This is a genomic window from Nitratireductor luteus (genome assembly GCF_026162365.1).
Classification (GTDB): Bacteria; Pseudomonadota; Alphaproteobacteria; order Rhizobiales; family Rhizobiaceae; genus Chelativorans; species Chelativorans luteus.
The window spans coordinates 1-55,172 of sequence record NZ_JAOANW010000013.1 but is presented as its reverse complement, the minus strand read 5'-3'; the positions used below and the strand labels follow the sequence as shown (position 1 = coordinate 55,172).

The window sequence follows — 55,172 nt, the reverse complement described above, 5'->3', positions numbered from 1 at the left end:
GCGAGATCAGCCTGCGCTCGTCGGCGCTGAACGGCGTGGGCTCGATCATCGGCTGCTCGGCCCCCTGCTCGTCCGCTTCGCCGCCGGTCAGGAGCACTCCCACCACTTCGTCGACATCGATCTCGCGCCACCATTTGAGCGTCCGCGCCATGATCACCCGGCCTTGTGCGCCACCCGGCGCATGGTGGCCGCAGCAGCGGCCGAGGAATGGCCAGCCCGCTTGCGGAAACGCCTCCTTGAGTGCGGCAATGGCAACGAACCGCGCGCGGGAGCGCGCGCCCTTGGCGATTGCGACCGGGTCTTCGCGGCGAAGGCGCGCCGCCGTCACCAGCGCCAGCGCGATCTGGTCGGCCGTTGGCAACGCGGTGCCGATGTCCTCAATCGCCGCCATCAGAAAGCCCTCGGCGGAACGAAAAGACAGATGGTCCGGCTCGTCTCCAGGCCAGCCACGGTGCAGATGTGGAAGAGCCCGTCCGGCGAGTGGCGCACGCGGCGATCCTGGTAGGAGATCACCTCGCCGGTGGCCTGGATGACATAGCCCTCCGGCCTCTCGCGCACGGCTGCGCCGGCCACCTCGCGGCAGTCCTTGTCGGAGCAACAGGCATAGGGATAGGTCCAGCCGTCCTGAGCCATTGCCGAAGGGGGCGCATCATGCGGATGGGCGCGCGTCACGCCGAGCTTGGCAGCAGCGCCCACTGCCATCGCGACCACGAGCGCGCCGACCGCGACCGAGCCCGAAAGCGAATGCATCGGGCGGCGGCTCATGGCAAAAGCTCCGCCAGTGCGCCGCGTACGCCGGAAAAGCTAAGCCGGCGCAGGGCCGCTTGCGGCCCCGGTTCATGCCCTTCCACCGCAACCTGCGCCAGCCTGTCGGCATCGCCGGCCGGGCCGCGCGGCATGCGGGCGAAATTCGGGTTCGGCGCATCGGCGTCCCGCACCAGCGGGAAGCGCGTGCGGGGTGCGCTGTTCCGGTCGCGGTGCCGCATCAGGGCGCCCCTCCCGAGCCTGCCGAGCCTGCCGAGGGGGCAACCACGAAAAAGCCCCCTGCCCCGCGCACCTCCGCTGCCTGCTTGCGGCAGTCGGCGACCAGGTCGGAAAGTTCGGAGAGCCGCCGGTCATAGGCCATCGCCTCGGCCGGCGTGATCCGGCCATCGGTCAAGGCGGCGGCCATGGTCGCCATCATCTCGCTGGCCTTGCGGCACACCTCGGCGTGGCCGCGGATGATGTCGGCCGCGGCGTCCGTCTCCGATTCGGTGGCCGTCAGCCTGCGCCCGCCAAGCTCGGCCAGCGCCGAGGTCACAAGCGGGGCATTCGCCTCCAGCTCCAGGGTCCACACCGCGTCGAGCGGCATCAGGTCGGGATTATCGCCATTGTTCCAGCGACCGACCGTCGACTTGCCGTAGCCGACGATGCCCGCGACACGCTCGATGCCGCCGGCGGCGGCGACCAGGTCGCGCTGTGCGGCCTTGATGCGGTACAGGCGGGCATTGGCATTCGGAACCATGTCATCCTCCGAACAATAGTTTTCCCGCGCCGGGAAAACCCGACGCCGTTTCCCGTGGCGGGAAACACTTCCGTGATTCATTCTCCGGGCATCACTCGATCACGGGGGCCCGCATGAAAAACGCAGCACGATCATGGTTCCGGCCTCTCCGGCAGAAGCCCGGCAAGGCCGATCTCTTCGGCCCGGGCGACCGCCGCGCGGGCCACGAATTCATGGAAGGTGACCCGGTCGTGCGCAGCCACGACGGCCAGCAGCGCCGCCACGTCGCCGGGCAATTCCAGGGTCAGGAAAGAAAGGCCCGCGCCTTCCGCCAGGGTGCGGCTGGCGGAAGGCGCGGCAGGTGCCGTGCCCGGGAGGAGGTAGGCGCGGTCAGGGGCGGATTGCTTGGCCGAGGCGCTCATTCAGCGGCCTCGTGTAATGGCTCGGGGCGTGCAACGTCTTGGGGCCAAGGAGCGTGCAATGGCCAATGATCCGAAAGCCATTGCATGGCCTTCTCATACGTGCCGGTCGCCATGTCACGCCGCCCCTGCTCAAGATCGTCGAAGTGTCCGCCGCGTCCGAAGACCGTCTTCGCAACGGTGGCTTTGGACTGGCCACTGGCCACGCAGAAGCGATCGGCCGTGCGAATGAGGTTGGATATGAGCAAGCTCTTGGGTTCGGACACTTCGTCAATCCCGCATCGTGGAAGATTGACGGACGGTAGGGGACGTTTATCCTCTATGTCAACTGATTTTTGTCCCTCTTCCGGACAAGCTATAAGGGACGATAATCCCCTCATGGCCGTTCAACACCACAATCCGCCGCAAAAATCGTCCCCGCTGCCGGAGAATGTCGAGCGGATACACCGCAAGATTCGCGCGCGGGCGGGCAAGTTGGGCATGTCGCTAGAGGCCGTCAGCCGCAAGGCCGGCCTCGACAAGACCTATCTGCGGAAGACTTTCGATAGAGGCGGCGCGCCTCGGAGCAACACCCTGCACGCGCTAGCGCAAGCGCTGGAGGTTCCTGAGTCGTGGTTCTTCAGTGACGATGACGTGGAGCCGACAGCGTCTCCGCTACCAGGCAATGATGTGGCACCTGCCAACGTGGACATTCCAGCAAGGCAGTCCATGCCCGCCGATGTGGAAGTTCTGGGGACCGCCGCAGGATCTCATGCGGGCGGAGCATTCCAGCTGGAGCCGGGCGTTGTGGTCGATCGTGTACGCCGGCCGCCGGCGCTCGCCGCTTCTCCGAATGTCTATGCGCTCTACATCGAGGGCGACTCGATGGTGCCTGAACACAATCCCGGCGACCTGCGGTTTATCCATCCTGACCGGCCGCCGCGCATCGGTGATTCGGTTGTCGTGCAAATGCAGAACGGACCGCATGAATCCGTCGCCGCAACGATCGGCCACCTGCACCGTCGGACTGCGACGCAAATCGTGATTGGCAAGCTCAATCCCGAACGCGAGATCTACATCGAGCGCAACCTCGTCATATCTGTGCACAAAGTGCTGACGATGAACGAACTGTTTGGCGTCTAGGCAAATCATCCGACGAATCAATTTCTGCCCCCGGCGCGCAAGCCCGTGCCGGACGTTAGAGGATTTCTGTCCTCAATGTGCTTGACAGGGGATATTTGTCCCCCTTAATGTCCCCTCCGTACCGAGACGGAGGCGGCCTTGCACGATCCATTCGAAATCAACAGCGGAATCAGCCTCGACAACGATGCTTCGATGATGGCGGTTGCCGCGCGTGCATTCGCTGATGGACAGGCCGAAGGCGCCTTCCCGGCTGATCGTGACGGACCGACCGGAACCGAATGCTACTGCTCTGCGGTCTCCGTTGACGGCCAGATCCTCGGTTTCGCTACGTGGTATCCGCTGAACCATGGCCGTGCATGGCTCGATCTTCTCTATGTCGAAACCTTTGCCCGCCGTCGGGGCATTGCCCGAGCTCTTGTTGAGCACGTGTTCGACGATGCTCGGGCTGCCGGGTGCGACAACGTTCAGTGCGGTGTCCTCGACAGCGCAAGCCACTCCCTCTCCCTAATGAACGCCATGGGGGCGATGTCCATCGCCCAAATCTTCCAGTTCCGCCTCGAGCAGGCGGCATCAACCTCACTGTAGGAGAACGTGATGATCACCTTCCAGAAGCCCACCACCCCCAGCCCTTCCCACCTTGAAACCGACCCCGTCCGCCGCATGGCCGTTGCCATGCGCGAACTAGCCTTCTCCGGCCGCGTGGTCGACCGCGAGGCGCTGTCCTTGCGCGGCTTCACCAGCGCCGAGATAGACCAGCACGGCATCGAAGCCCGCGACATGGCCTACGCCATGGGCCGCGAGGCGGCGTGAGATGGCCCCGGTCTTCGAACTCTACGATCTGGCGCATGAAGAGCGCGGCGACGGCGACACGCTGACCGATGTCATCGCCGGCATCGCCGTCATGACGTTCATCATCGGCGCCGCCCTCTTTCTCGGAGGGCTCGTCTGATGCTGAATCAAAATTCCGGCGGGCCCTCCGAATCCGGCGTACCCGACAACCGCATAGCCTCCTGCCCCAACTTCCCCGAATGCGAATGCATGCATGATTGCTCCGGCGACATGACGCGCGACCGCCTCCGCCTGCCCGAATGGATACTGCTGGGCGCCCTCGGCGCCGGTACGCTGCTGGGCGCATGCCTCGTCCTGGCGCAGGGAGGCGGCAATGGTTGATCGTTTCGCGACTCGGTTCGACGGAGTCGAGGCATGGGCCTCCCTCACCGCCGAACAGCGGAATGAGATCGGCGCGATCGCGCTGGAGGTTGTCGTCAACTGGAACGGCATGGACGCCTACGAGAGCGCAGCGGAGACGCGGCCTTTCGGTGCGGCCGACTCCCTGCTCCTGGATGCCCTGCATGCGTCCGTCAATGAAGCGATCCCCGATGTGATTGCGGCCGAGCCGCTGCCAGTCCCGTCCATTTTGGGACAGGTGTGCCGGCGCTGCGGCTGCAGCGACGAAGACGCCTGCGACGATGGCTGCGGCTGGCACGTGCCGGATCTCTGCACGGCATGCGCCCAGGATGACGCCGACCATGGCTGACAAATCCCCCATCGAATGGACTGACGCCACATGGAACCCCGTCGTCGGCTGCGACATCGTCAGCCCCGGCTGCACGAACTGCTACGCCATGAAGATGGCCGCGCGCATCGAGGCGATGTCGGCCGGAACCGGCAAGCCCACCCACTACGCCGGCACCACTTGCAAGGTGAAGGGAAAGGCCGTGTGGACCGGCAAGCTGGCGCTCGCCCCCGATCACATCCTGACCCAGCCCCTGCGCTGGAATCGCCCGCGCATGGTGTTCGTCAACTCCATGGGCGATCTGTTCCACGAAAGTGTGCCCGACGAGTGGATAGACCGCGTCTTTGCCGTCATGGCGCTAGCACCGCAGCACACGTTCCAGGTGCTGACGAAGCGGGCGAAGAGGATGCTTGAGTACATCGCTCCGCGCGACACGCTCCTGCGGATCGACGAGGGGGTATCGCGGCACACCAAAGGCATACGACCGAACCCTGCGCCTACATGGCCGCTGCCCAACGTCTGGCTCGGCGTATCGGCCGAGCGCCAGCAGGAGGCTGACGAGCGCGTGCCCGAGTTGCTCAACACGCCGGCGGCGATCCGCTTCGTCTCTGCCGAACCGCTGCTGAGCTCGATTGACTTCACCAGCATTTGCACCGGTCACTATTTCATCGACGCCTTGCGTGGCATGAAATATCACGACGCACCGGAAGGCCAGCACAGCGCGACAGAGCCTTGCGCGCATCTCGACCAGATCATCGTCGGCGGCGAGAGCGGGCCCAGTGCTCGCCCGATGCATCCCGATGGCCCCCGCTCCATCCGCGACCAGTGCGAAGAGGCCGACGTCCCGTTCTTCTTCAAGCAGTGGGGCGAGTATTTTCCTGTCGGCCAAGTTCTGCCCGGCTACGGCAAGGTCCATGGCGCGACGGCGGTCAAGCCGGGTCGGATGAAACTGCACTATGGCGGCACACCAAATCAGGCGCCTCAGCACGCCTTTGCCGAGCGCGGCGTCGAGTTCGCTTCGACGGCTGATGGCCGCCTGACATTCCGCCTCGGCAAGAAGGTCGCCGGCCGCCTGCTCGACGGCCGCGAGCACAACGGCATGCCCCAACCGCGAGAGGTTCCCGCGCTATGAGCAAACGCATCTACGTCGCCTCGTCATGGCGCAACGCCTACCAGCCCGAGATCGTCGCCCTACTCCGCTCTGAGGGGCATGAGGTCTATGACTTCCGCAATCCGTTCTTCGGCCTGAAGAATGGCTTCGCCTGGTCGCAGATCGATGAAGGCTGGCAGGACTGGTCTCCGCAGGGCTACCGCGACTGCCTGCTGAACAGCCCGACTGCCGCACTCGGCTTCCAGAGCGACTTCCGCGCGATGCAATGGGCGGATACCTGCGTCCTGGTGATGCCGTGCGGCCGCTCCGCCCACCTTGAGCTCGGCTGGAGCACCGGCGCGGGCAAGCACACGATCGTGCACATCCCCGAGGCCTGCGAACCGGAACTCATGAACCTGCTGGCCAATGAGATCACGACGACAACGTCCGAACTGATCGCAGCGCTGAAAGGGAGGCCGCAGGGATGACCATCGCCCGCCATGACGGCAAGAGCCAGGTATGCTGCGACACCTGCCCCGCCAGCTACCCAAACACCTACGCCGACGAGGATTTCCGGGTGATGATCACCGATGCCAAGACGGCCGGCTGGAGCATCCGCAAGGCGCAGCCGCCGGTGAACGATGAAGGCACCGCCAGCCTGTTCGGCGACAAGCCGCGCCTGGCCCGCAAGGAAGGCGAAACGCCTCAGCCCTACGTGCACACATGCCCCGATTGCGCTGCGGATGAACGGCAAAGGCTGCTGTGATGGCCAAGCCCGTCCGCCTCCGGCTCTCCCGCCGAAAGGGCTTCGACCTCCAGACGCATTCCCGTTCGGTGAACGGTCTGCCGGCCATCAACGTCGCGCGCCCGTCGAAGTGGGGCAATCCCTATCAGGCCGGAAAGGACGGTCAGGGTGATCGCGCCTATCTCGTCGATCTGTTTCGCGCCTACCTCAACCGCCCGGAGCAGACCAGCCTCGTGGATGCGATCCGTCACGAGCTGCGCGGCAAGAACCTCGCGTGCTGGTGTCCCTGCGACGGGAAGCCCTGTCACGCCGACGTGCTGCTGGCACTGGCGAACGATCCCGAAAGGGAGGAGAACCGCCAGTGAACGCGCGCGCCGTCATTGAACGCCAGGTGCCGCGCATCGGCATGCGGATCACTGACGTCGCGCTGTCGCTTGGCGTGAGCCCGAACACAGTGCTCAAGCTCGTCGACGAAGGTCGCCTTCCCCGCCCGCGTGTATGGAACCGCACCAAGCTCTGGCGCGTGGCCGAGATTGACGCCGCGCTTGCCGAATGGCCTACTGACCTTCCGGACGAAGAGGATGGAACCGAGGACCTCGATGAATGGAGGGCCGAGGCGTGACCGTCTCGCAGATCCTGGACGAGGAATTGGCGAACATCGATCTTCCCTATATCGAGACGAACAGGTCGCGCCACGGGCGCATGCGGTATTATTTCCGCTTTGAGGGAAAACGCTACGGCCGGCTGCCCGATGATCCGGACACCGAGGAATTCTCTTCCGCCTACTGGAAGCTTCGCAACGCAGTAGAACAAGGCGAGAAGCCGGGCCACAGCGCGGCGGACGATCTTTCCGGCCGTCCGCAGCCTGGAACCTTCCGCTGGCTCTGTACGGCCTATCTGGCGTCGGACGCGTTCCGCCAGCTCGACAAGACGACACAGGCCAAACGCCGGTCCATCATCGATTCGATGCTTCTGGAGCCGCTGAAGCCCGGCGGCAAGCGGTTGTTTGCCAATATGCCGCTGCCCGCGCTCGACGTGAACAACGTCGAAGTGCTCCGAGATCGCAAGGCGGCAACACCCTTCGCAGCCGACGAGCGGCTGAAGGTGCTGCGCCAGATCTTCGAGACCACGCGCCCCGGCCGCGGCGGCAGGCCGGAAAAAATCGTCAAGGTGAATGTCGCCCGGATGGTGACGGCCTTCCGCCGCAAGACCGAAGGCCACCACACAATCACCAACGACGAGGTTGCGACCTACATTCGCCATCACGGCATCCGCTCGAAGGCAGTGCTGGCGCTAGTCATCATGATGTACACCGGCATGCGCGTTTCCGATCTTTGCGCGATTGGCCCGCAACACCGCCGCGGCAACGTTCTCAAGTTCCGTGTCTTCAAGGGCCGCAACCGCAACCCGATCACGCTGGAGATCGAGATCCATCCGATCCTCGACACGGTGCTGTCATGGCATCCGGTCAAAGGCATGAACTATCTTCAGACCGAATACGGCAAAGCATTCTCGATAAAGGGCCTGTCGCAGCGCGTATCCGGGTGGTTTACCCAGGCCGCCCTTCCGCACTGCACCGCTCACTCAGTCCGCAAAGGCCTCGCCACCACGCTCGCAGAGGGCGAAGCAACCGATTCGATGCTGGACGGAATGTTCGGCTGGCGGGACGGCAAGACATCCAAGATCTATACCGCCCGAAAGAACCAGGCGAAGCTCGCCAGGCAGGCCGTCAGCCGCATCGATTGGGGTGAAATCGGGAACATATTGCCACACCCTAACGAAGGGGTGGCGTTCCAAGCCGATCAGCCAACAAAAAAGGCGTTGTAGAACAACGCCTTATTGTGCCCCGGTGTGGCAATTGGAGGCCTCGCCCGGAATCGAACCGGGGTGCAAGGATTTGCAGTCCTCTGCGTAACCACTCCGCCACGAGGCCATGATGCCGGGAGCATCGACGCGTTTCAATAGGTTGGGACCAATGGTGCGTCAAGCCGGTAAGCGCCGTTCCAGATGTTTTCCTCGGTGGAATGGCCGCCCCTGCTCCTCAAGCCCATGGTGCCCAGACCTCACGCCTTCTTCTGCCGGCGGCGTGTCCACCAGAGTTCCAGCTTGCGCCGCATGCGGCGCACGGCCGGCACGTCGTAGGAAAGGATGAGCAGTCCGAAGGGCACCATCCAGAAGCCCAGAATGGGCAAAAAGCCGAATATGCCCAGAAAGGTCAATATGCCCCCGCTGGCAAGCCTTGCAGCGCGCGAGCGGGGAATCGGCAGCTTTCTCCCGGCGATGGAGACATAAGGCCGCGCCGCACGCGGCTTCGGTCCGGTACCGCCGTCACCTGCCTTGCTGTCCTGCTGCGTCGGTTCGCCCATTCCCATCCTCGCTTGCCTGACGGCGCCTGAACGTCGCCAACGGCGATCCATATGAGAAAGGAAAGTGTCGATTGCGAGCCCACGAAGCCGATTGCTGACAAAAAAAACCGAATGGCGCTTTGCAAACGCGATTTCTCTTTGCTATAGGCACGCTCACTCACATGAGCAAAGGCATTCCCCGGTAGCTCAGCGGTAGAGCAACCGGCTGTTAACCGGTTGGTCGCTGGTTCGAATCCGGCCCGGGGAGCCACTCCTTTCTTTCGCACCAGCCGGCATAACAATGATCAGGTACGGTCGAGACACGTGATCGGCCCTCCCCGCCATCCGAAACGTCGAAGCGCACTGAAAGCAAACGCCCCGCCAGCCGTGGGGCCGGCGGGGCGTTGGCGCGGCGAAAGCCGTGGCTTCGTTACATGGCTGGTACTTCAGCCGCAATTGGCCCATCGGGGCCCATGGCAGGTGTATCCACATCCGTCGCACCTGGACCGAAGTCATAGGTGTGATTGTCGTTCGTCTCGTAATGCAGCATCAAGACGATGCCGCTGGCGGGATCGAGCACTCCGGCAACATCAATGGACAGATCCTCCGTTTCGCCCGGCTCGACACGCAGATGCCCAAGCGAGGCGGGTGGAGCCCCTGCTGCATTGTCGTGAATGACGACATAACCGGGGCGATTCGTCGTAACGGAAACACCTGTAATCTTGTCGCCCTCGATTTTGGCGTTCTCCGTTTCAATAGCCGGCACCTCGGCCATATCCGTTTCGCCCGGATCGGCCTCGGTCTGAGCGAACGCGGAGCCGGTCAGTAGCATGGCTGCCGATGCTGTGAGGATGACATTTCTCATAACAACTCCTTTTGCTTTGTTGCGACCAAATCATCGCGACTCCCCCGGTAATTTCCAAAAAGGCACGATGTTCCAGGAAACGGGTCACATAATTTTTACTGTTGGCTGCTGCCGGCCTTCCTTTCGGCACCCGCGACGACGCATGCTCAAAAACGCAGAACTCAGGTTGAAGGGGCGTGGTCGGGAGGGAGGCTGCGACATGAACCGCATCGATACTACCTCTGACGCTCGGCACACCTCCTCAATTGGTATCTGACCATCCCTAGTTCGGGCAGTCGTGTAAAACGTTCTTGACGCCGCAAACGCTTCCACTCCCATATTGGGCGGTCAGACGATCTGCGGGCGATAACGAGCCGCAGCTGACGGGAGGAACCAATGAAAACGTTCACAGCGAGCGCAGCCGCCGCAATCGCAGCGGCGGCTCTGACGCTTATGATGGTACCGGCGCAGTCCGGATCCGACGCGGATCTGGGCGCGGCCATAGATGCGGTGAAAAGTGCAAGCGAGCGGTTTCGTGACGTCAAGGTAGCGCTTGCCGAGGGATATGTTGCCGATCCCGGCAACCATTGCGTGACTGCAGCGGCGGAAGGGCTCCCCGCCGAGCTCGGCGGCATGGGCATACACTATCTGCATCCCGAGCTGCTGCAGCTGACGGCGACGGAACCGCGCGTTGACGGCAATGGAACGCATACGGATTTCGAGAAGCCGGCAATCTTGATCTATGAACCGGCGGCCGACGGCTCGCTCGTTCTGGTCGGCGTGGAAAACCTGGTCTTCAAGAATGCCTGGGAAACTGCCGGTAACACGGAGCCGCCGGTCTTTGCCGGTCGCAAATGGGATCTAATGGAAGACAATCCCGATACGGCCAGCGATGAAGCGCATGGCTTCGCGCCGCATTACGACCAGCACGTCTACCTCATGGACGACGACTTGACGGCCGCGGTTCAGCCTTTTCACCGCTCCGTCACATGCGAGCACCACAAGGACCACTGAACAAGCCTTGGCTTGGCAGCGCCGTCATCGTTGCCTGTAGCCGGCTCTGGCAGCTCGCGTACCCGCGGCAAGCGCGCGCCGCAACGTGAGCGGTCAGCGGTGGGTGCTTCCCCGGCGCCAGGCAGAACTGAAAGCGAGCCACCCCAGCGGCGGCCCGCTTTCGTTGCCCGAGCGCGGCACGCACCCATTGGAGATGGCGCGGTTGCCGAGTGGTCATTCGGCGGGACGTGCGGTAGGTTTGAAGGTGGAGCTAGAGGGAAACCCTGATGCGGAAGCTTCAATCGCAGGGCGTTCATCATATCACGCTGGTCGGGGCCGACCGGCAGACCTCGATCGATTTCTGGGAAGGGGTGCTGGGAATGCCTTTCATCTTCGAGCAGCCCAATCTCGACCGCGCCTCCGAAAGCCACCTCTATTTCGATCCAGGCGACGGACGGCTGATCACGGTTTTCACCAATGACGACCGCAAGCCCGATCCGGCGCGGACTTCGACCGATGTCGGCTGCGTCCACCATATCGCATTCTCGGTTTCGCGCGTCTCCTTCCTGCAGGCCGTGGAACGGCTCGACGAGCGCAAGATCAAGCACAGCGGGATCAAGGACCGCGGCTTCATGGATTCCATTTACTTCCAGGATCCGCTCGGCCTTCTGGTCGAGCTCGCCTCCTACCGTTTCGAGCCGCCGCATGGTTTCACCCACGCCGACGTGCTGATGGAAGCACACAAGATCAGGGTGCAGCGGAACGAATACGCCATTGCCGAAATCCATCTCGCCGACGCGATAGAGGCGTTGACGGCAAGCTCCCGGCCGACCCTGTCGCCGGACCGCGGGGCGAAGAACCCGTATTGAACCGTCAAGGGAGGAGCTGAAATGTCCGATATCAAGCTCAACGTGATCAAGCCCAGCGTCAACAATCTGGCGGTCCGGGTTTTCCTTCGTGCCGCAGGGGTTCCGTTCATCGAGCACGATGTCTACGGCCAGACGCGGCAAGCGGAGTTCCTGGCGCGAAACCCGGCGCATCTGACGCCGATGATCGAGGAGACAGCTCTGCCCAAGGGCGCACTATGGGAGAGCTGCGCGATCATGCAATATCTCTGTAACAAGCACGATCTGGAGGACTTCTATCCATCGGATCCGGCCCGCCGCGCCATGATCGACAGCGCGATGTTCTATCTGATCGGCACTTTCTATCCCTATCTTGCCCGGTCCACTTATCCGCTCCTCGGGTTCCCGCAATATCCGGGTGAAGTCGGCCATAGCGACGCGGACGCGGCAACCAAGGAGGCCGCCCGCGCCGCCGCTGTCGAGGCGCTTGCCGAACCGCTTGGCGTCTTTCAAAGCTTCTACATTGGAGACGCGCCCTTCATTGGCGGCGAAAAGCCGTCCATCGCCGATATCCGGCTTGCCGCGACACTCGAGTTCCTGGCCGTCATCGACTATCCGCTGCCGGAATGGGCAAAGAAATATGTGGCTGCGATCGAAGAAGCGCTCGGTAGCGCCTATACCGAACCTGCCGCCGACGTGCGCGGATATATCTCCTATGTGAGATCGAAGGCGGCATAGCAGCGAGCCTGTAGAGACTGCGGAGGGGCGGTCGCGCGGTCGATGGTGACGGATTCGATCTCTGTTCCGCCCCGGTGTCGGCGGAACGGGTCACCTTGCCCCGCCGCGACCTCTCTTCACGTGAACAGATTTTCGAACCGTCACTGAAAACTCAGGCAATTGGGAGGTGCCATGATGGCGCCTTGAAACCGTCATCCGAGCCCGGCTGCTTGTACGATCAGCAACAATCCTGCCGCGACAGCGATTGCGCCGATGGCTCGCGCGGCGCGCTCACCGGCCGGCGCCAGACGTTCGATGGCGATGGCCGCCGTCACCACAGCCATCACGCGAAGGTCCATGACTCCGACGGCCAGGAGAATTGCCATCGGACCGGTACAGCAATAGGCGCAATGGAGGCCGAGGCGCACGCCATGTCGCCAGGCCGTGCCCGCCCCCGCCGGCAGCGCAGGGCCGTGATCCATTGTCCCCCGGCAGCAGGCAAGATAATATTGCTTCCACGCGGTGAACTGGAGCGCACCGGCGGCGAGCACGACCATACCGACGGCCATCGGTACGACGCGCACCAGCGCCGGATGCTGCATTCCGGCCGCCGCCAACACGGCGCCCAGCGGAAAGGCGGCCATTCCGAACACGGTCCACACGAAGAAGTAGCCGCCGCCCACGAGCGCGGTCAGCCGTCCGAGTCGCGTCTCGCCCGTCCCTGCGACGATCCGGCGGTAGCGCCGCAGCATCGGGACCAGGGACGGCAGCATCATCGCCATCATCATGACAATCCACATGCCGAGGAACGACGCCGCGGCGCTGGGCCAGCTCTGTCCCGGCATTCGCATCCATACCGCCGACACCGTCCAGCCACCAGGCATCGGTATTCCGCCCATCGCCGACATGGACATGCCCCCGATGATCGTCGCCGCCGCGCTGGCAGCGAAGAGCAGCGCCGAAACGGCCAGGAAGGTTCGCTCGGAAGCCGTCATCGTGTGTTCTCCCCTTCCCGGTCGCGCTTCGGCGCCACGCTGGCATTCAGCCTTCGTCATACTCGTCGTGGCGGCGCCACCAGATGCCCGCTTCGTTGCGTCCCTTGGGCGCGCGGTCGAGCCACTGGTACATGCCCCACAGGCCATCAAGCCCGCGCGCATAGGTGGAATAGGTGTGATAGACAGCGCCATCATCGAGCACGAACGCGCTCATGCCCGGCCTCTCGCGCGTGAAGGCGAGCGCGTCGGTTCCGCATGAGGCCGCGATCTGGGCCACGGGCTCGGGGACCTGTGTCGCGTCCAGGGCGTGGCGGCTGCGCTCATAATTGTATTCGACGCCCCCCTTTCGCTGCTCTTCCTTGGTGATCGAGACGTTGAAATCAAAGTTGAAGCCGCCGCCGAGCGATGACGCCCACGGGAAGGTCCACCCCATCCGCCGCTTGTAGGCCTGCAGTTTTTCAAGCGGCACTAGCGACACCGCCCAAAGCATGACATCGTGGTTCGCCAGATGGGCGGCGATGCCGTCGAACCCGTCCGCGATCGCCGAGCAGGACGGACAGCCGGCCTTGTAATCAGGACCGAACATGAAGTGGTAGACGAGAAGTTGCGAGCGCCCTTTGAAGAGGTCGGTCAGCGAGGCGCTGCCCTCGTCGGTCTCGAACCGGTACTCCTTGTCGACCCTGACCCACGGCAGTTCCTGCCGCCGCCGCGCCAGCTCGTCGCTGCGCCGCGTCAGTTCCTTCTCGGCCTGGAGCAGGTCCAGCCGCGCTGCGAGCCACTCTTCACGTGTGCCGGTCATATGTGTTGTCATCGTTCTTCTCCCCTTGGGTTTCCTTTGCTTCGTGCCTTTCCCGACGCGAGGCTGGTTGATGAACGTGAGTTAGGTTAGGACCGGGATGTCGAATGGTGGGAGTGACAAGTGTGGCGGGATTTGAATGGACTCGCTGATCACGGCCGCAGCACACGCGCTGGCGGTCGGTGATCCCCTCGGCGCACTGAAGCGGGTCGCCCTGCGCGAGGATGCGCCCGCGCTCGCGCTCAGGGGCATCGCAATGGCGCAACTCGGCGATCTCGTACGAGCGAAGGCTCTGTTGAAGCGCGCGGCGCGCGCCTTCGGTCCGAAAGAGGCGGTGGCCCGCGCGCGGTGCATCGTCGCCGAGGCCGAAATCGCGCTCGTCTCGCGCGACCTCGCCTGGCCTCCAAAGGCGCTCGCTACCGCACGAGAAACACTCGAAACACACGGCGATCCCATCAATGCCGCGCATGCGCGCAACATCGAGGGCCGCCGCCTGCTCTTGATCGGCCGCCTCGACGAGGCCGAGCAAACGCTCGCCGGGCGCAACCTCACGCAGCTTCCACCGACGTTGAGGGTCGCCCACGAAATGGTGATCGCGGGAATTGCACTGCGGCGCCTTGAGACGAAGGCAGCGCGCGCGGCGCTCACCCGGGCCGCACAGGCCGCACGCGAGGCGGACATTCCCGCGCTGACGGCGGAGGTCGACAGCGCATCCCTCGTGCTCGACACGCCCGCCGCACGCCTGGTCGCGCGCGGCGAAGAACGCCCCCTCCTGCTTGACGAGGTCGAAGCGCTGATTGCGTCGGGGGCGCTCGTCGTGGATGCCTGCCGAAACGTTGTGCGGGAGGCCGGCACGGTAGTCCCGCTCGCCACGCGCCCGGTATTGTTTGCATTGGCACGCGCGCTGGGCGAAGCATGGCCCGCGGACGTGTCGAGGAGCACGCTGCTGGCCCGCGCCTTCCGGGCCAAGCACGCCGATGAATCGCATCGTGCGCGGTTGCGGGTCGAGATCGGGCGGCTTCGCGCCGAGCTTCGGACGCTGGCGGACCTCAGAGCGACTGGGCGGGGCTTCGCTCTGGTGCCGCTCCGCGCAAGCGAGGTCGTCGTGCTGGCGCCGCCCGTCGATGAGAAGCATGCAACCGTTCGCGCCCTCCTCGCCGATGGCGAATCGTGGTCGAGCACGGCGCTGGCGGTTGCGCTCGGCGCCAGCCAACGCACCGTGCAGCGGGCGCTCGAGCAGCTTGCGACGGAAGGCAAGGTGCAGTCGTTCGGCCGCGGGCGGGCACGCCGCTGGATGGCCCCGCCCGTGCCGGGCTTCCCGACGACTTTGTTACTCCCCACTCCACCGCCGAGCGGCTAGGTTGAACGCATGAATTGCGGAACAATCGGGGTAGAACCATGAACAGATCAGCAGCCGAAATCATCCAGGAGTACGGCCCCTTTCCGGGTATAGAGGACGTGCATGGCGTCACCTTTGATGGACAGCACATCTGGTTCGCGTCCGGAGACAAGGTGAGCGCCCTCGATCCGGCGAGCGGGAAGACCGTCCGCTCGCTCGACGTCGCCGGGCACGCCGGCACCGCCTTCGATGGCCGGCACCTGTTTCAGCTCGCCGAGGAACGCATCCAGAAGATCGATCCCGAGACCGGCCGCGTGCTCGCCACGATCCCGGCGCCCGGTGGTGGCGGAGATTCAGGGCTCGCATGGGCGGAAGGCACGCTTTGGGTGGGGCAATACAGGGACCGGAAGATCCTTCAAATCGATCCCGAAACGGGGGCGATTTTGCGCACCATCAGCTCCGACCGCTTCGTCACCGGGGTCACCTGGGTCGACGGAGAACTGTGGCATGGCATCTGGGAAAATGACGAGAGCGAGTTGAGGCGGATCGATCCTCGTACCGGCGAGACGCTGGACGTAATCGAGATGCCATCTGGAGCGGGTGTGTCGGGGCTTGAGTCCGATGGCGGCGATCGGTTCTTCTGCGGAGGCGGAAACAGCGGCAAGCTGCGTGCCGTCCGCCGCCCCAGGCAAGGTTCCGCGGCCAAGTGACCGAAACCGCCTTCCGGCGCGATGTTCCAGAGGTCAGGACCTGGAGCGCCGTGCGTCCGTTCGGACCCATAAAGGACGCTCTAACACTTTGAATATACACATCGTGCTTCCCGTGAATCGATTCCGATTTTTCGGGCCGATGCTGCAGGGTGATAACTGCTCGTCATCAGAGTTGTAGTGCCCGGTCATCATCATCGGGGGATGGCCGGGGCGTCCCCTTGAAAAGGTCGGCTCTCTCTGATCCTTTCGTGCCGTCGAGCCGGCCAAATGATTCACCGTCGGCTCTCCAGGAAGGGGCCAGGCCTAGTGACGGACAGCAAGAAGTCGGAAATTTCGGAGATGCGGCCGAAGATCACCATCATCGGTGTCGGCGGCGGCGGCGGCAACGCCATCAACAACATGATCGCGCAAAACCTTCAGGGTGTCGATTTCGTCGTCGCCAACACGGATGCGCAGGCGCTGAGCATGTCGAAGGCCGAGCGGCTGATCCAGCTCGGCGCCAACTCGACCGAGGGCCTTGGCGCCGGGTCGGCGCCGGAGATCGGTCAGGCGGCCGCCGAAGAAACGATCGACGAGATCATGGATCACCTGTCGGGAACGCATATGTGCTTCGTCACGGCCGGCATGGGTGGCGGCACGGGCACGGGGGCCGCGCCCGTGATCGCGGCCGCTGTGCGCAAAGCCGGCATCCTCACGGTCGCTGTCGTCACAAAGCCATTCACCTTCGAGGGCAACCGCCGCATGGCAATCGCCGAGCGCGGCATCCAGCTTCTGCGTGAAAGCGCCGATACCGTTATCGTCATCCCGAACCAGAACCTGTTCCGCGTCGCCGACGCCAAGACCACCTTTGCCGACGCCTTCGCTCTGGCCGACCGGGTTCTTTACTCCGGTGTCGGCTGCATCACCGACCTGATCGTCAAGGAGGGCCTCATCAATCTGGACTTCGCAGATGTGCGCTCGGTCATGCGTGACATGGGCCGCGCCATGATGGGCACCGGAGAGGCCTCGGGCGACGGCCGGGCGATGAAGGCCGCCGAGGCGGCGATTGCCAATCCGCTGCTCGACGAAGCCAGCATGAAGGGCGCCAGAGGCGTGCTCGTGTCGATCTCGGGCGGGCGCGACATGACACTTTTCGAGGTGGACGAAGCCGCAACCCGCATCCGCGAGGAAGTTGGGAACGAGGCCGAGATCATCGTCGGCGCGATTTTCGACAACAGCCTTGAAGGAATTTTCCGCGTGTCGGTCGTGGCAGCCGGCCTTGCGAGCGAGAATGCCGAAGAGGGCCGCGACCCCAACGGCCTCGACGTCCAGACGGTTCACTGACCGGACTGCAGCTGACGTGCAGGGTCTGACGACACGGCTTTCTCAACCCGCGCAAGCCCGTGGGCACGGCGATTGGCGAGTCTGTCGGCGTACATGGTCTTGCCAGCGCTGAGGAGGCGCAGGACAAGGTCGCCGAGTTGGTCGCCTGACGCCCGAGCACGCCTTGCATTCCCCGCATGAGTTGTCAGCGCGCAAAGCCTGCCCGTCCGCATCACCCGCGGCATGGCGCCGGAGCGGTATATGATCTCCCTCGGGACTCCATCATTTTGTGATGGAGCATTAAGGCCCGTCGACCGTTGTGAATGTGGTGCTGACTTGGTCAAACGAGGCAGCGCCGCACCTATGACGGTCCACAGGTCTCGAACCGAGGGAGGACTCATCATGCGACTGCTTATCCTGCTTTCAACGCTGATCCTGGTCGGCTGCACGTCCACGCCACCGCCCGGCGGGCCCCCCGCTGCTCCCCCTGCCGCATATCCGTCGAGCGGAAACAGCAATGGCGCGTATTGAGATGGCCACCCCCGCCTGGCTAAGGCTTGCAAGGCGCGCCAGTCTCTGTCAGGCGGCTGAAGCTTGTGATATCATGGTTACATGAACGACGAGAACCAAACAGAACGTCGGAAACGAGGGCCGAAGCCGACCGGCAAGGGCACGCCGGTGCTGGTGCGGCTTCAGCCGGAGCTGCTGCGCTCGCTCGATATGTTCATCGCCCGCAGCCGGGTCAGGATGTCGCGCCCCGAAGCATTGCGCATGGCTTTCCGGGAATGGTCGGAGGCAATCGGCTATCTTCCCCACGAGTTGCATCCCGAGGAAGGGATGCGCCCCGAAGAGCTCAACGCCTCGAACGACGATTGAACATTGGAGCAATTCCAGGAAACGTGGGAACCGGTTCTCCGTCCGGCATTTGCGTAAAATCAGACCTTCTTCGATACGAAATCGGCGGCGACGCGCATCTCGCGCAGCGGGCGCACCAGCGTGATGCACTCGGCATAGATCGGGTGCGCCTTGTAGGCGGCAAGCGCTTCCTCGTCGCGGAACTCGCCATAGACGACCACGTCGACCTCGCCGCCAAGCTGGTCGACCTTGCGGTTAAGGCCGATCTCGAAAAACTCGCTGTGCGGTATGTTGCCCAGCATAGACAAGGCGTCCGCGATGCGCCCTACATCCTCGGGCTTGGTTGCGCTGAAGAACACGATATGGCGAATCATCACAGGCTCCTGCTTCGGCCCCCGAAGGAGCCAAATCGGGACGCTTGGTGTCAAGCGCCACGGCGGTTCGGAACCGAAAGCTAAAGCGTGATCCGGTAAAGCGCGAAGCCGTCCTGGCCGTCGCCGGCAGGATCGATGGCGACGCCCTTCACGTCATCGGCGAATTCCGCGCCCTTCGGTCCCGTCTCGAACAGAACGGAGGCACCATCGAGCGGCTTGAAGCGCCAATTGGCGTCGGCGGACGGGTTGATGGTGCCCTCTTCGACGATATAGCGCACGATCACGTCGCGATTGGTATCCGGGGCCTGGAAGATCACCTTGTCGGGACCGATCCCGGGAAAACTGCCGCCGCCGCCCGCGCGGTAGTTGTTCGTTGCGACGACGAATTTCTGTTCCGGATCAATGGGCTTTCCTTTGAACTTCAAATCCTGAATCCGGTTGGAACCGGCATTGATCAACTCGCCCTTCGGATCGTATTTCGGCGGCTGGCCGAGGTCGATCGCATAGGTAACGCCGTCGATCACGTCGAAATTGTAGGAGGGGAACGTGTCGTTGAGCAGCTTCTGGTCGGCTTTGCCTGGCTCGACCTCATTGAAGATGCCCGCCGACATCTCCAGCCACTCTTTCACATCCTTGCCCGTGACCAGGACGGCCTGGACCGTGTTCGGGTAAAGATAGAGGTCGGCCACGTGCTTGATGGCGATGTCGCCGGCAGGCACGTGGGTATAGTAGCCGGCGCCGCCGCGACCGCCCGCCTTGAAGGGGGCCGCCGCCGAGAGCACGGGAATGTCCTTGTATTCTGTCTCCTTCAGCATGTCCTTGATGTACCAGACCTGCGCCTGGGCGACGATCTGCACGGACGGGTCGTCGGCGACCAGCGAGAAATAAGAGTGAAGCGGCGCGGAGGTCTTGCCGACGGCGGTCCGCACATATTTCAACGTCGCCTCGTGGTCCTCGCGCGCGGCCTCCTCCACCTCCGCCTTGCTGTCCACGAGCGGCTTGGTCTCGCGCTCGACGCGCTCGAAGATGGGCCGCGCCTCGCTGGTGGAGCCCGCCACGCGCCAGGCATTGCCGTCGCGCTCCAGCATCAGGTCGATCAGGCCCAGATGCGAGCCCCAGAAGCCGCCCATGACGGCGGGCTTGCCGTTAAGCAGCCCCTTGGCGTTGTCGGCGCCTTCCACGCCCTCGAATTTCGGCCCCGGGAAATCCAGGTGGCTGTGGCCGGTCACGATAGCGTCGATGCCGTCGACGCCCGCCAGAAGGGCGGAAGCGTTTTCCAGGTTCTCTTCATATTGCAGGGGGCCGAAGCCGGAATGCGACAGGGCGACCACGATGTCGGCGCCCTCCTCCCGCATCTGCGGCACCCAGGCTTCGGCGGCGCGCACGATGTCGCGCGTCATCGCCTTGCCGGCCAGGTGTTTGGCGTCCCAGTTCATGATCTGCGGCGGCACGAAGCCGATGAGCCCCACCCTGACGGCGTGCTCCTTGCCCGCGCCGTCCTTCACCTTCTTGTCGAGGATAACATAGGGCTTCAGGAAAAGGTCGTCCTGGCGTCCGTTCGCGGCGAGCCCACCCCGGGTCAGATTGGCGCAGACAAAGGGGAAGTTAGCGCCCGAAAGCACCTTGAACATGAAATCCAGGCCGTAGTTGAACTCGTGATTGCCCAGGGTCGAGCATTCATAGCCGAGCGTGTTCATGGCCTTGATGATCGGATGGACATCGCCTTCGCGCATGCCGCGTTCATAGGCGATGTAGTCGCCCATCGGGTTGCCCTGCAGGAAATCGCCATTGTCGACCAGCATGGAATTGGTCGCCTCGGCGCGGATCGCGTCGATGATCGAGGCCGTGCGCGCCAGCCCCATCGTGTCGTTCGGTTTGTCGCCGTAATAATCATAGGGGAAGACATGCACGTGCAGGTCGGTCGTCTCCATGATGCGCAAATGCGCCTGGTTGGCCGCCGCCCGCACGGAGAAGGGGTGCAGCATCACAAGCGAGCCCGCGGCGGCCGTGCCGGCAAGGAAGGAACGGCGTGAAATGGTTCTGTCGAGCTTGCTCATGGTCTGTCTCCTTAGAGCAATTCCAGGAAAAGTGGGAACCGGTTTTCCGTTCGGAATTGCGTAAAATCAAATGGTTGGATCATTTCACCGTTTCCGTTAAACGGTGAAATGATCCAACCGGCAAGGTTATGCATGCGAATGGCGATGATTGCGCCACCGGGGCGAGACTTCCAGCAGAATCTGATGACGCACGGATGACAGGGGGCCTGGCACCCCAGTCGTGTTTCACCGCCGCGCCCGGGATTACCCCGGTGGGGTAGCGAAGGGGCGCGACGATCAAATCACGCCATGTCCGGCCGTATTCCCGTCGCCGTGCGGTCGATCACCTCGCGCAGCGCGAAGGCCGAATTGATCTTTATGACATGGGGCATGCCGGTGAGCCATTCCTTGTGGATCCGCTCATAGTCGGCCAGGTCGCGCGCGGCGATGCGCAGGATATAGTCGTATTCGCCGGACATGAGATGGCAGGAGAGCACGTTCGGGCAGCGCTTGACCGCCGCCTCGAACTCGCTCAGCGTCTTCTCGAACTGCCCGGTCAGCGATATGTGCACAATGGCCGTCATGCGGTGGCCCAGCGCCGCATTGGAAAGCTCGGCGTGATAGCCCTTGATGACGCCCGATTTTTCGAGATTGTCGAGCCTGCGCGAGCAGGCCGATTGCGACAGCCCGACCCGCTCCGCCAGCGCCGCGTTGGATATGCGTCCGTCCTGCTGAAGAGCATCGAGAATGGCGACATCAATCCTGTCGAGTACGGCTGTTCGCAAAATATTCTCCATTCCCGCCCTTTGGCGCAAGAAATAGCGAACCGGCCTCAGGATGGCAAACCTATTCGCAAGGACGTGCCGGGCGTTTTATGGTTGAATCAGGAAAGTTCACCGCAAATCCCCGGGAGGTTCTGGAATGCGCGTCGGCTGCCCCAAGGAAATCAAGAATCACGAATACCGCGTTGGCCTGACGTCCGGCTCCGTGCGCGAATATGTGGCCCATGGCCATGAGGTGCTGGTGGAAGCCGGCGCCGGCGCCGGCATCGGCGCCGATGACAACGCCTACCGCTCTGCCGGCGCGACAATCGCGAAGACGGCTGGCGACGTGTTCGCCAAGTCGGACATGATCGTGAAGGTCAAGGAGCCGCAGCCGGGCGAGTGGGTGCAGCTTCGCGAAGGCCAGCTTCTCTACACCTATCTCCATCTGGCGCCCGATCCGGACCAGACCAGGGGCCTGGTCGATTCCGGTGTCACGGCCATCGCCTATGAGACGGTGACGGACGAGCGCGGCGGTCTGCCGCTGCTTGCCCCCATGTCGGAAGTGGCCGGACGCCTTGCCATCCAGGCCGGCGCGACGGCGCTGCAAAGGGCCAACGGCGGGCGCGGCGTGCTGCTCGGCGGCGTGCCGGGCGTGCTGCCCGGCAGGGTTGCCATTATCGGCGGCGGTGTGGTCGGCCTGAACGCGGCCAAGATGGCGGTCGGACTCGGCGCGGACGTTACGATCCTCGACCGCTCGATCCCGCGGCTGCGCCAGCTCGACGACATCTTCAACGGCCGGGTCCATACCCGCTACTCCACCGTCGAAGCGCTCGAGGAAGAATGCTTCGCCGCCGATGTGGTGGTCGGCGCGGTGCTTATCCCCGGCGCTGCGGCACCCAAGCTCGTCACACGCGAAATGCTGTCGGGCATGAAAAAGGGATCGGTGCTCGTTGACGTCGCCATCGACCAGGGCGGCTGCTTCGAAACCTCGCACCCCACCACCCATTCCGACCCCACCTACGAAGTCGACGGGATCATCCATTACTGCGTGGCGAACATGCCGGGCGCGGTGCCCGTCACCTCTGCCCATGCACTCAACAACGCCACGCTGCACTATGGCCTGCAACTGGCCGACAAGGGCCTCAAGGCGCTTGCCGACGACCAGAACCTGCGCAACGGCCTCAATGTCCATCGCGGGCGCATCACCAACCGGGCAGTCGCCGAAGCGCTCGGCTACGAGTTGACGGAGCCCCGTGCGGCTGTAGCCGCATAGAGACGGCTTCCCCTCCTCAAAGCCCGCCCTCACCGGCGGGCTTTTTTTGAGTTGCTTCAATATGGAGGATGACGAAGATTGAGGCGCCGTTGTGAATCACCAAGGTTGGCGGTTAGCGCTATCCTACCATACGGTTCGTCATCCTCGGGCCCCGACCCGAGGATCCATGCCTGAACGGTCAACGATTACGCGGCCATCTTCTCTCCGTGCTGACGCTTAATCTTCCTATAAGGCCGTCAGTGACTGCACCCTGCTGCAAAAGGCTAGGCGCGATCTGGACGCTCAGGCCCGTTCTATGCGCACCTGATAGCAATTGTTGCGCGAGGACCGCATGTGCACATAGGCGATGTCGTCGCGCTGCAGAAGCTGGTGCGCATAGGTGCAGATGTCCTTCTTCGGCGTCACAGCCCCGGTGCCGTAGACGATGCGGTCGTCATGCCCGTAGCCGCGCAGGATATAGTCGGGCGTAGCGCGGAACAGCATCGGCATGACATCGCCCTCCTCGGCCCGCTCGCATGCATCGGCGCACAGGAACACCGGACCGGTTTCGGCATAAGGCTGCAAGGCCGGAAACGGCCGATACGACAGGGTGAGATAGTTGCGGCCGGCCTCCACGTTTCTCAGACAGTGCCGGCACGGTACACCGGTGCCGGGCGAGACCCTTGTCTCCGGCGTATTGCCATAGGCATCCGGCGCTCCGTTCTGGAAGGCGCGAGCTTCTTCAGTCGGCATGGCAACAAATTTGATCAGGCCCATTTCGGCTCTCCCGTTCTTCCAGGAGAAGGATCGCGCACCAGGCCGAGCCTATCCACCCGATTCCTGCTGGCCAGGAAACTGGATAGCTGCATCGATCGGGAAAGCCAGCGTCAAAGCCTGTTCCCGCTCGCGGGCAAGCCAGAGCCTCAGCAAAAGCCAGCTCTTGAGCCCGGTAGGGGTGACGACATGAAAGCCTTCCTCGTCGCGCGCCATCGTGGCAATCCAGCGCCGGGTTTCGGGACGCCAGCCGTGCCCGTCCATCACCAGCACGAATTCATGGTCCGGCCGGTTATGTCGCGCATTGAGCAGAACGAACGCCAGCTTCTCGTCCACCGACCCCGAGACCCGCATGCTCTTTTGCCTCGACCAGATAACGCGTGCCGCCCAGGACTAATAGGAAATCAATGCGGGCACCATGGCCGAAGACGGATCGATAGGGCGCGTTGCGCACGACGAAGGGATGCTGTGCGGCGGTACCGGAATCAGCTGCCTGGACAACGGAAATAGCTGGAATGCCGGCGGAGCGGAACGTCTCACCGACTACCGTTTCAAGGCGCTGTCCTGATCGTGCTGCATTGATGCCCGCCGAAACCGGTTTCGCGACCCCCTCCCCGCCTTGCCGGATGCGAAACTGTTCAACCGGAGACCACGGCAAACAGTTGCGTGGCGCCGGGAACAGATTTGCCTGCCCTGCCGGTCGGGAAAGTTATGTTACGGTCCAACAAAATCCTAAGTTGAATCGTGCAAACAACGGTTGCAACCTGGATAAGGGCGACGTTTCGTTCGATACGGTAACTGGAATACTAGCCCGCCCGCATGACCGATACTGGGACATCAGCGGGCGGATTCGTGCAACTTCGATTACTCTGGGATTTGCGTTCGGTTCCCGCTCCCGGCAATCGAACTATCGGATGAAATCATCGATCCGTCGCAGCGTCACGCGCCTGTTGCGCCAGTCTTCGTAGGGCGTCTGAACGAGCAGATATTCCTCGCCATAGCCCACCGTCTCCAGCGCATAGGCAGGGAGACCGAACCGGCGCACGAGGACACGCCGCAGCGAACGGGCCCGCCTTTCGGAAAGCTGCTGGTTGTAGCCATAGGATCCGACGGCGTCGGTATGGCCTTCCAGCAATATGCGCGTGCCCGGGCGCCGCCGCAGGATACCGTGCAGGGCGCGCGCGATCTGTTCCACCTCGCGGTACTCGGAGGGCGGTATCTCGGCCGAATCGAAGCCGAAATTGATCGCCTGAATATCGATGGAGGGTGCCGCACGACGCAAATCGGGGCGGCGCTTGAACTGCTCTACGGTGACGCGATTGTTCGGCTGGATGCGCATTCTCGGAGCAGCCTCCAGGCTGCGCTGGATCTGCGCCCCCGAGGGCATCTTCGCCTGGGCGGGCGCTTGCGCGGGAAATGCGGCCACGGCCAGCGCCGAAAGTAAAAGAATTCGTCTATTCAACATCTTGCCTCTCCGAAATGAGAAAATGATTCAAATCTGCGGAAGCCATAATGCATATTGGACCTGAAGCCACGATGAACGGTTCCCTGCGCCATTGAGAGCGCCCCCTCACCCCAAGCATCGGACCGTCGGTTCCATTCCGGCCCCCGTTTCCGCGCCTCAGCGATAAAGGGCGTTCTTCCGGTCGGCGGGCGAAAGCTTCCGGACGCTGTCTTCGCGCCGCAGGACCGGCTCGAAGCCCATTTTCTGGTAGAGGCCGAGTGCTGCGGGATGGTCCAGCGTGCATGTCTCGACGGAGAGTTTTTGCGGTCCCGTTTCCCAGCCGGCGCGTATCGCCTCTCCCAAAAACCAGCGCGACAGCCCCCGGCCGATAGCATGCTCCATCAGCCCGAAATGGACCAGCGCCGTCTCTTCCGGCCGCAAGCGGCAGATCTCGAAATAGCCGGCCGGCGCGCCGTCGAGATACAGCACCCGGATGTCGGTCTTCTCATCCTTCAGTTGCGCCTCGAGTTCTGCGTCCGAAAGATGAAACGCGCCGGTCCAGTGCCATTTGCGCCCGACCCGGTCGTAGAGGTAGCGATAATAGTGCAGCGGCATGGACCGGCAGCGCATCACCGCCAGCGGCTCCCCCATCGGCGCGGGGGGATAGGCCGAAGGCGGGTGCGTCATTTCGAGCCGCGTTACGGTAGCCTGCAGCGTTCCGGCCGTCTCCCCCTTCTGGCCGATCATGATTTTCCCGTCGCCACGGGCGTGTCATCGCGGCTGCCCCATTCGCTCCACGAGCCGTCGTAGAGGCGGTTGTCCTTGTGGCCGAGGCTCTCCAGCGCCAGCGTTATGACGGCCGCGGTCACGCCGGATCCGCATGAGGTCACGACCGGCTTGGTCAGGTCCAGCCCCGCCGCTTCGAGCTTTTCGCGCAGGGCCTCGGGCGGCAGCAAATGCCCGTCTTTCGACAGTGAGGATGCCGGCACGTTGACGGCGCCCGGCATGTGGCCGGAGCGCATCCCTTCCCGTGGTTCGGGCTCCTCGCCGGTGAACCGGCCGGGTGAGCGGGCGTCGGCGATCTGGATGCCGCCCTTCTCGACGAAACGCCGCATGTCGTCCAGCCCGGCCAGCCTTTTCTCATCGAACTTCGGATCGAACACGCTTGCCGCGATCTTGGTCGGTTCGTCCGTCAGCGGACGGCCCTCGGCGCGCCAGCCGTCCAGGCCGCCGTCGAGTACGTAGACCTTCGCCGCGCCCATGACCCGGAACAGCCACCAGGTGCGCGGGGCGGAGAAGAAGCCGGGACCGTCATAGACGACGATCGTATCGTCCTCCGAAATGCCCATCGAACTTGCATACTGCTCGAAGGTCAAAGGGTCCGGCATGGCGTGCGGCAGTTTCGAATCCGGATCCACCACGGCGTCGTGGTCAAAGAAAACCGCGCCCGGAATGTGGCCGGCCTCGTATTCGGCGCGCGCGTCGCGGCGCTGGGCAGGCAGGTACCAGGAGCCGTCTACGATGGAGAGGCCGGGCTGGTGCAGCCGCTCCTCCAGCCAGTCGGCCGATACTATGAATGGGCTTTGTTCACTCATGATTTGATCCCGAACCGGGTGAGAAATCTCACCTCAAAAGACAAAAATGCCGCCGAAACGAGCTGAAAACGAGGCGATTCAAGCTGAAAACGCGCCGAAACGAAGCCGGAATCGACGGTTTTCGCGCCCCTTTTTCTCGATTTTTCCGATGTGGATGGTGCCGATCTCGCCTGTCCTCAGCACATGGGTGCCCCCGCAGGGCTGGCTGTCGACGACAGCGTCCTTGCCGATGCAGACGAGCCTGATCCGCCCGACGCCCGAAGGCGGGCGCACATTCTTCGACTTCACCAGAGACGGGTTGGCGGCAAGGTCCTCCTGGCTGATCCAGCGCGTGAAGACGGGATGATCTGCCTCCACGAGTTCCGTCAGTTTCTCGGTCACTTCCACTTTGGTGAAGCCGGCGTCCGGAAGATCGAAATCGATGCGCGAATCCTCTTCGCTCACCGAGGCGCCTGTGATGGGATAGGGGCAGACCACGCTGAGAAGATGGCAGGCCGTGTGCATGCGCATCAGCTTGTAGCGCCGCTCCCAATCGAGGGCGAGCGTCAGATTCTCGCCGGTTTCCGGCCGCTCCGCGCCTTCGGCGGGCACATGGATGATGTCGTCCTTGGTCTCGCCGCACACCGTCGCCGCAATGGGGATCACACGCCCGTCGGCGCGGGTCAGCGTTCCCGTATCGCCCGGCTGCCCGCCCGAGGTACCGTAGAAGACAGTGCGGTCGAGGATGATGCCGCCGCGCTCGTTGATGCCGATCACACTGGCCTCGACGCTTCGCATATATGCGTCGTCGCGGAACAGGGTTTCGGTGGCCATCAGGCGACCTCCTCGAACGGCACGGCGATGTCAGGCGCGCGTTCCATCCATGCGGGTACCGGCAGATCCTTCTCGCGCAGGAAGGCGGGGTTGAACAGCTTGGACTGATAGCGGTTTCCGTAGTCGCACAGGATGGTGACGATGGTGTGCCCCGGCCCCATTTCGCGCGCCAGCCGCTTGGCGCCGGCGATGTTGATGCCGGTGGAGCCGCCGAGGCAGAGCCCCTCTTCCTGGATCAGGTCGAAGATGATGGGCAGCGCTTCGCTGTCGGGCACCTGGTATGAGAAATCCGGCTCGAACCCGTCCAGATTAGCGGTAATGCGCCCCTGGCCGATGCCCTCGGTGATCGAGCTTCCCTCCGATTTCAGCTCGCCGGTGGTGTAATAGCTGTAAAGGGCGGCGCCCAGCGGGTCGGCCAGCGCGACCTTGACCGACGCTTTGTGCCGCCTCAGCCCCTCGCCGACGCCGGCCAGCGTACCGCCTGTGCCGACAGCGGAGACAAAGCCGTCGACCTTGCCGCCGGTCTGCTCCCATATCTCCTCGGCAGTGGTTTCCATGTGCCCATCGCGGTTGGCCACATTATCAAACTGGTTTGCCCAGATCGCGCCGTTCGCGTCGTTCGCAGCCAACTGCTCGGCCAGCCTTCCGGATACTTTCACATAATTGTTGGGGTTCTTGTAGGGAACGGCCGGAACTTCGATGAGTTCGGCGCCGAGGATACGCAGCGCATCCTTCTTTTCCTGGCTCTGGGTCTCCGGGATCACGATGACCGTGCGGTAGCCGAGCGCCTTGGCGACCACGGTCAGGCCGATGCCCGTGTTGCCGGCGGTTCCCTCGACGATCACCCCGCCCGGCCGCAACAGTCCCTTCTTCTCCGCGTCGCGGATGATGAAAAGGCCGGCGCGATCCTTCACCGACTGGCCCGGATTCATGAATTCCGCCTTGCCGTAGATTTCGCAGCCCGTTTCCTCGGAGGCGCGGCGGAGGCGGATGAGCGGCGTGTTGCCGATGGTTTCGATCACCGAAGGCTGCATGATGTTCCTCGTCTGGGTCGCGCCGAGCGCAAATTGCAGAAGGTGCAACGTAAAAACCGGCGCATCGCCATGCAAGGCGTGTTTTTGCGCCAGCGGTGGTGAAGGCGACAAATGGTTCAGTTGACGCACGTTAAGCGGGAAAACGGTTCTTCCCGCATAAGCCCGGTTTGGGCTTACACCCGAATCCAACCTTCGGCGATTGCCATTTCGGGGGAACGAGCATGCTTTACAGAGCCGGACCAGATGACGGAATCGCCTGGATCACGGGAGCCGGCAGCGGCATCGGGCGTGAACTGGCGTTGGACCTTGCCGGGCGCGGATACCACGTTGCCGCCACCGCGCGCTCCAACGACGCGCTCGAAAGGCTGGCGGAGGAAGCACGCCCCCTGCCCGGCCGGATCACAGCCGTCGCCTGCGACGTGACCGACGTGACCGCCATGGAGCGCATGGTGGACCATATCGAAACGGCGCTGGGACCTATCGCGCTGGCGGTCTTCAACGCAGGCCAGTATCTGCCGACGCGGGGCGAATATCTGGACTCCGGTAAAATTCGCGAAGTACTCGAGACCAATCTGTTGGGCGTTGCCAACGGGATCGTGCCGGTTTCCCACCGGATGCGGTCGCGCGGATTCGGCCACATCGCGATCATGGGATCGCTGACGACCCATATCGGCCTGCCCTCAGCCGCGGCCTACGGCGCGTCGAAAGCCGCGCTCAACAATCTCTCCGAATGCCTGCGCTTCGATTTCGAGCGGCTGAACATCCGCATCCAGATCGTCAATCCGGGCTTCGTCGACACGCCGCTGACGGCCCGACACCCGTTTCCGCGGCCGGCGCTGATCGATGCCCACAGGGCCGCCGCCCGCTTTTCATCCGCGCTCAGGACGGGAGGTTTTGCTACCGCCTTCCCGCGGCGTCTGGCCTGGAGCGTGGCGGCACTCAATCTCCTGCCGCAGGAATGGCGTTTCGCGATCCTGATGCGGCTGACCGGCTGGCGGCAGCGCAAACGCCCCTCTCCACATATCCGGGCGAACCGTCTGGCTACTCCTGCCGGAGGGGTCGTACCGCTGGCTGAGATTCGGCCGGACGCGCATCGCGCGCAAACAGATAGATGAGCAGGCTGGCAGCCAGCATACCGGCATAGAAGATGAACAGGTTGCGATAGGCGGCCACGGGCTCCCCCTCCACGGTGCCGACGGTGACCACCGCGCCGGTTGCGAACTGCATCAGGCCGGCTCCCCCGATGGAGAAGAAATTCAACAGCGTCACGCCGCGCCCGGTAAGATGAGCCGGCACGAATGCCCGCCCATGCGCCATCAGCAAGCCATAGCTGCCCCCGCATATGCCGACGACAACGAACAGCACCGTTGTCTGGGAAATGCTCGTCATGGGAAAGAATGCCAGCCACGACAACGCCGACAGGCTGAGCGTATTGCCTGTTACGGCGACCCATTTGCGCGTGCCGAATATCTGGTCCATCGGACCGTAGACGAAGGAGCCGGCGACCATGGCCAGCGCCATGAACAGCGTGACCTGACCGATCAGCAACGCCTCGGCACCATAGACATCGGCAAGATAGGGACCTGCCCACAGGCCGCGAATGCCGGCGGCGGCGGCATAGTTGAGGGCGATCAGCGGCAGCAGGGGCCACAGTAATCTCAGCTTGAAAAGCTCCAGATAGCCGGCGAATCCGGTATTTGCGGCCGTTTCCTCGACGGAAGTCTCCGGATCGCGCACAAGGGTGTAGATGGCCAGCGCAACGGCGAGGGTGATGGCCGCAAGACCCATCATGACCTCGCGCCAGCCAAAGGCTTCGGCCGCCGCCGCGAGCGGAGCCGCGCCCACGACATTGCCCAGCGTTCCGAAGCCGACGAGCCAGGACGTCAGGATGGCCAGCCGCGCCGAGGAATAGGTTTTGGCAAAAATGAAGACGGAAGCCATCAGTACGGGCGCACAGCCAAGCCCGATCAAGGCCATGGCGGCGATGATCATCCACGGCACTGTCGAGAGGGCGAAAAGCACGGCGCCTCCGCCACCGCAGGCGCCGAGCAGGACGGCAGCCGTCCGGCGCGGGCCGTAACGGTCGAGCGATATGCCGACGGCGAATTGCGCAAGGGCGAAGACGGCGAACCAGATGCCGGAGGCCGCCGAAAGCTCGGCCTTCGTCGCCCCGAGCTCCACGGTGAGTGCCGGGGTCAGCACGGCCAGAAACGAACGATAGAACTGGGAAAGAATGTAGGCGGCCGCCAGCGCCGCTATGCCTGCCATCAATCGTCCTCCCATGCTCATGCCGGCAGATTGCCGACGGACGGCGCAAACCCTCTATCGCATGGCTACCCGGCGGGCAATTGAGCCACATGGCAGAGGCCGGACGGCCAGCCTGGTATTGGGGACAGAGGGGCGGCGGTAAAACGCGACTGTAGTGTTAACCCCTCCCCTTTTGCGGGGAGGGATTTGCAGGCGTCGGAAACCTCGCGGTCCTAAGCGGCCCGGCCGCGCTGGCCCTGGGAAGATCCGCGGCGGCGGTACTTGCCGTTCTGCGGCTTGCCGCCATCGCCCTGGGGCCGTCCCCTGTTCGGCGCCCTGCCGCGATTGGGCCTTGCGGCCTCATCATTTGCCGGCTGACGGTCGTCGCTCCGGGTGCCCTGATTGGCGGGGCGGGCCGGATCGGGCTGCGCGGTGATGTCGGCGGCGACCGGCAGGCGCATGCGGATGATGCGCTCGACCTGACGCAGCTTCGAAGCTTCGGTCGGATCGCACAGAGTTATCGCCTCGCCATCCGCACCATTGCGGCCCGTGCGGCCGATGCGGTGCACATAGCTTTCGGCTTCGTCTGGAAGGTCGAAATTCACGACATGGGTGATGCCGGGAACGTCGATGCCGCGCGCGGCGATGTCGGTCGCCACGAGAATGCGCACCGAACCGTCACGGAAGCCGTTCAGCGCGCGCTGACGGGCGTTCTGGGACTTGTTGCCGTGGATAACGGCGGCGTTGAAGCCGTCGCGCTCCAGATCGCGCGTCACACGGTCGGCGCCGTGCTTGGTACGGGCGAACACGATCACCTGCCGCATGGCGTCGTTTGCCAGGATATCGGACAGGTATTTGCGCTTCTGCTTGGTGCGGGCGAGGATCACGCTCTGGCGGATTTCGGCCGCCGTGGTGCCCTGGCGGGCGACCTCGACGCGGACCGGCTCACGCAGCAGGCTGGCTGCCAGCTTGGCGATCTCGTCGGGCATGGTGGCGGAGAAAAGCGCGGTCTGACGTGCCGGGTGCGTGGCCTTGGCAATGCGGCGCACATCGTTGATGAAGCCCATGTCCAGCATGCGATCGGCCTCGTCGAGCACGAGCCAGGTCGTGTCCGACAGGAGGACGTCGCCCTCACGCACCAGGTCGGTCAACCGGCCCGGAGTGGCGATCAGTATGTCGACGCCCGGCGCGATCTTCTTGACCTGGCTGTGGCGCGAAACGCCGCCCAGCACCAGCGCGGTCGAAATATGCGAGGTCTTGGCAAGCCCGCGGATCACGGTCTCGATCTGCACCGCCAGTTCGCGGGTGGGCGCCAGAATCAGCGCGCGTGCCGTGCGTGGACGGCGCTTGTTGCCGAGGCCGGCGATGCGCGACAGAATCGGCAGCGCGAAGGCCGCCGTCTTGCCCGAGCCGGTCTGGGCCACGCCCAATATATCCTTGCCTGCCAGGAATGGCGGGATGGCCTGCTCCTGGATCGGCTTCGGAATGTCCATGCCGGCCGCATTGGCAGCGCTCAGGAGGACGCCGGTAATGCCCAGATCGGTGAAACTCAGCTGCTTCGTATCGTTATCGTTGTTCAAATCGTTCTTCTTTCTCATGCGGCCGCCGACTCTACTAAGTCAGCAAGGGTCCGCAGCAATTCGCGGCAGGGCGCAACCTGCCATGACCATATCTATCTTGAACGACAAGGCGGCGGGCCGTGGGGCCTCGCGCGGCTGCGCTGTCGCGCCCTTCGGACATTGCCCGAAAGGCTTGTCCCGCCTCCGGTGAATTCCGGTTTCAGGCGAGGCAGACGCAACCAAATCTCTGTGAAAAGTCTCAACTATCGAGAGAGCCGGGTAACCGGCCCATGCGCCTTACGCCCCTCATATGGAGAAGCGCGCGGAAAATAGCAACAGAATTGTGCAGCGCGGTAGGACGTCCGCTCAGGCGATCGCCGCCGCCAGATCCCGGAGCGCCAGCATGGTGCGCCAGTTGCGCACCGTCATGGCGATCTTCAGCGTGGTCTCGATCTTCGGCGCGAAACGCGAGTTGCCCATGCCGTCCGGTGTGTGGAGATAGAGCGTCCTGCCCCGAACGGCGAACCGCTCGGTTCCCGTCGCCTTCTCCCGAAGAGCCTCCATCCGGTCCGCCTCCGGCTCCTGTTCGAGCGTGAAGACGTGGAGCTTCGTCGGCTCGTCCACCGCTTCGGGAAACGGGTTCTGCGCGATCATGGCATCCCATTCGGCAAGGCTGCGCACCAACACGCTTTTATCAAAGCCCATCTGTGCGCGGACCAGCCCGGCCACGCGCAACGCCAGTGCACTCTCGCCGAGAGCCGAGGCCAGGACGGCATTGCCGCTGTTGATGTAGGTCTTCACGCCGCGGAACCCATCCGCCTCCAGCACGGCGCGCAGCCTGGCCACGGGCAGCTGCGTCTTGCCGCCGACGCCGCGGAACAGGACGATATATCGGGTGGCTTCGCTCATATCAGCAGGCTCGCGATGATGTCGTTCTCGGTGATGTCCTGATAGGCCCAGCCGGCTTCGTCGAAGCGGCGCATGAGCTTAGGAAAGTTCTTGCTGTCCTTGGTTTCAAGGCCGATCAGCACCGAACCGAAATTGCGGGCGGATTTCTTGAGATATTCGAAGCGCGTGATGTCGTCGTCGGGACCCAGGAGATCGAGAAAGTCGCGCAGCGCGCCCGGCCGCTGTGGAAACCGGAAGATGAAATATTTCTTCAGCCCCTCGAAGCGCAGCGCGCGCTCCTTCACATCGGGCAGGCGCTCGAAATCGAAATTGCCGCCGGAAACGACGGCGATCACCGTACGCCCCTTCAATTCCTTGCGGGAAAAGTCCTTCAGCGTGTCGATGGCGAGGGCTCCGGCAGGCTCCAGCACCACGCCCTCGATGTTCAGCATCTCCACCATCGTGGCACAGAGGCGGTTTTCGGGCACGAGGTGCACCTTATCGGCCGAAAAGCCCTTGAGACGGCGGAAGGGTTCGCGGCCGATTTCGGCGACTGCCGCCCCATCCACGAAATTGTCGACCGCTTCGAGCTTTGCCCGTTTGCCGGTCTCCAGGCTCCTGTGCAGGCTGGGCGCGCCGGCCGGTTCGGCGAAGATGAAGTCGCAGCCCGCCCCGATGGTGCCGAGATAGCCGGTGACGCCCGCCGCGAGCCCACCGCCGCCGACCGGCAGGACAACCAGCGCCCGCTCAAGGTCGCTGCCGATCTGGTCCGCGATTTCCCGGGCGACCGTGGCCTGGCCCTCGATGATGTCGGCGTGGTCGAAGGGCGGCACCATCAGCGTGCCCTCGGCCTCGGCATGGGCGGCGGCGGCACGGTAGCATTCGTCGAAAAAATCGCCGATCAGCCGCACCTCGATGAACGGGCCGCCGAACAGGCGCGTCTTGTCGATCTTCTGCTGCGGCGTCGTTACCGGCATGAAGACGACACCCTTCTTGGAGAAGTGCCGGCAGACGAAGGCGAAACCCTGGGCGTGATTTCCGGCCGACGCGCAGACGAAGCTCGGCAGGTCAGGCTTGGCGGCCAGCGCCTTGCGCATGAAGTTGAAGGCGCCGCGCAGCTTGTAGGAGCGCACCGGCGTCAGGTCCTCGCGTTTGAGGAAGACGCGGGCGCCCGTCTTCTTCGACAGGTAGTCGTTTTCCTGCAGCGGCGTCTCGGGGAAAAGAGCGCGCAACGCGCTTTCGGCCCTGGCCACCTGCTCGACGAACTGCTTCATATCACCTTCCTTCCGCCGGGCCGGCTCGTCTTTCCATTTTGCATCGGCTATTGCATATCGTAAGCGGCAACGCCAATCTCGCGCAGCATCGCGGGCGGAAACGTCAAGCGCCGACGCCAAAACCATCGTCGACGGAGACCAATTCGTGCAATATCTGGCAATCCGCGCCGCCATCCATATCGCTTCGGCCTTCGCGCTGTATCTTTCGGTCGCCATGCTCGTCCCGGCGGCGGCGGATCTTTATTACGGCAACGACGACTGGCGCGTTTTCGCTTTCTCGGCCTTTTTCACGGGCGGGTTCGCGCTCGCCGTATCCATGGCGACCCGGGGACGGCAGCCGCCCATCTCGTCGCGTTTCGGTTTTCTCGTGGTCAATCTGCTGTGGCTCACCGCTTGCCTCGCCGGTGCAGTGCCGCTGATCGCCTCGTCGGTGGAGATGCGGTTGGCGGACGCCATGTTCGAATCGGTCTCGGGCATCACCGCCACGGGCGCTACCGTGATCGTCGGGCTCGACGGCCTGCCGCCGGGCCTGCTTCTATGGCGTTCGATCCTGCAATGGATCGGCGGGCTGGGCGTGATCGCGCTCGGCCTGTTCATCCTGCCGTTCCTGAATGTCGGCGGCGTTTCCTATTTCAAGATCGAATCGTCAGACATCGACGATCGCCCCTTCGATCGTTTCTCCACCTTCGCCTACAGCCTGGTCGGCATCTATGCGGCGCTGACACTGGCCTGCACGATCGCCTATGCGGCCGCCGGAATGCCCACCTTCGACGCGCTCAACCACGCGCTGACGACAGTGGCCACCGCCGGTTTTTCCACCCATGACGCCTCCATGGGCTTTTACGCCGACAATGCCGCGATCCTGTGGGTGGGAACCCTGTTCATGTTTCTCGGCGCCCTGCCCTTCTCGATCCTCATCCTGTTCGCCCTGCGCGGCCGGCTCGACGCGCTGCGCGATCCCCAGATCAGGGTCTTCGCCGGCTATGTAGTCGTGTTCGTGATCGTCGTGGCGATCTATCTGCGCGTGGTGGACGAAAGGCCGTTCTTCGATGCGCTCACCCACTCGGCGTTCAATTTCGTCTCCATCATCACGACCACCGGCTATGCCAGCGAGGACTATGGCGCGTGGGGGCCGTTCGCGCTGGCGGCGGCGTTCGTGGCAATGTTCCTGGGCGGGTGCTCGGGCTCCACGACCGGCGGCATCAAGGCCTACCGGTTCCTTATCCTGTTCGAACTTATGGCAAATGGCCTGCGGCGCTTCGTCTACCCCAACACCGTGCTGACCGTCCGCTATGGCGACCGCCCCGTGGACGACGATCTGCAGCGCGCGGTGGTGCTTTTCATGTCGGCCTTTCTCGTCATCTGGGCGGTCATCATTCTCATGCTGGCGGCCACCGGGCTCGATCTCGTGACGGCCGTTTCGGCGGCGCTTTCCGGCCTGACGAATGTCGGCCCGGGCCTTGGGCCGATTGTCGGCCCGGTCGGCAATTTCGCATCGCTCTCGGACACCGCCAAATGGATCATGGCGCTCGCCATGCTCCTGGGCCGGCTCGAAATTCTCACCGTGCTCGTCATCTTTACGCCGGTATTCTGGGGTCGGTAGCACCTCTTCAAATGGACTCGCCACGACATGAACGCTATTACGGCGTTGCGGGGTGCCGTCTTCAGGATTGGGAATAGCCATCATGATACTGGGCCGCTTGCGCCTGTTCAGCCCGGCCGCAGTCGGCTTGGCCATATTTGTCGGCGGCTGCGCAAACGAAAGCCAGCACCGCATCCTTGCGCAGACGATCGCCCCAGCGCGCGCCAGCCAGATTGCCAAAACCCACGAGCTGTTCATCGCAACATCGCGCGCACGAGATGAAGCACCAGGTGTCGTCTTCGCGGGAAACCGGTCGCCCGACCCGATGTTCGGGCGTGTCGAAATCAGCGTGCCGGCCGTTCACGAACCGGGTCGCATCGAATATAGCCCGACGAACAAGGTGGCCGACCCCGCACGCTATTTCGCCGCCCGTCGCATCGGCCTCTACCGCAGCGAAGCGGGGTTTGCGGAGGATCTGCGCGAAGACCTCGCCGAAGGCAGCGGCCGGGCGCTGGTGTTCGTCCATGGCTACAATACGGGGTTCGACGAAGCCATCTACCGGATGACGCAGATCGTGCACGATTCGGGCTTCACCGGCACACCGGTGCTGTTCACATGGGCTTCGGCAGCGCGCACGATCGACTATATCTACGACAGCAACAGCGCCGCGGCGGCGCGCGACGCGCTGGAGGAAACGCTGCTGACGGTTGCGCGGTCCGGCGCCACGCGAATCGACATCATCGCCCATTCGATGGGAAGCTGGGTCACGATGGAAACGCTGCGCCAGCTTGCCATTGCGGGCAACAAGGACCTGAATGGGAAGCTGGGCGACGTCGTCCTGGCTTCGCCCGACATCGATGCCGACCTATTCAAATTGCAGATGCGTCGCTATGGCGCGCCCGTGGGCGGCTTCTATGCGCTGACATCGCGAGACGACCGGGCGCTATCCCTGTCGCAACTCATCGCCGGCAACCAGCCGCGCGTCGGCGCAACCATCGATGCCGAGGAGCTGTCGCTCATAGGCGTGACGGTTATCGACGTCACCGGCGTGGCCTCGACCGATAGGCTCAACCATACCAAGTTTGCGGAGAATCCGCTGCTCATCCGACTGCTTGGCGACACGCTTGTCGCCGATGCCCAGCCGACCAGCGAACAAGAAATAACGGAGCGGCTGGACAGGCTGGCAAGCGGAATAGGACAGACGATAGGCTCGGCGGCCGAACTCATCATCACGACCCCGTTCCAGGTTTTCGATGTCGAAGTGGGGCAGCGATAACCGGCCGCTGCCTGCGTCTCGCCCGGTACACGGCACGAGCTTCGGCACTGCCCTTCATCCGCCCGCCGACGCCCTCTTCGCCCCACTGAGGAGCTGGAGCGGGATGAGGAAAAGCGGGAAACGGTTTTACGCCCGCATCCCGCTTCAAAATATTGGAATCGATCACGTTTGTGACTTTGGATCGATTCGATCCAAAACCATCGTGATCCAGGGGCAGCGTCGGCGTTGTGTCGCGCGGTGTGCGCCTCACACGAACAGGTCGACCTTGGAGAAGGTCGTCACATCGATCAGTCCGGTGTCCGATATACGCAGTTCCGGGATGACGACGAGCGCCAGCAGCGAATGCTGCATGTAGGCGTTGTTGAGAGAGCAGCCCATGTCGCGCATGACTGAGGCGAGCTTGGCCGCTTTCGCGGCGACGACTTCGGCGCGTTCGTCTGACATCAGCCCGGCGATCGGCAACTCCACCATGGCCAGTTCCTTGCCTTTCGAGAACATCACGACGCCGCCGCCCACCGCACCAAGCCGGTTGGCGGCGGCGGCCATGTCTTCTTTGTTGGTGCCAACGACGATCATGTGGTGAGAATCGTGTGCCACGGTCGAAGCCATGGCGCAGTCCTGCGTGTAGCCGAAGCCCGAAACGAAACCATTGGTCACCGCACCCGTGGCCCGGTGCCGCTCGACCAGCGCGATCTGGCAGATGTCGTTGCGACGGTCCATGGAGACCGTGCCCTTGGCCACGCCGAGGTCGGCGGTCAAAGCGCGTGTCGGCGCCTGGTTCTCGATCACGCCGATCACCCGGGCACGCACGCTGCGGACACCGTCGGGCGCCGGTATGTCAAAGTCACGCGCGGTCAGGCGCTTACCTAGCTTGACGGTCTTCTTCACCTTGGCCGGATAGTCGTATGCGGGAATATCGGCTTCCAGCTTGCGGCCTTTCGCGAGCCGCACACCGCGGCCGTAGACTTCGTCGATCACGAGTCCGGCCAAGTTCGAGACGATCAGGAAGTCGGCGAGGCGCCCCGGCGCTATCGACCCCAGTTCGCGCTCCATCCTGAAATGCTGAGCCGTATTGAGGGTCGCCATCTGGATCGCCGTTACCGGCGGCAGGCCCTGCGCGATGGCGTGGCGCACCACCCTGTCCATATGCCCCTCCTGGACCAGCGTTCCCGAATGGCTGTCATCGGTGCACAGGATGAAGTTGCGCGGGTCGATGCCGGCCTCGGTCACGGCCTTGATCTGGCTGGCGACGTCATACCAGGCCGAGCCAAGGCGGAGCATGGCCTTCATCCCCTGCCGCACGCGGGCGATGGCATCCTCCATGCGGGTGCCTTCATGATCGTCCTCCGGCCCGCCGGCCACATAGCCATGAAAGGCGCGGCCAAGATTTGGCGAGGCAAAGTGTCCGCCGACCGTCTTGCCGGACCGCACGGTGGCGGCGATCTCGCTGGTCATGACCGGATCGTTTGCCGCCACACCGGGGAAGTTCATTACCTCGCCGAGACCGACGATATTCTCCCAACCCATCGCCTCGGCCACATCGTCGGCATCGAGCGTGGCGCCGGCATTTTCGAGCCCCGGCGCCGACGGCACGCAGGAGGGCATCTGCACGAACACGTTTATCGCTTGCGCCAGCGCCTCGTCATGCATCAGCCGGACGCCCGGCAGCCCCAGCACATTGGCGATCTCGTGCGGGTCGATGAACATCGACGTGGTGCCGTGCGGGATGACGGCGCGGCAGAACTCGGTCACCGTCACCATGCCGCTTTCCACATGCATATGCGCGTCGCACAGGCCGGGCACGAGATAGCGGCCGGTGGCGTCGACGACCTTTGTCTTCTCGCCGATGGCGTGGCTGGCGTCCGGGCCGCAATAGGCGAACCGCCCGGCCGCAATGGCGACGTCGGTGCCCGGCAGGACTTCACCGGAGTGCACATTCACCCAGCGGCCGTTGCGGACCACCATATCCGCGGGCCGCCGGCCCATCGCCACATCCACAAGCTGCGGCGCAACCTCCGTCCATGGCTGCGGCTTCTTGAACATGGCTGACTTCGGCATCGAGCTTCTCCTTTATGGAAAAGCACTCTGCCAGTCCGCCGCAGGCAAATCCAGAACCTATGTCGAGCGAAGGGGGCGCGAAGGGGCGCGGCAGCAAATCATAACTGTAGAGCTAGGATCGTCCTGTCTCATCAGGCCGGCCGTTGTCCACGATGCCTGGCATGACGACATGGTCCCAGGCGGCCATCGCGCCGTCGACGATTTCCAGCAGGCTCCGCTCGCCGGCGCCGTCGCGGGCGTGCACCGACATGCCTGCCTGGATGGCGGCGTAGAAGGCAGCAGCCCTTGCCGCATCTGCCTGCGCCGGCACGTCGCCCTCGGCGACGCCGCGCTCGATGCGTTTGCGATAGGCCGCCTCGGCCTCGCTCCTGTTGCCGGACAGGAAGCAGCGCACCGCGTCGTGATCGGGATCGGTGGCCAGCGCCGAGACGACGATCATGCAGCCGCCGGGCTTCTGCGGATCGGCGAAGAGACGGGCGTTGACGCGCAGCGCCTCGCCCACCGCCTCGCGCGCGGTCGGGCCGGCCTGCAGCGCCTCGAGGAACTTGCCGCCCTCTTCCCGCTCGTAGAGCGCAACGGCGTCGTAGAACAGCTTCTCCTTGCACTGAAACGCCGCGTAGAGGCTGGGCTTGTTGATTCCCATCGCCTCGGCCAGATCGCTCACGGACGTTCCGTCATAGCCCCTCGTCCAGAAAAGCCGCATCGCGCGATGCAGCGCTTCATTGCGGTCGAAGGCCCGCGGCCTGCCTCTTTCCACCATTTCCACATCCTTTTGTACCGAAGAGTAAATAAAGCTCTTGACCCGGTTCGGCAAGCGGAATAGCAATTTGTACCGAACGGTACACAAAAGGAGAAAACCATGCAGGATCTTGTTGGAAAAGCAGCGCTCGTCACGGGCGGCAGCAGGGGAATAGGCGCGGCAATCGCCCGCACGCTGGCCGCGCGCGGCGCCGATGTCGCCATCACCTATACCGCCAATGCGCAGAAGGCCGCGGAAGTGGTCGGCGAGATCGAGGCCCTTGGCCGCAAAGCCACAGCGATCCAGGCCGACAGCGCCGACGCGGAGGCCGTGAGAGGCGCCGTGGACATGGCCGCCGAGCGGCTCGGGCGGCTCGACATCCTCGTCAACAATGCGGGCATCTTTCCCAATGGACCGATGGAAGAGGTGACGGTGGAACAGATCGACCGCACGCTCGGCATACATGTGCGCGGCGTCTTCGTCGCCTCGCAGGCGGCTCTGCGCCACATGAGCGAGGGCGGGCGGATCATCTCGATCGGCTCGAGCCTGGCCCAGCGGCCCCAGTTCCCCGGCATGACGCTCTATGCAGCGAGCAAATCCGCCCTGATCGGCTTCACCAAGGGGCTGGCGCTGGACGTGGGCGGGCGCGGCATAACGGTCAACGTCGTCGATCCCGGCTCCACGGACACCGACATGAACCCCGCCAATGGCGAGATGGCGGATTATCAGCGCAGCCGCACCCCGCTCGGGCGTTTCGGCCGTCCGGAGGACATCGCCGCCACGGTCGCGCATCTGGCCGGCGACGGCGGCCGCTTCATCAGCGGCGCCATGCTGGCCGTGGACGGCGGGGCAAACGCCTGAACCTTGCTGCCGATGCGCTGCATAGGCGGCGCGAAGCTGTTATGACGGGGCATCTTCGATTCTCCCCGTCAGGCTTCGCATGTATTCCAGTCCCACCGAAATTCTCAGATCCATCTATGGCTATGACGGTTTCCGCGGACGGCAGGGCGAGATCGTTGAGCATATGGTGGCCGGCGGCAACGCCTTCGTGCTGATGCCGACGGGCGGCGGAAAATCGCTCTGCTACCAGATACCGGCGCTCTGCCGGCCCGGCATGGGGCTTGTGATCTCGCCGCTGATCGCGCTGATGGCGGACCAGGTGACGGCGCTGGTTCAGGCCGGCGTCAGGGCGGCAGCGCTCAACTCAGATCTGGCGCCCGCCGCGCGCGACAAGCTCTGGCAGGCCATGCGCGCCGGCGAGCTGGACCTTCTTTATGTCGCGCCGGAAACGCTGCTGCGGCCGGATACGCTGGCGGGCCTGAAGCAGATCCCGCTGTCGCTGATCGCCATCGACGAGGCGCACTGCATGTCCCAATGGGGGCACGATTTCCGCCCCTCGTACCGCCAGCTCGACGTTCTTCCCGATCATTTTCCCGATGCGCCGCGCATGGCGCTGACGGCCACGGCCGACGCGCCGACGCGCCAGGAGATCGTCGAGCTCCTGCGGATCGGCGAGGCGGACTGCTTCATCGCCGGTTTCGACCGACCCAATATCCGCTATGCCATCGAGGAGAAGGACAGCCCGCGCCGGCAGCTCCTCGGCTTCCTCGAACGGCACAAGGGGGAAAGCGGCATCGTCTACTGCCTGTCCAAGCGCAAGACGGAGGAGACCGCTTCGTGGCTGGAAGGCCAGGGCTTCCGCGCCCTCGCCTATCATGGCGGGATGGACAAGGCCGCCCGCGAGCAGAACCAGCGCCGCTTCCAGCGCGAGGAAGCGGTGGTCATGGTCGCCACCATCGCCTTCGGCATGGGCATCGACAAGCCGGATGTGCGCTTCGTCGCTCATCTGGACCTGCCCGGCAGCATCGAGGCCTATTATCAGGAAACCGGCAGGGCCGGCCGCGACGGGCTGCCCGCTGATACGCTGATGCTGTACGGAGCCGACGACATCGCGCTGCGCCGCCGATTCATCGACGAGTCGGACGCGCCGGAGCAGCGCCAGCGTATGGAGCGGCAGAAGCTCGACGCGCTGCTCGGGCTTTGCGAGACCGCCCAGTGCCGGCGCCAGGTGCTGCTCGGCTATTTCGGCGACGGGTGCGAGCCGTGCGGCAATTGCGATACCTGCGCCGCCCCGCCGGAACTGTTCGACGGGTTGGTCGCCGCGCAGAAGGCGCTTTCATGCATCTACCGGACCGGCGAGCGCTTCGGCCAGGCCTATGTCGTCGAGGTGCTTCTGGGCCGCGAGGACGAGCGCATCGCCCGTTTCGGCCATGACCGGATTTCCACCTTTGGCATCGGCACGGAGCACGATCAGGCGACATGGCGGGCCATCCTGCGCCAGCTCATCGCCCACGGGCTGGTCAATGTCGACCTGGCCGGCCATGGCGGCCTGTCGATCTCGGACGACGGCAGGGCCTTCCTGCGGGACAAGCCGGCCCTGATGCTGCGCGCGCCCCGCCCGGCCCGCAAGGAACGGGGCCGCAAGGCCGCGCGCCAGGAGGCGGCCGCGGCGATGCCGGCGGAGCACCGCGGCCTGTTCGAGGCGCTGCGCGAAAAGCGCATCGAGCTCGCCCGAGCCCAGAACGTGCCGCCCTATGTCATCTTCCACGACAAGACGCTGGCCGAGATGGCCGCCACCCGCCCCCGCTCGCGCGCGGCGATGGCCAGCATAACGGGCATAGGCGACGCCAAGCTGGAACGCTACGGCACGGCCTTTCTGGAAGTCATTGCGGGATATGCGCCGCAGGCGGGAGCCAACTAAAAAGAACGGCCCCGAACCGGGGTTCGGGGCCGTTGCTTGGAGCAGGGAATGCTTTAGCCGTCGTTCTTGACCTGGCGGTTGCGGAGCTCGAGGCGGCCGTCGTCACCAACCACGTACATCTCCTGATACCGGTTTCCCCCGGAGTTGAACTCGTGGAGGTAAACCGAGCCGACCGGCGTCTTCTCGAGGCGCGACTGGCTCGGGCCGTCATAGGTGATGCTGCCCGGGATGGGCTCGATCGCGAGAGCCGGAGTGACCAGAACAGCAGCGAGAGCGGCGGCGGAAATCAAGGTCTTCATGTCAAGTCTCCATAGGATCGTTAAATTATCCTTCACACGCGGTTTCGAAGAGCCGCCCGTGAGGCACGCTTCCGGCGGGAACCGGCCCGGCGCAACAGTGTCAACAGTCGTTTGCCAACATCTGTTTGCCACCAGTTGTTGGCATTTAGGAGCGCCCTCCCCATATGTCAACAAGTGTTGGCAACCAATTGTTGGCTTTTTTTGCTTGCCCGTAGTAACGTTCCTGTGAGGGACTGAAAGGAGACGTGAGATGGTAGTGGCGCGCAGGCGCTCGGAAGATACGAAGGAGCGCATATTGCAGGCGGCGCAAAAGCTCTTCGCCGAGGCAGGCTATGAGTGCACCACAATCCGCGCCGTCGCGGCGGAGGCGAGCATCGATCCGTGCATGGTAATGCGCTACTTCGAAAGCAAGGAAGGGCTTTTCGCGGCAGCGGCCAGTTTCGATCCCGAGCTTCCGGATTTCGGCCAGATGCCCAGAAAGGATGTCGGCCGCTATCTGGTCCAGCACTTCCTGGAGCGGTGGGACGAGGACGCCGAGGACGGTTTCAACGCCATATTGCGGGCCGCCACGTCAAATGCCGAGGCCCGGGTGCGCATGCGTAACGTCATCCAGAAGCAGTTGCAGCCGCGGATCGCGCGGATCATCGACAGGGAGGAAGAAGCGCCGCTGCGCACCGAACTCGTCGCCAGCCAGCTTCTGGGGCTCGCCTTCTGCCGCTTCGTGCTGGAGCTTCCCCATCTGAGCGGCAAGGACCAGGCGCCGATCGTCGAACGCCTCGGGCCCATCGTGCAAATGCACCTCTTCGACGAAACCTGATTTCACGGGATGGCGTGGTGCGGACGGCGGGGATCGAACCCGCACGATCGAGGATCGAGGGATTTTAAGTCCCTTGCGTCTACCAGTTCCGCCACGTCCGCACTGGCGTTTGCCTAGCCGCACTTGCCCGCGCAATCAAGCGGATTGGCAAAGCGAACGGTTGGCGGATCGGTCGGGAAGCCAAATGAAAGACGGGCGGCCTTTCGGCCGCCCGTCCGTTGTCAGCGCCGTGAGCGAGGGACCTATACCAGCTCGCGTTCCAACACCTTGCGGCCAGCGACAAGATTCGCGGTAATCTCGGCAAGTCGCCTGCCCTGGTATTTCGCACCTGCCAGTTCCTGCGCCGAAGGCATGCGTGATCCGTCGCTATTGGTCGTGGTGGTCATGCCGTAGGGCGATCCGCCGCGCACCGTATCGTTGCCCGACTGGCCCTCATAGCCGTATGAAAGCGGCACGATGATCATGCCGTGATGCTGGAGCGGGACCTGCGTGGTCACGATGGTCATCTCCGCGCCGCCGTGCTGGGTGGCGGTTGACGACATCACCGTCGCCGTCTTGTTGATCAGCTTGCCCTCGGCCCACAGCGATCCCGTCTGGTCGAGGAAGTTCTTCATCTGCGACGACATCAGGCCGTAGCGCGTCGGCACGCCGAAGACGAATCCGTCATAATCGGGCAGTTCCATGGGGTCGGCGATCTCGGCTTCCTGGTCGAGCTTGTAATGCGCGCTTTTGGCTACTTCCTCGGGGACCAGTTCGGGCACCCGCTTGACGGTGACGTCGGCACCGGCGGCGCGTGCGCCCTCGGCGGCGGCTTTCGCCATCGCTTCCATGTGGCCCCAGCTCGAATAGTAAAGTACGAGAATTTTCGCCATGCTTTCCAACTCCTTTGAAGACATCGGCCGGGCTCCCCGGCACTATCGGTCCGAATCTAGGTTGTTTCGCGGGACAAAGAATACGCCTGGTTGCAGACACACCGTTCACCGCAAGGCCACCATTGCCGCCGGCAGTGGCGCGAGTTATTGGACGGTGGCCAACAGGGACAACGCGGAATGAACGCAATCGTTACAGCGGGAATGGTCGTGATCGGCGACGAGATCCTCTCGGGTCGCACGAAAGATCGCAATATCGGCCATCTGGCGGACATGTTGACCGCCGTCGGGATCGATCTCAAGGAGGTGCGGATCGTGGCCGACGACGAGGAGGCTATCGTCGAGGCGGTAAATGCGCTTCGCGGCCGTTTCGACTACGTTTTCACCACCGGCGGCATCGGTCCCACCCATGACGACATAACGGCGGAGGCGATATCGCACGCTTTCGGGCTGCCGTGCGAACATGATGCGGAGGCGGATCGCCTGCTCGGCGAGCATTTCGCCAAGCGCGGCATCGTCTATACCGACGCAAGGCGGCGCATGGCGCGCATGCCGCGCGGCGCCACCCATATCGTCAATCCCATCTCCGTAGCGCCCGGTTTCAAGATCGGAAACGTGTATGTGATGGCCGGCGTGCCCTCCATTTTCCAGGCGATGCTGGACAATGCTGTGCCGACGCTCAGGACCGGCGTGAAACTGCTGTCCGTGGCCATCCCCTCGCCCCACCCGGAGGGAACGATAGGCGGCCCGCTGGGTGAAATCCAGAAAGCCCACCCCGAAACCATCATCGGCTCCTACCCGAAATATCTCGACGGCAAGTTCTGGACCGAGGTGGTCGTGCGTGCCCGCTCGGAGAAAGCGCTTCGCAAAGCGGCGGACGCGGTCAACGGCATGCTGGAAGGTCTTTGAAAACCGATCGGGCTCCCATACGTTTGATATAGGGCAAGGCGAACCGCCCGCAGAAGCGGCATAATCCGGCCCATTGGCCCGCCCGTTGGCCCGCGCACCGGCTCGCGCGCTGGCCCGCGCAACAGCCTGCCCATTGGCTCTGACTGGAGGCTTTCATGTCCTATAAAACGATCGTCGCTATTCTTCAAAGCGAGGCCGACCTGCCACGCGTTCTCGACTTCACATTGCCCTTCGCGGCGCGAAACCAGGCCCATCTCATAGGGCTGCATGCGGAATCGCTGCCGATCGCGATGGCCACGCCCATGGGCGGACCGGCGGTCGACTATTCGATGGAGATAAGCGCCGAGGCAGAACGGCGTAACGCTGAACTCAAGGCCGCCTTCGAGCGCAAATGCGCTGCCGAAGGGGTCTCTCACGAATGGCGCGGCTATGAAAATATCTCCGGCGATTCCGCTATCTCCGGTATCGAGAGCGCCCGCACGGCCGATATCACCATTGCCCAGCAGAACGACCCGGATTCGGCGTCCAACATGGCTGCCGACGTCGAGGCGCTGGTCTTCGAGGCGGGCCGCCCCACCCTGCTGGTGCCCTACACGTTCCGGGGCCGGCTTGATACGCCGTTCAAAAAACCGCTCGTGGCCTGGAACGGCAGCAAGGAGGCCGCGCGCGCCACGTTCGATGCGCTGTCGCTGCTCAAGGAGGCCGGCGCCGTCGAGGTGCTGACCATCGATGCCGAGGACACGGCGAGCCAGGATGGAAGCGTGGCGGGCGCGGCTATTGCCGAGGCGCTTGCAAGGCACGGCGTCGAGGTAACGCTGCGCGCCGAGCATTCGGGCAGTCTTTCCCACTGCGACGCCATTTCCAACCGGATTGCCGACACCGGCAGCGACTTGCTGGTCATGGGTGCTTATGGGCGTTCGCGCATTTCCGAGTTCGTATTCGGCGGCGTGACGCGCGCCATGCTGCAGACGATGACTGTTCCCACGCTCATGTCGCGGTAAGGCCCGCTGGCCATTTGCCGGGCAGGACTTCATTTGCCGGGCAGGACTTGCGCTCGCCGCCCCTTTCCGGCTAATTCCCCGCGCATTCCGAGCGCCATTCCCGGGCGCGCCGCCTTGGAGTGTGCGACATGGATCATCCAGACAAAGCCTTTCCGGTCTCGTGGGACCAATTCCACCGCGATGCAAGGGCGCTTGCCTGGCGCCTGGCCGGCGTGAACGGCAGATGGAAAGCCATCGTCTGCATCACCCGGGGCGGGCTGGTTCCGGCGGCGGTCATCGCCAGGGAACTGGGTGTGCGGCTGATCGAAACGGTCTGCGTGGCCTCCTATCACGACTATACCGAGCAGGGCGAATTGAAGGTCATCAAGGAAGTGGCGCCGTCGCTCCTTGAAGACGACGGCAAGGATATCCTGATCATCGACGACCTGACGGACACGGGCAAGACCGCCGCAATCGTGCGCGCGATGATGCCCAAAGCCCATTTCGCCACGATCTATGCCAAGCCGAAGGGCCGTCCGCTGGTCGACACATTCGTCACGGAAGTCTCGCAGGATACCTGGATCTACTTCCCTTGGGACATGGGCTTCTCCTACCAGAAGCCGATCGCGGAAAATGAGGTCGGCTAGGACCTGACGACCAGCTCGTCGCGTTCGTTTATTTGCCTATTTCCGCAGGCGACATATCTTCGAATCAATACCCGTCCAGTCTGATTCTGGACGAATAGAGCCATGTCGGCGATCCCAGAGCGCCGTTTGTCCATCTGGATGCAGAGGGATGCTCTACCACTTTGTTTCGCCGCATTTGTGCGGGCGTCAGGCGATTCCACCTGACTGCAAAACGCTAAGGAAAGGCTTTGCGGATGCTGTTCAGCCATATCAGACGCATAGGCATTGCCGAGAGCCTGCGCCGCATTTTCGGCGGCAACCCGCCGCGGGTGCAGGCCGCTGCCCTTCCCTGGCGTCATGGTTCGGACGGTATCGAGGTCATGCTTATCACCAGCCGTGATACCGGCCGCTGGGTCTTGCCCAAGGGATGGCCCGAAGCCGGCGAGACGCTCGCCGAATCCGCCCTGCGCGAAGCGGGCGAGGAAGCGGGCATCGAGGGAAATGTGGATGCCGACGCGTTCGGCCACTACTTTTACAGCAAGGTGCTGAGCAGCGGGATGCAATGGCACTGTCAGGTCGAGGTCTATCCGGTCAGGGTCTCCAAAGAACTCAAGAAATGGCCGGAAATGAAGGAGCGGGAACGCCGCTGGGTGTCACCGCGAAAGGCAGCGGAAATGGTGCAGGAGCCCGATCTGGCGGAACTTATCGCCGGCTTTACGAGTAATCCACGAGAAATCGTAGCTTGAATGGCTGATTCGGTGCAGAGCGCTTGTGCGCCGGCTCGCCATTCCCTAGGCCGTCCTGGTTTCCACGAAATGAGCGCCAGGCGATGAACGAGACCACAACAACTCCCAGGAAGCGTACGCTCGACAAGGATCTCGACAAGCTGGTCCATGTCGAAGAGGCCACGAGCCTCGTCGCGCGTGGTCTTGTCGGCCCCGGCCTCGGCCTCTTGTTTCTTGCGCTCGCCGGCATTTTCGCCTCGATCTATGTCGGGGGTGAGCCGAGCGCCTTTATCATCGTCGCCGCGGCCGCCATCGGCGCCTATATGGCGCTCAATATCGGGGCCAACGACGTCGCCAACAATGTCGGCCCGGCGGTCGGCGCGCGCGCGCTCAGCCTCACGGGCGCATTGCTTATCGCAGCCATATTCGAAAGCGCCGGCGCGCTGATAGCCGGCGGCGATGTGGTCGACACCGTGTCCAAGGGCATCATCTCGCCGGAAGCCGTCAGCACGCCCGGCATCTTCATCAGCGCCATGATGGCCGCGCTGATATCGTCGGCCCTGTGGATCAACCTGGCGACATGGGTCGGCGCACCCGTGTCCACGACCCATTCGGTGGTCGGCGGCGTCATGGGCGCGGGCGTCGCGGCGGCCGGGCTTTCGGCGGTCAACTGGCCGATGATGGCGCAGATCGCAGCCAGCTGGGTCGTCTCGCCGATCATGGGCGGCCTCGTGGCGGCCCTGTTCCTCGCCTTCATCAAGACCGCCATCATCTACCAGGACGACAAGATCGGCGCGGCGCGGCGCTGGGTGCCCCTGCTGATCGCCATCATGGCCGGAACGTTCAGCGCCTATCTGGCGACGAAGGGCCTCAAGAAGCTGATCCACCTGGATGCGGCGATGATCGCCGTGATCGGGGTTGCCGCCTTCATCCTGGTCTGGATCGTCTCGCACTTCCATGTGCGCCGGCAGTCGAAGGGCATGGAGAACAGAAACCAGTCGCTGCGCAAACTTTTCAATCTGCCGCTCGTCATTTCGGCCGCGCTCCTGTCCTTCGCCCACGGCGCCAACGACGTGGCCAACGCCGTGGGACCGCTGGCAGCGATCGTGTTCACCGCGCAGGCCGGCTCGGTCACGTCGCAGGTCGCCATTCCGCTGTGGGTCATGGTCATCGGTGCGGTGGGTATATCGCTGGGCCTCGTCCTGTTCGGGCCGAAGCTTATCCGCATGGTGGGCGAGCAGATCACCAAGCTCAACCCGATGCGCGCTTTCTGCGTGGCGCTGTCGGCGGCGATCACCGTAATCATCGCATCCGGCCTCGGCCTGCCGATCAGTTCCACGCATACGGCGGTCGGCGCGGTCTTCGGCGTCGGCTTCTTCCGCGAGTGGTACACGGCCCGCTCGAAGCGCCGGCGTGCCTATCTGGAGCGCAAGGGCGTCAAGATCCGCGAAGAGCGTGCGGCCAACGGCGACGGCGGCCTGTTGTCCACGACCTTCTTCAGCGACGACGAAACCGAGGACGAGGCCAGCGATGTGTCCCGCGAGGAGGTTGCCCGCCGCAAGCTGGTGCGCCGGGCGCATGTTACCACCATCGTCGCCGCCTGGGTGACCACCGTGCCGGCCGCCGCAGCGCTCGCCGCCGTCATCTTCCTGCTACTCAATGCGTTTATCTGAGCGAAACTCCGTTTCTTTCGCCGGTTCTCGGACAGTCTTCGAGGCCGTCTCCCCTTTTCGGCGCGACTCAAGGGCTGCTTTGGACGATCCCCGTTATCCACATATGTGACACACAAGATGTTGGGGTCACAAATCTGATGTGAAACGATCCCTTGACGGGGGAAACCGAGTCGCTTTTTATGGTCAGTGGCCGCTCTGTTCGGGTGGCGCGACCGAAACGGTTTAGAGATCGGTCAATTTCCGAATTGGTTTGAGTAGAAAGTTCCCGCCCGACGCCGTCGTGGGCGGAACGGGCTTTTTTGCCTGGATTTTCGACGGCGGGGGCGCGGGTATTTGGGGTTACATAAAGAGGTTGTTAATACTATATTTAGTGTTTGCAGCCATGCTTAACACCAAATAGTGTGACAACTCTCCTCAAGGAGAGGCACCACAGGAAGCGTCAAGACATGGACCAGCCCGGCCAGCGGGCGGCGGTGATCTCATGGCCTGAAAGCCATGGAACGGCGCGCATGGCCAGGTGTTGGAGAGTCGTTTCCCGAGCGGGAAGCGGCAGTCGGCGGACTGGCGTTCGCCTGCGCGGAAAGTGATGAGGCATTTGCCGCGCGGGACGCTATATTTAGAGATTGAAAAGGGACGAAGATGCGCATCGAAAGGCGATTCACCAAGGAAGGCCAGTCTCCCTACACGGAGGTGCCGTTCCGCAAGGCGGTGAGCGAGATCAAGAATCCGGATGGCTCGGTCGTCTTCCGGCTCGACAATATCGATGTGCCGGCCCAGTTCAGCCAGGTCGCGAGCGATATCCTGGCGCAGAAATATTTCCGCAAGGCGGGCGTGCCCGCGCGCCTGAAAAAGGTGGAAGAGAACGCCGTCCCCTCTTTCCTGTGGCGTTCCGTCGCCGACGAGGAGGCGCTGGCGGCGCTGCCCAAGGACGAACGCTACGGCCCCGAGACGAGCGCGGCGCAGGTCTTCAACCGGCTGGCCGGCACCTGGACCTATTGGGGCTGGAAGGGCGGCTATTTCGATTCTGAGGAAGATGCCCAGGCCTTCATGGACGAGCTTTGCTACATGCTCGCCACCCAGCGCGTCGCGCCGAACTCCCCGCAATGGTTCAACACCGGCCTGCACTGGGCCTATGGCATCGATGGCCCCGGCCAGGGCCATTATTACGTCGACCCCTTCACCGGCAAGCTGACGAGGTCCAAATCCTCCTACGAGCACCCGCAGCCGCATGCCTGCTTCATCCAGTCCGTGGGCGACGATCTCGTCAATGAGGGCGGCATCATGGATCTGTGGGTGCGCGAGGCGCGCCTGTTCAAGTACGGCTCCGGCACCGGCTCAAACTTTTCCATGCTGCGCGGCGAAGGCGAAACGCTTTCGGGCGGCGGCAGGTCCTCCGGCCTCATGTCGTTCCTCAAGATCGGCGACCGCGCGGCGGGCGCCATCAAGTCCGGCGGCACGACGCGCCGGGCGGCCAAGATGGTGGTGGTCGACATCGACCATCCCGACATCGAGGCCTATATCGACTGGAAGGTGAAGGAGGAGCAGAAGGTCGCCGCCCTCGTCACCGGCTCCAAGATCGTCAAGAAGCACCTCGAAGCGATCATGAAGGCCTGCGTCAACTGCGAGGCCGGCTCCGAATCGACGCGCGACGACTGCTTCGACCCGACCAAGAACCCCGCGCTGAAGCGCGAGGTGAAGGCGGCCAAGCGCAATGCGGTGCCCGAGAACTACGTCAAGCGCGTCATCCAGTTCGCCCGCCAGGGCTACACGGATATCGAGTTCAAGACCTACGACACGGACTGGGATTCGGAAGCCTATCTCACCGTCTCGGGCCAGAACTCCAACAATTCCGTCTCGCTGAAGGACGATTTCCTGCGCGCGGTCGAGACCGACGGCGACTGGACCCTCATCCGCCGTACCGACGGCAAGCCCGCCAAGACGCTGAAGGCGCGCGATCTGTGGGACAAGATCGGCTATGCCGCCTGGGCTTCGGCCGATCCGGGCCTGCACTTCAACACCACCATGAACGACTGGCACACCTCGCCGGCGGCCGGCCCCATCCGCGCCTCCAACCCGTGCTCGGAATACATGTTCCTGGACGACACGGCCTGTAACCTGGCCTCGATGAACCTCCTGCAATACCGCAACAAGGACGGCTCCATCGACATCGCGGCCTATGAGCACACGGTGCGCCTGTGGACCATGGTGCTGGAAATCTCCGTGATGATGGCGCAGTTCCCGTCGAAGGAGATCGCCCGGCTTTCCTACGAATACCGCACGCTCGGCCTCGGCTACGCGAATATCGGCGGCCTGCTCATGACCTCCGGCATTCCCTACGATTCGCCGGAAGGCCGCGCCATCTGCGGCACGCTGACGGCCATCATGACGGGCGTCGCCTATGCCACTTCGGCCGAGATGGCCGGCGAGCTCGGCCCCTTCCCCGACTATGAGCGCAACGCCGACAGCATGCTGCGCGTCATGCGCAACCATCGCCGCGCCGCCTATGGCGAGGCGGAAGGCTATGAGAAGCTCGCGGTCAACCCCGTGCCGATCAAGGCCGAGGACTGCCCCTATGCCGATCTGGTCGAGCATGCCAAGGCGGCCTGGGACAAGGCGCTGGAGCTTGGCCAGAAGCACGGCTACCGCAACGCGCAGGCCACCGTCATCGCGCCCACCGGCACGATCGGCCTGGTCATGGACTGCGACACGACCGGCATCGAGCCCGATTTCGCGCTGGTGAAGTTCAAGAAGCTCGCCGGCGGCGGCTATTTCAAGATCATCAACCGCGCCGTGCCCGAAGCGCTGCGCACCCTCGGCTACACCGAGGCGCAGATCGCCGAGATCGAGGCCTATGCGGTCGGCCATGGCAATCTGAACCAGGCGCCGGGCGTCAATCCGGGCACGCTCAAGGCCAAGGGCTTCACCGACGAGAAGATCGAGGCGCTCAACGGCGCGCTGAAGGCTGCCTTCGACATCAAGTTCGTCTTCAACCAGTGGACGCTCGGCGCCGACTGGCTGAAGGAGACCTTCGGCTTCACCGACGAGCAGCTCAACGACTTCTCCTTCGAGCTCCTGCCCGCGCTGGGCTTCTCCCGGAAGGAGATCGAGGCCGCGAACATCCACATCTGCGGCGCCATGACGCTGGAAGGCGCGCCGCATCTGAAGGACGAGCACCTGCCCGTCTTCGACTGCGCCAATCCGTGCGGCAAGGTCGGCAAGCGCTATCTCTCGGTGGAAAGCCATATCCGCATGATGGCGGCGGCGCAGCCCTTCATCTCGGGTGCCATCTCCAAGACCATCAACATGGCCAACGACGCCACGGTGGAGGACTGCAAGAACGCCTACATGCTGTCCTGGAAGCTGGCGCTGAAGGCCAACGCGCTCTACCGCGACGGCTCCAAGCTCTCGCAGCCGCTCAACGCCTCGCTGCTTTCGGACGACGAGGAAGAGGCGGACGATCTGGTGGAAGAGCTGGTCGCCGCCCCCACCGCGGCGCAGGCCGCCCAGGTTTCGGAACGGATCGTCGAGCGCATCGTCGAGAAGGTGGTGCGCGACCGCGAGAAGCTGCCGAACCGCCGCAAGGGCTACACCCAGAAGGCCGTGGTCGGCGGGCACAAGGTCTATCTGCGCACCGGCGAGTTCGACGACGGCCGCATCGGCGAGATCTTCATCGACATGCACAAGGAAGGCGCCGCCTTCCGCGCGATGATGAACAATTTCGCCATCGCCATCTCGATCGGCCTGCAATATGGCGTGCCGCTGGAGGAATATGTCGACGCCTTCACCTTCACCAAGTTCGAGCCGGCCGGCATGGTGCAGGGCAACGACGCCATCAAGAACGCCACGTCGATCCTCGACTATGTGTTCCGCGAGCTCGCCGTCTCCTATCTCGGCCGCACCGACCTTGCCCATGTCGACACGTCCGACTTTTCCAACACCACGCTCGGCCGCGGCATCAACGAGGGCAAGGCAACGCCCTTCTCTCGCGGGCTGACGCGCGGCGCCACGCCGTTCAAGCTGGTGTCGGGCAAGTCGTCCGATCCCAAGGGCCAGGCCGCCAACAGCGACCACGCCCCTTCCCGCACCGCCCCCGGCTCCAACGTGCGCGCCATCGGCGCCACCGCGCTCAAGCCGATGGCCGCCGGCCTGCAGGAAGAAGCCACCGCCTTCCGCAGGGATTACGAGGAGCGCGCCAAGGAACAGGCCGAACGCGAAGACGCCAACGCGCTGTTCACCGACGAGGCGGAAGCGGAAGCGGCCGAAGCCAAGAAGGTGGAGAGCCACCGCCGCCAACAGGCCATCGCGCAGGGGTATACCGGCAACATGTGCTCGGAGTGCCAGAACTTCACGATGGTGCGGAACGGGACGTGCGAGAAGTGCGATACTTGCGGGGCTACGAGCGGGTGTAGTTGAGGATAGGCAGCAATAGACATCGAAGCCGGCCGTTTGAACGGCCGGCTTTTTTGCTCCCGCACCGCCCAGAGTGGGTGCCGACGTCTCAACAGTAAAAGCCGGCCCCCGCTCCCTTCGTTGCCCTAGGGCGAAGGGGCGCTGATGGCTCCTGCTGGGGGTACTGGTGGCTCCTGCCGGTGGACGCTGAGTGCTGGCAGCTTCCGTCATGAAAGCAGCCTCCCCATCCCCCTCGTCATCCCAGGGCGAAGCCGAAGGCGAAGACCTGGGATCCATGCCGTTCCCTCTCCCCTCACGCCCGACGCTTCCGGCACCGGGCGCCCCATGCCGGAAACGCCGCACGCTTCATCGCCGGCACGGCATGGATCCTTGGGTCAAGCCCAAGGATGACGAAGTGGAGGGGGATGACGCGGATCATCAACGTGGTCGCAACGTCGACGATTACACCGCCCCACCATCCCCTTCGTCATCCTAGGGCGAAGCCGAAGGCGGAGACCCTGGGATCCATGCCGTTCCCTCTCCACCCGCGCCCGACGCTTCCGGCACCCGGCGCCCGATGCCGGGAACCTCGCACGCTTCATCGCCGGCACGGCATGGATCCTTGGGTCAAGCCCAAGGATGACGAAGTGGAGGGGATGCGCGAACGCTTGCACCGTCGAGGGTGGAGGCTGCCGCTGGTGGGGGTGACCAAGTGGAGAGGATGGCGCCGACGCCAGCGCCGTCGAGGGTGGGCGCTGGGGCTCCTGGTGGCGCTGGTGCCTCCTACTGGTGGCACTGGCGGTTCCTGGTGGGCGCCGAGCACTGGCGGTCCCATCATGTAAGCAGCCTCCCTTCCCCTTCGTCATCCTAGGGCGAAGCCGAAGGCGGAGACCCTAGGATCCATGCCGTTCCTTCTGCGACCGCGCCCGACGCTTCCGGCATCCGGCACCCCATGCCGGAAACGCCGCACGCTTCACCGCCGGCACGGCATGGATCCTTGGGTCAAGCCCAAGGATGACGAAGCGGAGGGGATGGCGCCCACTTCACGACACGGAGAGGCGGCGCACACGTGACGACGCGAGGGACACACCGACGTCACGCGGAGGGCTAGGCGCGAGCAAGCCAAAGCGGAGGGCGGTCACGAGCGAGGCAATCAAGCCGCCGCAACGTCGCTTGAAGTTACCCATAAGTCCTTAGGTTGCAGTTTTCACTTGATCACGTGGAATCGGCCATGATTCCTTATCTGGCACCTTCAACAAACGGGGTGCGGACATGGGGAAGAGTTGGGTGGGCGAAGAA

At 63.8% G+C, this 55,172-nt stretch carries 60 protein-coding genes and 3 tRNA genes (1 of these 63 running past the window's edge); 34 read left to right on the top strand and 29 right to left on the bottom strand.

Annotated elements, in window-relative coordinates; all coding sequences use genetic code 11:
- From N1058_RS17760 to N1058_RS17740, 5 genes are all read right to left on the bottom strand, one after another.
- Positions 1-391: the 5' portion of a hypothetical protein gene (locus N1058_RS17760; RefSeq protein ID WP_265518943.1), read on the bottom strand. The gene continues 125 nt to the left of window position 1, outside the view; the window shows 391 of its 516 coding nt (coding positions 1-391); the start codon lies at positions 389-391; its stop codon lies beyond the left edge, outside the window.
- Entirely contained in the window at positions 391-765 is a 375-nt protein-coding gene (locus N1058_RS17755) for a hypothetical protein (protein ID WP_265518942.1), read from the bottom strand. The genes N1058_RS17760 and N1058_RS17755 overlap by 1 nt, the downstream gene beginning before the upstream one ends.
- A complete protein-coding gene (locus N1058_RS17750; RefSeq protein WP_265518941.1) occupies positions 762-986 on the bottom strand; it encodes a hypothetical protein in 225 nt (74 codons plus the stop codon). Before N1058_RS17750 ends, N1058_RS17755 begins: the two co-directional genes overlap by 4 nt.
- Positions 986-1,504: a hypothetical protein gene (locus tag N1058_RS17745; RefSeq protein ID WP_265518940.1), complete on the bottom strand. Its 519-nt coding sequence runs from the start codon at positions 1,502-1,504 to the stop codon at positions 986-988. The genes N1058_RS17750 and N1058_RS17745 overlap by 1 nt, the downstream gene beginning before the upstream one ends.
- 131 nt (positions 1,505-1,635) lie before the next feature.
- On the bottom strand, positions 1,636-1,905 hold the full coding sequence (locus tag N1058_RS17740; protein WP_265518939.1) for a hypothetical protein: 270 nt from the start codon (positions 1,903-1,905) through the stop codon (positions 1,636-1,638).
- A gap of 237 nt (positions 1,906-2,142) precedes the next feature.
- On the opposite strand from N1058_RS17740, the gene N1058_RS17735 reads away from it, so the two are divergent.
- The 12 genes from N1058_RS17735 (at position 2,143) to N1058_RS24145 (ending at position 8,202) form a co-directional block, all read left to right on the top strand.
- Entirely contained in the window at positions 2,143-3,024 is an 882-nt protein-coding gene (locus N1058_RS17735; protein ID WP_265518938.1) for an XRE family transcriptional regulator, read from the top strand.
- A gap of 138 nt (positions 3,025-3,162) precedes the next feature.
- Positions 3,163-3,609, top strand: a complete 447-nt coding sequence (locus N1058_RS17730; protein WP_265518937.1) for a GNAT family N-acetyltransferase — start codon at positions 3,163-3,165, stop codon at positions 3,607-3,609.
- A gap of 9 nt (positions 3,610-3,618) precedes the next feature.
- Positions 3,619-3,834: a hypothetical protein gene (locus tag N1058_RS17725; RefSeq protein WP_265518936.1), complete on the top strand. Its 216-nt coding sequence runs from the start codon at positions 3,619-3,621 to the stop codon at positions 3,832-3,834.
- A gap of 1 nt (position 3,835) precedes the next feature.
- Complete coding sequence (locus N1058_RS17720) at positions 3,836-3,973, top strand: hypothetical protein (RefSeq protein WP_265518935.1); 138 nt, start codon at positions 3,836-3,838, stop codon at positions 3,971-3,973.
- The gene (locus N1058_RS17715; RefSeq protein ID WP_265518934.1) at positions 3,973-4,194 is read left to right on the top strand and encodes a hypothetical protein; all 222 of its coding nucleotides are present in this window, start codon (positions 3,973-3,975) and stop codon (positions 4,192-4,194) included. The genes N1058_RS17720 and N1058_RS17715 overlap by 1 nt, the downstream gene beginning before the upstream one ends.
- The gene (locus tag N1058_RS17710; RefSeq protein WP_265518933.1) at positions 4,187-4,561 is read left to right on the top strand and encodes a hypothetical protein; all 375 of its coding nucleotides are present in this window, start codon (positions 4,187-4,189) and stop codon (positions 4,559-4,561) included. Before N1058_RS17715 ends, N1058_RS17710 begins: the two co-directional genes overlap by 8 nt.
- Positions 4,554-5,672: a DUF5131 family protein gene (locus N1058_RS17705; RefSeq protein ID WP_265518932.1), complete on the top strand. Its 1,119-nt coding sequence runs from the start codon at positions 4,554-4,556 to the stop codon at positions 5,670-5,672. The genes N1058_RS17710 and N1058_RS17705 overlap by 8 nt, the downstream gene beginning before the upstream one ends.
- A complete protein-coding gene (locus tag N1058_RS17700; protein WP_265518931.1) occupies positions 5,669-6,118 on the top strand; it encodes a hypothetical protein in 450 nt (149 codons plus the stop codon). Before N1058_RS17705 ends, N1058_RS17700 begins: the two co-directional genes overlap by 4 nt.
- On the top strand, positions 6,115-6,396 hold the full coding sequence (locus tag N1058_RS17695) for a hypothetical protein (RefSeq protein WP_265518930.1): 282 nt from the start codon (positions 6,115-6,117) through the stop codon (positions 6,394-6,396). Before N1058_RS17700 ends, N1058_RS17695 begins: the two co-directional genes overlap by 4 nt.
- The gene (locus N1058_RS17690) at positions 6,396-6,740 is read left to right on the top strand and encodes a DUF4326 domain-containing protein (protein WP_265518929.1); all 345 of its coding nucleotides are present in this window, start codon (positions 6,396-6,398) and stop codon (positions 6,738-6,740) included. Before N1058_RS17695 ends, N1058_RS17690 begins: the two co-directional genes overlap by 1 nt.
- The gene (locus N1058_RS17685; RefSeq protein WP_265518928.1) at positions 6,737-6,997 is read left to right on the top strand and encodes a helix-turn-helix transcriptional regulator; all 261 of its coding nucleotides are present in this window, start codon (positions 6,737-6,739) and stop codon (positions 6,995-6,997) included. The genes N1058_RS17690 and N1058_RS17685 overlap by 4 nt, the downstream gene beginning before the upstream one ends.
- Positions 6,994-8,202 carry a site-specific integrase gene (locus N1058_RS24145; protein ID WP_265518927.1) on the top strand — a complete coding sequence of 403 codons (1,209 nt, stop codon included), beginning with the start codon at positions 6,994-6,996 and terminating at the stop codon, positions 8,200-8,202. The genes N1058_RS17685 and N1058_RS24145 overlap by 4 nt, the downstream gene beginning before the upstream one ends.
- 32 nt (positions 8,203-8,234) lie before the next feature.
- On the opposite strand, the gene N1058_RS17675 is transcribed toward N1058_RS24145, so the two are convergent.
- Positions 8,235-8,308, bottom strand: a tRNA-Cys gene (locus N1058_RS17675).
- A gap of 130 nt (positions 8,309-8,438) precedes the next feature.
- Positions 8,439-8,741, bottom strand: coding sequence for a hypothetical protein (locus N1058_RS17670; RefSeq protein WP_265518926.1), 303 nt, complete (start codon positions 8,739-8,741; stop codon positions 8,439-8,441).
- A 175-nt stretch (positions 8,742-8,916) separates the two neighbouring features.
- Here N1058_RS17670 and N1058_RS17665 point away from each other — a divergent pair.
- Positions 8,917-8,991, top strand: a tRNA-Asn gene (locus tag N1058_RS17665).
- Positions 8,992-9,150: 159 nt separating this feature from the next.
- Here the strand turns inward: N1058_RS17665 and N1058_RS17660 are convergent.
- Positions 9,151-9,585: a DUF7282 domain-containing protein gene (locus N1058_RS17660; RefSeq protein WP_265518925.1), complete on the bottom strand. Its 435-nt coding sequence runs from the start codon at positions 9,583-9,585 to the stop codon at positions 9,151-9,153.
- 375 nt (positions 9,586-9,960) lie between these two features.
- On the opposite strand from N1058_RS17660, the gene N1058_RS17655 reads away from it, so the two are divergent.
- The 3 genes from N1058_RS17655 to N1058_RS17645 all read left to right on the top strand — a co-directional run bounded on the left by N1058_RS17655 (position 9,961) and on the right by N1058_RS17645 (position 12,140).
- Positions 9,961-10,578, top strand: coding sequence for a hypothetical protein (locus tag N1058_RS17655; protein WP_265518924.1), 618 nt, complete (start codon positions 9,961-9,963; stop codon positions 10,576-10,578).
- A gap of 266 nt (positions 10,579-10,844) precedes the next feature.
- Positions 10,845-11,426, top strand: coding sequence for a VOC family protein (locus N1058_RS17650; protein ID WP_265518923.1), 582 nt, complete (start codon positions 10,845-10,847; stop codon positions 11,424-11,426).
- Between the two features lie 21 nt (positions 11,427-11,447).
- A complete protein-coding gene (locus N1058_RS17645) occupies positions 11,448-12,140 on the top strand; it encodes a glutathione S-transferase family protein (protein ID WP_265518922.1) in 693 nt (230 codons plus the stop codon).
- A gap of 191 nt (positions 12,141-12,331) precedes the next feature.
- On the opposite strand, the gene N1058_RS17640 is transcribed toward N1058_RS17645, so the two are convergent.
- Positions 12,332-13,114 carry a DUF2182 domain-containing protein gene (locus N1058_RS17640; protein WP_265518921.1) on the bottom strand — a complete coding sequence of 261 codons (783 nt, stop codon included), beginning with the start codon at positions 13,112-13,114 and terminating at the stop codon, positions 12,332-12,334.
- A gap of 46 nt (positions 13,115-13,160) precedes the next feature.
- Positions 13,161-13,925 carry a DUF899 domain-containing protein gene (locus N1058_RS17635; protein WP_265518920.1) on the bottom strand — a complete coding sequence of 255 codons (765 nt, stop codon included), beginning with the start codon at positions 13,923-13,925 and terminating at the stop codon, positions 13,161-13,163.
- Positions 13,926-14,049: 124 nt separating this feature from the next.
- Here N1058_RS17635 and N1058_RS17630 point away from each other — a divergent pair, with 124 nt between their 5' ends.
- From N1058_RS17630 to N1058_RS17615, 4 genes are all read left to right on the top strand, one after another.
- Positions 14,050-15,270: a tetratricopeptide repeat protein gene (locus N1058_RS17630; protein WP_265518919.1), complete on the top strand. Its 1,221-nt coding sequence runs from the start codon at positions 14,050-14,052 to the stop codon at positions 15,268-15,270.
- Positions 15,271-15,308: 38 nt separating this feature from the next.
- Positions 15,309-15,959, top strand: coding sequence for a Vgb family protein (locus N1058_RS17625; protein ID WP_265518918.1), 651 nt, complete (start codon positions 15,309-15,311; stop codon positions 15,957-15,959).
- Positions 15,960-16,265: 306 nt separating this feature from the next.
- Positions 16,266-17,282, top strand: a complete 1,017-nt coding sequence (gene ftsZ / locus N1058_RS17620) for a cell division protein FtsZ (protein ID WP_265518917.1) — start codon at positions 16,266-16,268, stop codon at positions 17,280-17,282.
- Positions 17,283-17,873: 591 nt separating this feature from the next.
- Entirely contained in the window at positions 17,874-18,137 is a 264-nt protein-coding gene (locus N1058_RS17615; protein WP_265518916.1) for a hypothetical protein, read from the top strand.
- A 59-nt stretch (positions 18,138-18,196) separates the two neighbouring features.
- On the opposite strand, the gene N1058_RS17610 is transcribed toward N1058_RS17615, so the two are convergent.
- The 3 genes from N1058_RS17610 to N1058_RS17600 all read right to left on the bottom strand — a co-directional run bounded on the left by N1058_RS17610 (position 18,197) and on the right by N1058_RS17600 (position 21,311).
- On the bottom strand, positions 18,197-18,490 hold the full coding sequence (locus N1058_RS17610) for a Dabb family protein (RefSeq protein WP_265518915.1): 294 nt from the start codon (positions 18,488-18,490) through the stop codon (positions 18,197-18,199).
- Between the two features lie 80 nt (positions 18,491-18,570).
- Positions 18,571-20,547, bottom strand: a complete 1,977-nt coding sequence (locus N1058_RS17605; protein ID WP_265518914.1) for a bifunctional 2',3'-cyclic-nucleotide 2'-phosphodiesterase/3'-nucleotidase — start codon at positions 20,545-20,547, stop codon at positions 18,571-18,573.
- A 281-nt stretch (positions 20,548-20,828) separates the two neighbouring features.
- A complete protein-coding gene (locus N1058_RS17600) occupies positions 20,829-21,311 on the bottom strand; it encodes an Lrp/AsnC family transcriptional regulator (protein WP_265518913.1) in 483 nt (160 codons plus the stop codon).
- A gap of 136 nt (positions 21,312-21,447) precedes the next feature.
- Between N1058_RS17600 and ald the strand changes: the two genes are divergently transcribed.
- A complete protein-coding gene (gene ald, locus N1058_RS17595; protein ID WP_265518912.1) occupies positions 21,448-22,563 on the top strand; it encodes an alanine dehydrogenase in 1,116 nt (371 codons plus the stop codon).
- 282 nt (positions 22,564-22,845) lie between these two features.
- On the opposite strand, the gene N1058_RS17590 is transcribed toward ald, so the two are convergent.
- Positions 22,846-23,319: a DUF1203 domain-containing protein gene (locus N1058_RS17590; protein ID WP_265518911.1), complete on the bottom strand. Its 474-nt coding sequence runs from the start codon at positions 23,317-23,319 to the stop codon at positions 22,846-22,848.
- Between the two features lie 48 nt (positions 23,320-23,367).
- Positions 23,368-23,670 carry a PD-(D/E)XK nuclease superfamily protein gene (locus tag N1058_RS17585; RefSeq protein ID WP_265518910.1) on the bottom strand — a complete coding sequence of 101 codons (303 nt, stop codon included), beginning with the start codon at positions 23,668-23,670 and terminating at the stop codon, positions 23,368-23,370.
- A gap of 64 nt (positions 23,671-23,734) precedes the next feature.
- Here N1058_RS17585 and N1058_RS17580 point away from each other — a divergent pair, with 64 nt between their 5' ends.
- Complete coding sequence (locus tag N1058_RS17580) at positions 23,735-23,884, top strand: hypothetical protein (RefSeq protein ID WP_265518909.1); 150 nt, start codon at positions 23,735-23,737, stop codon at positions 23,882-23,884.
- A gap of 339 nt (positions 23,885-24,223) precedes the next feature.
- Here the strand turns inward: N1058_RS17580 and N1058_RS17575 are convergent, their stop codons facing one another.
- From N1058_RS17575 to N1058_RS17555, 5 genes are all read right to left on the bottom strand, one after another.
- Complete coding sequence (locus tag N1058_RS17575; RefSeq protein ID WP_265518908.1) at positions 24,224-24,781, bottom strand: OmpA family protein; 558 nt, start codon at positions 24,779-24,781, stop codon at positions 24,224-24,226.
- 156 nt (positions 24,782-24,937) lie between these two features.
- The gene (locus N1058_RS17570; protein ID WP_265518907.1) at positions 24,938-25,507 is read right to left on the bottom strand and encodes a GNAT family N-acetyltransferase; all 570 of its coding nucleotides are present in this window, start codon (positions 25,505-25,507) and stop codon (positions 24,938-24,940) included.
- Positions 25,504-26,355: a 3-mercaptopyruvate sulfurtransferase gene (sseA, locus tag N1058_RS17565; protein ID WP_265518906.1), complete on the bottom strand. Its 852-nt coding sequence runs from the start codon at positions 26,353-26,355 to the stop codon at positions 25,504-25,506. The genes N1058_RS17570 and sseA overlap by 4 nt, the downstream gene beginning before the upstream one ends.
- A gap of 78 nt (positions 26,356-26,433) precedes the next feature.
- Entirely contained in the window at positions 26,434-27,168 is a 735-nt protein-coding gene (locus N1058_RS17560; RefSeq protein ID WP_265518905.1) for an alanyl-tRNA editing protein, read from the bottom strand.
- Entirely contained in the window at positions 27,168-28,202 is a 1,035-nt protein-coding gene (locus N1058_RS17555) for a cysteine synthase A (protein ID WP_265518904.1), read from the bottom strand. Before N1058_RS17555 ends, N1058_RS17560 begins: the two co-directional genes overlap by 1 nt.
- A gap of 221 nt (positions 28,203-28,423) precedes the next feature.
- Between N1058_RS17555 and N1058_RS17550 the strand changes: the two genes are divergently transcribed.
- The gene (locus N1058_RS17550) at positions 28,424-29,317 is read left to right on the top strand and encodes an SDR family NAD(P)-dependent oxidoreductase (RefSeq protein WP_265518903.1); all 894 of its coding nucleotides are present in this window, start codon (positions 28,424-28,426) and stop codon (positions 29,315-29,317) included.
- On the opposite strand, the gene N1058_RS17545 is transcribed toward N1058_RS17550, so the two are convergent.
- The 4 genes from N1058_RS17545 to ilvA all read right to left on the bottom strand — a co-directional run bounded on the left by N1058_RS17545 (position 29,244) and on the right by ilvA (position 34,170).
- Positions 29,244-30,470 carry an MFS transporter gene (locus N1058_RS17545; RefSeq protein WP_265518902.1) on the bottom strand — a complete coding sequence of 409 codons (1,227 nt, stop codon included), beginning with the start codon at positions 30,468-30,470 and terminating at the stop codon, positions 29,244-29,246. The genes N1058_RS17550 and N1058_RS17545 overlap by 74 nt on opposite strands.
- 212 nt (positions 30,471-30,682) lie before the next feature.
- Positions 30,683-32,047 carry a DEAD/DEAH box helicase gene (locus N1058_RS17540; RefSeq protein WP_265518901.1) on the bottom strand — a complete coding sequence of 455 codons (1,365 nt, stop codon included), beginning with the start codon at positions 32,045-32,047 and terminating at the stop codon, positions 30,683-30,685.
- 327 nt (positions 32,048-32,374) lie between these two features.
- Positions 32,375-32,917, bottom strand: coding sequence for a DUF1697 domain-containing protein (locus N1058_RS17535; protein ID WP_265518900.1), 543 nt, complete (start codon positions 32,915-32,917; stop codon positions 32,375-32,377).
- Positions 32,914-34,170, bottom strand: coding sequence for a threonine ammonia-lyase IlvA (ilvA, locus tag N1058_RS17530; RefSeq protein ID WP_265518899.1), 1,257 nt, complete (start codon positions 34,168-34,170; stop codon positions 32,914-32,916). The genes N1058_RS17535 and ilvA overlap by 4 nt, the downstream gene beginning before the upstream one ends.
- A gap of 145 nt (positions 34,171-34,315) precedes the next feature.
- Here ilvA and N1058_RS17525 point away from each other — a divergent pair, with 145 nt between their 5' ends.
- Together N1058_RS17525 and N1058_RS17520 are read left to right on the top strand one after the other, a co-directional pair.
- Positions 34,316-35,773: a TrkH family potassium uptake protein gene (locus N1058_RS17525; RefSeq protein ID WP_265518898.1), complete on the top strand. Its 1,458-nt coding sequence runs from the start codon at positions 34,316-34,318 to the stop codon at positions 35,771-35,773.
- An 82-nt stretch (positions 35,774-35,855) separates the two neighbouring features.
- On the top strand, positions 35,856-37,028 hold the full coding sequence (locus tag N1058_RS17520; protein WP_265518897.1) for an alpha/beta hydrolase: 1,173 nt from the start codon (positions 35,856-35,858) through the stop codon (positions 37,026-37,028).
- A gap of 246 nt (positions 37,029-37,274) precedes the next feature.
- On the opposite strand, the gene ade is transcribed toward N1058_RS17520, so the two are convergent.
- Together ade and N1058_RS17510 are read right to left on the bottom strand one after the other, a co-directional pair.
- Complete coding sequence (gene ade / locus N1058_RS17515; protein WP_265518896.1) at positions 37,275-39,086, bottom strand: adenine deaminase; 1,812 nt, start codon at positions 39,084-39,086, stop codon at positions 37,275-37,277.
- Between the two features lie 112 nt (positions 39,087-39,198).
- Positions 39,199-39,846, bottom strand: coding sequence for a TetR/AcrR family transcriptional regulator (locus tag N1058_RS17510; protein WP_265518895.1), 648 nt, complete (start codon positions 39,844-39,846; stop codon positions 39,199-39,201).
- 99 nt (positions 39,847-39,945) lie between these two features.
- Between N1058_RS17510 and N1058_RS17505 the strand changes: the two genes are divergently transcribed.
- Together N1058_RS17505 and recQ are read left to right on the top strand one after the other, a co-directional pair.
- Entirely contained in the window at positions 39,946-40,686 is a 741-nt protein-coding gene (locus tag N1058_RS17505; protein ID WP_265518894.1) for an SDR family NAD(P)-dependent oxidoreductase, read from the top strand.
- Between the two features lie 79 nt (positions 40,687-40,765).
- Entirely contained in the window at positions 40,766-42,586 is a 1,821-nt protein-coding gene (gene recQ / locus N1058_RS17500) for a DNA helicase RecQ (RefSeq protein WP_265518893.1), read from the top strand.
- A gap of 53 nt (positions 42,587-42,639) precedes the next feature.
- Here recQ and N1058_RS17495 read toward each other — a convergent pair whose 3' ends face one another.
- Positions 42,640-42,885, bottom strand: coding sequence for a hypothetical protein (locus N1058_RS17495; protein ID WP_265518892.1), 246 nt, complete (start codon positions 42,883-42,885; stop codon positions 42,640-42,642).
- Between the two features lie 250 nt (positions 42,886-43,135).
- On the opposite strand from N1058_RS17495, the gene N1058_RS17490 reads away from it, so the two are divergent.
- Positions 43,136-43,702: a TetR/AcrR family transcriptional regulator gene (locus N1058_RS17490; RefSeq protein ID WP_265518891.1), complete on the top strand. Its 567-nt coding sequence runs from the start codon at positions 43,136-43,138 to the stop codon at positions 43,700-43,702.
- A gap of 15 nt (positions 43,703-43,717) precedes the next feature.
- Here the strand turns inward: N1058_RS17490 and N1058_RS17485 are convergent.
- Positions 43,718-43,803: transfer RNA gene (locus tag N1058_RS17485), tRNA-Leu, on the bottom strand.
- Between the two features lie 141 nt (positions 43,804-43,944).
- Positions 43,945-44,574, bottom strand: a complete 630-nt coding sequence (gene wrbA / locus N1058_RS17480; protein WP_265518890.1) for an NAD(P)H:quinone oxidoreductase — start codon at positions 44,572-44,574, stop codon at positions 43,945-43,947.
- 177 nt (positions 44,575-44,751) lie between these two features.
- Between wrbA and N1058_RS17475 the strand changes: the two genes are divergently transcribed.
- The 6 genes from N1058_RS17475 (at position 44,752) to N1058_RS17450 (ending at position 53,897) form a co-directional block, all read left to right on the top strand.
- Entirely contained in the window at positions 44,752-45,480 is a 729-nt protein-coding gene (locus tag N1058_RS17475) for a competence/damage-inducible protein A (RefSeq protein WP_265518889.1), read from the top strand.
- Positions 45,481-45,635: 155 nt separating this feature from the next.
- Positions 45,636-46,481, top strand: coding sequence for a universal stress protein (locus tag N1058_RS17470; RefSeq protein ID WP_265518888.1), 846 nt, complete (start codon positions 45,636-45,638; stop codon positions 46,479-46,481).
- Positions 46,482-46,609: 128 nt separating this feature from the next.
- Entirely contained in the window at positions 46,610-47,107 is a 498-nt protein-coding gene (gene gpt, locus N1058_RS17465; protein ID WP_265518887.1) for a xanthine phosphoribosyltransferase, read from the top strand.
- Between the two features lie 233 nt (positions 47,108-47,340).
- Positions 47,341-47,832: an NUDIX hydrolase gene (locus N1058_RS17460; RefSeq protein WP_265518886.1), complete on the top strand. Its 492-nt coding sequence runs from the start codon at positions 47,341-47,343 to the stop codon at positions 47,830-47,832.
- A gap of 83 nt (positions 47,833-47,915) precedes the next feature.
- Complete coding sequence (locus N1058_RS17455; protein WP_265518885.1) at positions 47,916-49,484, top strand: inorganic phosphate transporter; 1,569 nt, start codon at positions 47,916-47,918, stop codon at positions 49,482-49,484.
- A 639-nt stretch (positions 49,485-50,123) separates the two neighbouring features.
- Positions 50,124-53,897 (top strand): vitamin B12-dependent ribonucleotide reductase, encoded by a 3,774-nt coding sequence (locus N1058_RS17450; RefSeq protein ID WP_265518884.1) that lies wholly within the window; start codon positions 50,124-50,126, stop codon positions 53,895-53,897.
- Positions 53,898-55,172: the final 1,275 nt, after the last annotated feature.

Coding starts and splice junctions, on each gene's coding strand:
- N1058_RS17470 (WP_265518888.1), top strand. CDS start 45,636: ATGTCCTATAAAACGATCGTCGCTATTCTTCAAAGCGAGGCCGACCTG.
- N1058_RS17705 (WP_265518932.1), top strand. CDS start 4,554: ATGGCTGACAAATCCCCCATCGAATGGACTGACGCCACATGGAACCCC.
- N1058_RS17590 (WP_265518911.1), bottom strand. CDS start 23,319: ATGGGCCTGATCAAATTTGTTGCCATGCCGACTGAAGAAGCTCGCGCC.
- N1058_RS17640 (WP_265518921.1), bottom strand. CDS start 13,114: ATGACGGCTTCCGAGCGAACCTTCCTGGCCGTTTCGGCGCTGCTCTTC.
- N1058_RS17540 (WP_265518901.1), bottom strand. CDS start 32,047: ATGAGAAAGAAGAACGATTTGAACAACGATAACGATACGAAGCAGCTG.
- N1058_RS17700 (WP_265518931.1), top strand. CDS start 5,669: ATGAGCAAACGCATCTACGTCGCCTCGTCATGGCGCAACGCCTACCAG.
- N1058_RS17570 (WP_265518907.1), bottom strand. CDS start 25,507: ATGATCGGCCAGAAGGGGGAGACGGCCGGAACGCTGCAGGCTACCGTA.
- N1058_RS17650 (WP_265518923.1), top strand. CDS start 10,845: ATGCGGAAGCTTCAATCGCAGGGCGTTCATCATATCACGCTGGTCGGG.
- N1058_RS17605 (WP_265518914.1), bottom strand. CDS start 20,547: ATGAGCAAGCTCGACAGAACCATTTCACGCCGTTCCTTCCTTGCCGGC.
- N1058_RS17720 (WP_265518935.1), top strand. CDS start 3,836: ATGGCCCCGGTCTTCGAACTCTACGATCTGGCGCATGAAGAGCGCGGC.
- N1058_RS17635 (WP_265518920.1), bottom strand. CDS start 13,925: ATGACAACACATATGACCGGCACACGTGAAGAGTGGCTCGCAGCGCGG.
- ald (WP_265518912.1), top strand. CDS start 21,448: ATGCGCGTCGGCTGCCCCAAGGAAATCAAGAATCACGAATACCGCGTT.
- N1058_RS17490 (WP_265518891.1), top strand. CDS start 43,136: ATGGTAGTGGCGCGCAGGCGCTCGGAAGATACGAAGGAGCGCATATTG.
- N1058_RS17585 (WP_265518910.1), bottom strand. CDS start 23,670: ATGCGGGTCTCGGGGTCGGTGGACGAGAAGCTGGCGTTCGTTCTGCTC.
- N1058_RS17750 (WP_265518941.1), bottom strand. CDS start 986: ATGCGGCACCGCGACCGGAACAGCGCACCCCGCACGCGCTTCCCGCTG.
- N1058_RS17505 (WP_265518894.1), top strand. CDS start 39,946: ATGCAGGATCTTGTTGGAAAAGCAGCGCTCGTCACGGGCGGCAGCAGG.
- N1058_RS17455 (WP_265518885.1), top strand. CDS start 47,916: ATGAACGAGACCACAACAACTCCCAGGAAGCGTACGCTCGACAAGGAT.
- recQ (WP_265518893.1), top strand. CDS start 40,766: ATGTATTCCAGTCCCACCGAAATTCTCAGATCCATCTATGGCTATGAC.
- N1058_RS17715 (WP_265518934.1), top strand. CDS start 3,973: ATGCTGAATCAAAATTCCGGCGGGCCCTCCGAATCCGGCGTACCCGAC.
- N1058_RS17755 (WP_265518942.1), bottom strand. CDS start 765: ATGAGCCGCCGCCCGATGCATTCGCTTTCGGGCTCGGTCGCGGTCGGC.
- N1058_RS17610 (WP_265518915.1), bottom strand. CDS start 18,490: ATGATTCGCCATATCGTGTTCTTCAGCGCAACCAAGCCCGAGGATGTA.
- N1058_RS17460 (WP_265518886.1), top strand. CDS start 47,341: ATGCTGTTCAGCCATATCAGACGCATAGGCATTGCCGAGAGCCTGCGC.
- N1058_RS17710 (WP_265518933.1), top strand. CDS start 4,187: ATGGTTGATCGTTTCGCGACTCGGTTCGACGGAGTCGAGGCATGGGCC.
- N1058_RS17535 (WP_265518900.1), bottom strand. CDS start 32,917: ATGAGCGAAGCCACCCGATATATCGTCCTGTTCCGCGGCGTCGGCGGC.
- N1058_RS17495 (WP_265518892.1), bottom strand. CDS start 42,885: ATGAAGACCTTGATTTCCGCCGCCGCTCTCGCTGCTGTTCTGGTCACT.
- N1058_RS17580 (WP_265518909.1), top strand. CDS start 23,735: ATGGCCGAAGACGGATCGATAGGGCGCGTTGCGCACGACGAAGGGATG.
- N1058_RS17655 (WP_265518924.1), top strand. CDS start 9,961: ATGAAAACGTTCACAGCGAGCGCAGCCGCCGCAATCGCAGCGGCGGCT.
- N1058_RS17475 (WP_265518889.1), top strand. CDS start 44,752: ATGAACGCAATCGTTACAGCGGGAATGGTCGTGATCGGCGACGAGATC.
- N1058_RS17670 (WP_265518926.1), bottom strand. CDS start 8,741: ATGGGCGAACCGACGCAGCAGGACAGCAAGGCAGGTGACGGCGGTACC.
- N1058_RS17545 (WP_265518902.1), bottom strand. CDS start 30,470: ATGGCAGGCATAGCGGCGCTGGCGGCCGCCTACATTCTTTCCCAGTTC.
- ade (WP_265518896.1), bottom strand. CDS start 39,086: ATGCCGAAGTCAGCCATGTTCAAGAAGCCGCAGCCATGGACGGAGGTT.
- N1058_RS17520 (WP_265518897.1), top strand. CDS start 35,856: ATGATACTGGGCCGCTTGCGCCTGTTCAGCCCGGCCGCAGTCGGCTTG.
- gpt (WP_265518887.1), top strand. CDS start 46,610: ATGGATCATCCAGACAAAGCCTTTCCGGTCTCGTGGGACCAATTCCAC.
- N1058_RS17735 (WP_265518938.1), top strand. CDS start 2,143: ATGAGCAAGCTCTTGGGTTCGGACACTTCGTCAATCCCGCATCGTGGA.
- N1058_RS17645 (WP_265518922.1), top strand. CDS start 11,448: ATGTCCGATATCAAGCTCAACGTGATCAAGCCCAGCGTCAACAATCTG.
- ilvA (WP_265518899.1), bottom strand. CDS start 34,170: ATGAAGCAGTTCGTCGAGCAGGTGGCCAGGGCCGAAAGCGCGTTGCGC.
- N1058_RS17630 (WP_265518919.1), top strand. CDS start 14,050: ATGGACTCGCTGATCACGGCCGCAGCACACGCGCTGGCGGTCGGTGAT.
- N1058_RS17625 (WP_265518918.1), top strand. CDS start 15,309: ATGAACAGATCAGCAGCCGAAATCATCCAGGAGTACGGCCCCTTTCCG.
- N1058_RS17510 (WP_265518895.1), bottom strand. CDS start 39,846: ATGGTGGAAAGAGGCAGGCCGCGGGCCTTCGACCGCAATGAAGCGCTG.
- N1058_RS17560 (WP_265518905.1), bottom strand. CDS start 27,168: ATGGCCACCGAAACCCTGTTCCGCGACGACGCATATATGCGAAGCGTC.
- N1058_RS17550 (WP_265518903.1), top strand. CDS start 28,424: ATGCTTTACAGAGCCGGACCAGATGACGGAATCGCCTGGATCACGGGA.
- N1058_RS17725 (WP_265518936.1), top strand. CDS start 3,619: ATGATCACCTTCCAGAAGCCCACCACCCCCAGCCCTTCCCACCTTGAA.
- sseA (WP_265518906.1), bottom strand. CDS start 26,355: ATGAGTGAACAAAGCCCATTCATAGTATCGGCCGACTGGCTGGAGGAG.
- wrbA (WP_265518890.1), bottom strand. CDS start 44,574: ATGGCGAAAATTCTCGTACTTTACTATTCGAGCTGGGGCCACATGGAA.
- N1058_RS17695 (WP_265518930.1), top strand. CDS start 6,115: ATGACCATCGCCCGCCATGACGGCAAGAGCCAGGTATGCTGCGACACC.
- N1058_RS17660 (WP_265518925.1), bottom strand. CDS start 9,585: ATGAGAAATGTCATCCTCACAGCATCGGCAGCCATGCTACTGACCGGC.
- N1058_RS17450 (WP_265518884.1), top strand. CDS start 50,124: ATGCGCATCGAAAGGCGATTCACCAAGGAAGGCCAGTCTCCCTACACG.
- N1058_RS17745 (WP_265518940.1), bottom strand. CDS start 1,504: ATGGTTCCGAATGCCAATGCCCGCCTGTACCGCATCAAGGCCGCACAG.
- N1058_RS17555 (WP_265518904.1), bottom strand. CDS start 28,202: ATGCAGCCTTCGGTGATCGAAACCATCGGCAACACGCCGCTCATCCGC.
- N1058_RS17575 (WP_265518908.1), bottom strand. CDS start 24,781: ATGTTGAATAGACGAATTCTTTTACTTTCGGCGCTGGCCGTGGCCGCA.
- N1058_RS17690 (WP_265518929.1), top strand. CDS start 6,396: ATGGCCAAGCCCGTCCGCCTCCGGCTCTCCCGCCGAAAGGGCTTCGAC.
- N1058_RS17615 (WP_265518916.1), top strand. CDS start 17,874: ATGAACGACGAGAACCAAACAGAACGTCGGAAACGAGGGCCGAAGCCG.
- N1058_RS17740 (WP_265518939.1), bottom strand. CDS start 1,905: ATGAGCGCCTCGGCCAAGCAATCCGCCCCTGACCGCGCCTACCTCCTC.